This window comes from Asanoa ferruginea (assembly GCF_003387075.1).
Classification (GTDB): domain Bacteria; phylum Actinomycetota; class Actinomycetes; order Mycobacteriales; family Micromonosporaceae; genus Asanoa; species Asanoa ferruginea.
The window spans coordinates 7360190-7417860 of sequence record NZ_QUMQ01000001.1 but is presented as its reverse complement, the minus strand read 5'-3'; the positions used below and the strand labels follow the sequence as shown (position 1 = coordinate 7417860).

Sequence of the window (57671 nt, the reverse complement as noted above, 5' to 3'; positions counted from 1 at the left end):
ATACGCTCGTATCAGATCAGGTCGCCTTGTGATAGTGGGAGAAGCGGGCTCCGGAAAAACTGTTCTTGCGCTTCGCTTTGCAATTGACTATCTCTCACAGGGGGCCCAAGGCCCTGTTCCGTTAATTTTCAATGTCGGCTCTTGGAACCCACTGGTCATGGGACTCGAAGAGTTTCTATCGGCGGTGCTCGTCCGAGATTATCGCACAATCGCTGCACGCACTCATGGCGATGAACTGATGGCAGATGTTCTAGTCCAAGGCAGGGGAATCCTACCTATACTCGACGGCTTCGACGAGATTGAGGAGCATCTCCAGAGCGCGGCACTACTTCAGCTCAACTCTTTCGCTGCGCCAATGCTCGTTACAAGTCGCCCCGATGAATTCTTTCGCGCCGTGGCCGAGGTCGGTGCCGTTAGCGCCGCTGCTGTTATCTCGATCGACTCGCTCTCCCCTGACGGTGTTGAGACATACGTAGGCGGGCCAATAGCTGGCGGCGAGATCGACACAGGTTGGTCAGTCGTCATAGAGCGTATAGGCCGGACCGATCCAATGGCACGGAAGCTCGCCGCTGTCCTTTCCAATGCCCTCATGCTCTCATTGGCGCGAACTGCCTACGGTCGCACGCCGCGCTCAGACCCAAGAGAGCTTCTAAAGCTTGCAGGCCTCCCGTCTATCATGCATATCGAGGAGGCTCTGATGGCAGCGCTAATACCAAGCGTCTATGGGCCACACGCACGACGCCCATCCAAAAGTCTCACTGGCCGACGGCATAGGTGGTCGAATACTGACGCAGAGCGTTGGCTTGGATTTCTCGCCTCACGACTCGACGACTTGGGCGTGCAGGACATTGCCTGGTGGGAATTAGTGAAACACCCTTATCTCGCGCCAGACCCTCTCCCGCCTACGAAGATCCAACGGGCTGCCGGCCTAGGACATTCCCTTAGAATGGCTCGTCGGACTTGGTTGCAGCATTTGTTGCTCGGCTACCTAATTATGGGGGAAATCGGATATGTTCTGGTTAGGTTTCTGGTTCCCGCTGCGCCCTACCCGCCCCCTCCTTTGCCCCTAGCGCTTTGGATTGTGGTCGGCATCTTCCTGCTAGTCCTAATGACCGTGATCGAACTTTTTGCATATGTTGGCGGGTGGGGTGTCTGGCTCGCAAAGGTCCGATTCGCATACCCGTTGACAGGTCGGCTTCCTTGGGCATTGATCCGGTTTCTTGAGGACGCTTGTGATCGAGGGGTCCTCCATCGTTCAGGCGCGGTCTATCGGTTCCGGCATGCGCGCCTACAAGACTGGCTGGCGCGTTCCTATAGGGCCGAACACTGGTGGGCCCGGCATACCCATGAGGCTGCCCTAGCGGAGCGGGCCCGACCGTCCGAGCCGGTCTAAGGTCCGGGCGGGACAACTCGGTATGTCGGAGGAGTTCACTTTACGACGGAACTAGAACCGAAGCCTCAGTCGTGGTGTTCCTGGGGGTTGGCGGCGTGGATGCTCTCATAACCAGGGACGAGCCGCGGAATCAGTCGAAGTCAGGCGACCGTTCTCGCGGTCCAAAGCCGAACATCCGTAACACCATAAGGACTGTTGTCGACGGCTAGGAGAAGCAGTCTGTCAGGCCACGGCGCCGGGAGGCTGCCTCTGCACTCCTAGCCGCCCGGAGACTTCAACCGTCTGCGTTGAAACCGGCGGGCACCTCTAGCGCGAACACTCCAGAAACCTTCGCGATGAGTCGGCGAACCTCCAGCGCGATCTTCAGGACGGGTGTTGTTACGGTGTTGGTTGCGAGTTCGCGCTCGGACTTGGCACGGAGCACCGGCCAGAGGATGTCGGCAAGGGCCACCTTGTCTTTCGGGGCCTTGATACGCCCGAGTGGCGCGTCGATGTCGAGGTGCAGGCGCCGTGCGTCCTGCAGGTATTCACGAAGGCTCTTTTCCCACGCCGGCGACGTCGTGTCGCCGGCGCCACGGCTCAGGGCGAGTTGTGCGATGGCCGGGACGAGTTCGTCGTCGGTGAAGTTGGCGAGCTCATATTTATGGTCGCCCCAAGCGTGCACCGAGACCAGAGTGTCGAGGTCCTCCTGACTGATGTCGGCGTCCTGGTACTGCACCTCCTCGCGGATCGCCCTTTGTAGGTTGCGCCGTTGCTCGGCCCGGTGTGCTGCGGTAGCGAAATGGTTCTCGGGGTCCATGGCGACCACGAGCGCGGTTGGGGAGGCGTCGAGAAGCCAGCGGTCGCCTATTCTCCGGCCGATGCGTGGTGTGATCCCGTAGCGGGCTATCAGGTGGGCGTTGACCTTGGAGCTGCGACACGCCTGGATCCGCACCTGTTGTGGCTGGTTGAGGCCCAGTTCAGCCATTAGCCGTGGCACGTGGCGTTGTTCGGTCTTTCCCTCGAGGAGGAGTATCACCCGCGGATGAGGCGACAGGCCCAGCTCTGCGAGCGCCCGCTCGAGGGTTTCCGCTTCAGGGTATTGCGGTGTGAGACGGTCATGCTGCGGCGCATGCCACGTCGAGCCAGTCAGGTCGGGCAGCGGTTCAAGCACGCCCTTACCAGCGAGATCCTCGTGAGCGCGCAAGAGGAGCTCGGCGGCTACCCGGCGCCACATGCAGTCCAGCGGTTCACCGCGCATCTTTGACCATCCCGCGTAGCTGGCGTACCGCAGCAGTTTGACCCATCGCCTCATCGGATCGTCGCTTTGCGCCGACAGCAGTAGCACATCGGCCGCGCCCTGCAGATCCGTCGCCGCGAAGCCGGCCGAGCTCAGCAGTTCTTGGGGGTCGGCGTCGGCGCCGGCTAGTCGGATCCTGTCCTCATCGATGCCCGACGGGAACCTGAACCGGCCCAGGACTGCAGGCAAGTAGCGTGGTGCCAACGCTGCGAGAGCGAGGGTCAAGCGTCGGTCGCGCGCGGTGCGCGGCCCGTGCGGCCCGGCCCGCCAACCGGCGGCGATTGCTCGATATTCATCGACCACATGCTCGAGGTCGAAGAGCTGCCACGAGGAGTAGACGAAGCCGTTCCACCATCGGTCAGGTGGGGCATCAGAGGGCCTTCGATACGGCCAGGCCACCGAGTAGCCTTCGTCAGCCGGGTCACGGAGCCGTCCTTCGGCCGCCGCGAGGACGACCCAGCTCCGGATGCTCCCACCATCGTCAGCCTCCACGCGCATACGACGACCTGCAACAGGCGTGTCGCTCACTCGGTACAACGGCAGCAAAAGCCTGTGCTCGTGAAGCCTCTGCAAGAGATCAATGCTGACGTCGTACCCGCGATCCTTGGCCTGCGCGATGAACTTCTCAGTGGTCAGTAAATCGTCCTGAGAGAAGGCAAACGGTATCCCGAGTAGCGCCAAAGAAGATCCTGGTCGCGGCGGCTCAGCCAGCTGCGGTTCCACCACGCATCACCTCCTCATGCCGCGACAGCGTCACATCTCGAACCAGCTGGATATACGTGGCTTCTGCTTGCACGACGCTCCCACAGGAGGCGGCTACGTGACCAGTTCGGCGCCGAAATGGTGTTCGTTCGGGCTTCAACCGTCGGCTCGCTTGCCGGTAGTTCGGGAGGCGACGCCGTCCTGCGCCACAATCGCTGACCGAGTATGGACGCGGAGGAAGTCCCTTCGCTGCCCGTCTCTTCCTACACGATCCACCACGCCGGCACGTAGATGGACGCTACGAGCGGGTTATCAACGGAACGCTCAGGGCGGCCCGTCGTATCGCCGCTTCAGCCAGCGAGTGCCTGACTTCAGCAGGTCGTACACACGGCGCTGCCAAGGACACCGCTAAGCGCGGCGAGCCCGGCCCACGCCAGGACGTCACGGATCTAAGACACGTCGTCTCACCCGTGGCATCTCCTCTCCTGGCCCTTAACGCGGGGGCTGTGCGCGTTCGAGCCTTGCCATGACGAATCGTACGATGCCGACGCAAACCAACCTAGCGACGTCTTGGCCGGGTAAATCTAGGTGGTGTCGTTGCGACGCTTTCTAGGCAAGGCTCGAGCCACACCTACCAGTTGACGGACGATGTAGGTTCCGCAGGAGCCGATGCACTATAAGAACCCTTATGTCACGTCCGTCCGTAGCCCGCAATGGCGCGTCGGTTGGGGAAGCGCGCCGCCACGGTTTCCCGCCTTGTGGATGTCCTGCGCATGGGTGGTCGACCGGGATTTACAGCGTCGGGCCAGCTGAAACTGCAGACGAGTCGATCGCGGTTCAGCCGCAGCGACCTCCAAGACCCAAGGCCGAGCCACCGCATGATCCCGCGGGTCCACGGAGCCGCTCGCTGCCGCAGAGCCGGTCGCGGCGGCGCGAACCACGTTGGGGGGCCAACGATCGCCCCCGTGCGTAACGGCAGATCGTCGGGACCCGCCGGTGAACTGGCGGACGCGGCAGGCTTCATTCGCAAGCGTGTAAGACGACTGTTTCCCGCTGTCCGTCTTTGTTGTGCGTTGTCAAGACTCGTAACAAGCTCTTTCCCGAGAAGTCGAGTTGGGCTGATCGTTTGAGGGACAACGTTCGTGTCGTCAACTGGTGCCAGAGTTTCGAATAGCGGGCGCCCGGCGCCGGAGAGGATCTCGAGAATGCTTAACGAAGTCGCGTTGTTGGTGGTGTTGATGGCTGCGATCTTAACTGGAGCTCTGGTGATCACTTATGTGTGGTCACCGAACGCCGGTCAACGTGATCGAGCGCGCGAGATGACGCTTGTCCTGCTCCATCGCCTCTCGGAGCGCCGCGGTCGGGTGTGGTTAGGCGTTGCCCCCGGTCCGAACCGAGCAACCGAACACGCCGAGGACAGTGAATGATCCAATATGCGCCGAGGCCACGCGCCAGTTGATGTTCCCGCATTCCGTTTGGCTTGGGAGTTGCGGGCGTGAAAGGCATAGGGTCTGCAGGCGAAGGCCTAGGAAACGACTTGGAACATGTTGTGGTTCGCGACCGAAGGGTGCATGACGTGGCTCGAGGCGAAACAGCGCAGCCTGGTGGACCGCTGTTCGAAGAGGTGCGCGCCCTGTATCGCAGTGCAGGTGAGCCGAGTACGAGGGCTATCGCCCGCGGGCTCGGGACCGGGGTGCTGAGTCACACGACTGTTCACGCGGTACTTAGCGGCAACCGCGTTCCGCGCTGGGATCCGCTGAAGCAGGTTGTCGGATACCTTGGCGGCGACGTAGAGCGGTTCCATCGCCTCTGGCTGGAAGCTAGAAGAGCGGAAGATCCACCGTCGACCCGCGGCGTGCTCGTCGCCGAGAGACCTGCCCCCCTCGTCGGGAGAGCAATCGAGCTCGACACTGCCCGCCGTTGGGTGACCGACCTGAACCTCGGACGAGGTCGTGTCGTTTTGATCGAGGGCGAGCCGGGCATTGGCAAGTCAGCCCTCGCCAGAGCCATCGCCTCGGAAGCGTCGGCCGTGAGCTACGCTATTTGGGCCACCTGCGAGGAACTGAACCAGGCGTTCTCGCTACTGCCGTTGCTGGACGCGCTACGCCTTCAGACCCCAAGGGCTGCGGCGGGCCAGCCCAGCAGGGCTGAGCTGCTACGGGCCAATCCGACCGTCGGTGGCCAGCCTGACGCCGTTTCCGCCGCTCTGAACCAACTACTGACGCAGGTGGAAGAACTGTGCACGGTAGCCCCAGTGACCTTGGTTGTGGACGATCTACAGTGGGCTGACCCGAGCACAGTGACGGCAGTCAGTCTTCTATCCCGGTCAGTGCCTCGGCTCCCGCTACTGCTTGTTGGGATCGTTCGGCCGGTACCCCTTCGCGACGACCTCAGCGCGCTTCGGCGGATGCTGCAGACTCCGCCCCTCGTCCTGCGAGGCCTTGGAAAAGCAGACGTCGCAGAGCTGGTCGGCGCCAGAGCCGGCGACGTCCCTGGCGAGGCGCTGCTCCGCATCGCCGCGGGTGCCGGTGGCAATCCCTTCTATATCACCGAATTGGTCGAAGCGCTCTCCCGCAGCGGAGCGTTGATCCGCGATCAAGGTCGAGTCGAAGTTGTTGAAGAGCGTGTCCCAGCTTCACTTGCCGCAGCGTTGGCGAACCGTATTGAGTACTTGCCTCAACCCGTACTCGAGGTACTCCGCATCGCTGCGCTCTTGGGGCTGCGGATCTCGATACCAGAACTAGCAGCAGTTTCTGAGCGGCAGGTAACCGATCTTCTGCCAGACCTGGAAGAGGCAATACGGGCAGGGTTCTTCCTCGATACAGGCCCTGAGCTGACATTTCGACATCCGTTGCTACGCGCGTCGCTGTACGAGAGCCGTCCAGTTCCGATACGCGCAGCCCTGCACCGCGACGCGGCCCGAGCCCTTGCCGACTCTGGCGCGGCTGCGGGACGGGTAGCCCGACAACTACTCCCCGCACTAGACCTTGGCGGATGGGATACCCCTGTCGACTCATGGATTGTGCCGTGGCTTGTTGGCGTCGGTAACCAGCTCATAGCAAACGCGCCCGACACGGCGGTCCAACTCCTTAGATGGGCCTTGACCGCGAGATCACAGGAACCCGGCACACGAGATGAGTTGACCTGCCGGCTCGCCCACGCTTTGTTCGTGGTGGGAGATTCGGCTGGCGCGGCGAAAGTGGCATCTGCGGGTCTCGCAACCGCCACGCGGCCTGACGCTATCGTCGACCTACAATGGACACTAACCCAAAGTCGCGCGGCCGAGGGAAACCCCGAAGAGACGCTCCCAGTGCTCACCCGGGGCTTGACACTTCCAGGCGTTACACAGGTTCACCGGGCTCGCCTGCTGGTTCTCATCGCCAGGGTCCACCGCGCATGTGGCAGGCCTGAGGCAGCGGAGCAATGCGCGAACGAAGCTCTCGCTACGGCCACGGAGGTAGGCGATCGTTGGGCCTCGGGTTGGGCGCTGTTCACGATGGCTGTGCTTTGCGGAATGCGAGGCGACTCGCGTGACGCACTCTCACTGATAGACCGTGCGTTGATCGTCGTTGACGCTGATAGCGGACTTGCCGAGCTGGAAATGTTGCTACATGTCAACAGATCGTTGGCTCTGGGCACCCTGAATCGGTACGACGAAGCGATCACCGCTGCCGAACGTGGCAGGCGGATGGCCGATCGCGCGGGCAACGTCCTTCGGTGCGGCCAGGCCCAGAGCGCTTTAGCTGAGCTGCATTTCCACGCGGGTCAGTGGGACGACGCGCTAGCCGAGGTCGATGTCGAGTCAATAAGGGGCGCGGATCCCATCTCTGTGTGCTTGCGCTACGGAATCGCCGCGGTCGTCGGGCTCCATCGCGGCGACCGAACGGCTGGTGAACGTCTCGAGGACGCGGCACCACACGCCGAGCGGCTCACGGGACGGTTAGTCGGACCGCTTGTGCTGGCAAGGTCGGTCGAACGGGAGCAGGCAGGACTCCCGGCTGAGGCGCTCTCGGCGCTAGTTGACGGACCATCCGGGTGGGAGGTGGATGTGATCGAAGCTGCGGAGCTACTCCCGGATGTGGTCCGTCTCGCCGTCACGGTCGGCGACCACGGCACGGCGCAGCTGTTCGTAGCCCGAGCAGAGGCTGGCGCTTCGGCCGCTAGGCCCCAAGAGGGTTACGCCGCCATCGCTCCACACTGCCGCGGTCTGCTCCACAGCGATCCCGAACCTCTGCTGGAGGCTGCCGATCAATATTCGCTCCTTGGACGTCCCTTGCCACGAGCTCAAGCGCTGGAGGCCGCCGGCATTGCCTTGGCGGAACGCGGTGCCATAGCCCATGCCAGATCTTGCTTTGCGGAATCCATTCTGGTGTATAGGGACTTGCGGGCAAACTGGGACCTCGATCGCATCGAGGCCACCGTCGCCATTTACGACCGGCTCTAACTGAAAGAAGTTTCCACGGCGGCCGCGCGCCTCTCGCCACCACCCTGGACAAGGTGGGCGTTCCAGGCGACCGCTGGCCCATGACTGAGGAACCCGCAGGACGCGCACACCTGCCGGCACGTACGGTCCTGACGTGACCAGCACGGGGGAGCAGGAACTACTGAATCGCCTCAAGCAGGCCTTCGCCCGAGTCGATGACCTTGCAGCCCGCGTGCAGACGCGGGAACGGATGCTCATACCGTCACCGGGGAGCGACCTGGCCGAGGACGACCGACTCTCGCACCCCTTCCGGGTCTCTCACGCCGCCACGAGCGCCTTGGTGGTGGCGGTCGACCACCTTGACTCGCTGCACAGGATGACCGTGGCCTGCGAGAGGTGTGAACCCAACGGGATGGCCTTCTCGGTGTCCGCGCACTGGACGCTGTTGCGTGGTGCGCTGGAGAATTCGGCGCGCGCCGTCTGGCTGCTCGGGCCGCCGGACCGGGCCGCGCGGGTCACGAGGGCGCTACGGCTCCAGACCGCCAACGTGGCGAAGTCCGACGAGGCGGAGCAGCTGATGTCCGGGCCGAGGAATCCCAGAGCTCAGCGGATCGATCGCGTCAAGGAGATCGCGGCGCGCGCCGGGGTTCTGCCCGGATAGGCAGTCGAAGCGATCGGCTACCGCAGCATTGTGCGGTACGCCGGCGACTTTGCCGTCCACGACGCCGACCGTCTGGAAGTGCTGTGGAGAGCTTGCAGCGGCGCCGCCCACGGCGATGCCTGGGCGGTCCTGAGCCTCCAAGAGAAGGAGGCCTCTGACCCGGCCGATGGCGTGGTCACGATTCAGTTGACGGCGTCGATCCTGGCGCTGAGCCTGGTCACGGACGAGGTCGTGGACCTGCTGGAGATGGCTTTCGGCCTCCTGGACCATCGGGACCAAACGGCCGCAGCGCTGGCCGGCGGCTCGTAGCAGCTACCGGTGATGAGTGCCGGGGTCGGGGCGCGGTCAGCCGATTCGCCGACGCCGGTTTTGCCTCCACTCGTGCGTGGGGCGTGCAACGGTGGGTCGCCCAGACTCGGAGGAGTGCCTCGTCGGGCTCCGCGATGTCGTCGGCGGAGTCTGGAACGTGCGGATCGCGTTTCGGTGGCTGGCGCCGCTGCACGCATCTGCCGAAGATGGGCCGCGGTGTTCGAGGCGATGTCGCGGCGGCGGGCAGCGCAGCTCAGGCTGAACACCGCCCGGGCAGGGCTCGGGCGTGCCGCTCGGCCGTCCGAGGTCGATCCGTCGACAGGCACGCTCCATCACCCCGTCCGGGTCCCGCAGGCGAAAGCTCGAGGACCGAGTCGGCCGGTCGGCGAGACGACACTGCGGCCAGATTCAGCCGCGTCGACAGACGCCGGGCGGTCAAACTGTCGCCCGCCCGGCACCGAGTCGGCGCTTAGCAACGTATAGGGTTGACGACCAGGCCGCCTGGGCTGACGACACCGCGGCACACCTCGTTCTTGAGAACCGCCCAGTCGTCATAGTTGGTGTAGTTGTTGTTGTTGATTCCATCGGCTTTGGGATGGAACCAGATCTCGGCATTGTTCGCGTAGCTGAGTGCCGCGGTGACGTTGATGGTGACGCCTGGCTCGTACAGCAGGTCAATCCCGGAGGCGCTGCGCCACACGTTGTCGAAGTAGACGTCATGGCCAACGTGCTGCGTCTTGCCGGTGCTGGTGACCTGGATGTGAGAGGTCATCATCCGCACGACCTTGCTCGGCCTGGCGATGTACGCGATGTGCAATGTGCCTTGGGTACCGGTTCGGCCGGGTGGCACCCATGCCATGGCAGGAGCGCTGGTGATCGGTCCGGGCCGGGTATCCAGCAATGTCGTCTTCTGCCACCGGCGAGTGCCGATGTTCAGTGTCCAGAGATCGGCCCGATCGTCAGCGCCGGCAAACAGCGCGTACAGCCCGGTTCGGCCGGCCAGTTTTGCGACGATCGCGGCGGGCCGGAACTGCGATCCCGCCGGCCGTGACAGGGTTCGGCCGTCTGAGGTTGCGATGGGGGCCGCCAGCCCGGCGATGCCCGCCGAGGAGCCACGCCACATCAAGTATCTGCCGTCCGGCGCGACGGCGAAGAGCCTGACGGCTCCGTCTGCCATCCTGACCAGCGACGGACCGCTGCCCACCGCGACTTGACCGGCCAGCCGTGTCCAAGGAGTCCAGCGCTCCCGGCCACCCTCGGTTGCGCTGCGGCGCTGCCACATGTTGCGGTTGTTGTCGCCGGCCACCACAAGCAGGACGGGCCGTGCCGCGGTACCCGCCTCGACGGCGTCCACGGTCACCCCTCGGGCCGGAAGGTTGGCCGCTTGCGAGGTGCCCCATTTCCCGTCTTGGCAGCCGGTAGGTACCGGTTCCGGGCACAGCCAGGACGATGTCGACGTCGAGTACCGCACCTGCGCGCCTGCAACCAGGAAGGTGTACCACCGATCAGCGTGCCGTATGAGTGCCGGCGCTTGGGTGCTGTGCGCCTCGCTAATGCGGGTGCGGTTCCAGCGGGTGTACTCGCAACCAGCGCCGCGCAGCGCGAGGTTGGCGTACGCGCTAACCGTGGTCCCCGGTGGTGCGATTTCGCCGTCACGGTTCCAGTCGACGTCGCCGTGTTGGCGGTCGACGAAGTAGCCGAACACGGTGGTCATGCGATCGAAGAACTCTGGTGTGGCACCGGCTGCGACACCGGATTCCCGAAGCGACAGGTTGTTGAGGAGCGGGCCTTCGTCGATCCGGCCGTCGGCGAAGCCAGTTCCGGAGTCGAACGCGTAGTTCATGATGCTCGGATAATTCGGCTTGCAGTTGACGTCCGGTTCGAGGCCGTAGACACCCCCATGTCCGAGCCCTAGCGAGTGACCGGTCTCGTGTGTGGCAACGAACGCGCTGTCGAAGTTATAGGAGGCGGTAAAGCCGGGACCGGTCTGGCCGCCGCCCCCGCTGTAGCCGAGCGCGTACCGAAAGATTCCACGCCGTTCGGCCCGCATCTGGGTCTTCCAGGCCTGTCCCGCCTGCTGTCCCTGGTATTTGTCGCCGACCCGGACGGCGTTGACTGCCGAGTATCCGCCCCAGTCACCGAAGACCGTCGCGTCCCCTCGCCTCTGGGGAGTAACGCCGATGTCGAGGTGCGCGGCGATCCCGGGAAGGCCATCCGGGTTGGCCAACGTCGTCGCGTGCCGAGCCTTAAGTTCTGCATCGACGGTCGCCCGGTCCCCGTAGTGCGCGGCGAACCTACGGGCCACGTCTGGCGCCATGTGCAGTCTGGTGGCCGCGGCGTTCTCCGCCGGGGTGCGGCGCATGAAGTCCACCTCGACAAAGAGGTCTTTGTGGCGTGGATTGGCGCCCCAGCGGGGCAGGGAAAGTGTGCGCGATCCCAACAGCTCCAACCCGTCGCCGATCCCATCGCCGTCGGTGTCGCGCAGATCCGGAATTTGTCGACAATCGACGCCGCGCACAATCGCTTGCCGTGAGGAACAGGTGCCCGCCGCCGCCTCGAGCTTGAAGCCGAGGCCGTCACCGTCACTGTCGTAAGAGGATAGCGAGAGATCGTTGCGGGCCAGGCTGGCTGATTCGGAGACGCCGGAGGTCGCCAGAACTGCCGTCAGTCCGGTGAGTCCGGCTGTGAGATACAGGTCGGCGCCCCCTGAGAAGCCGTTACCTGAGGCGCGCCGCAGGACAGTCCTGCCGTCAGCGGACAGGACATACAGGATGTGCGCTGCCGACGACGACTCAGGCATCTTGGTGCTAACGAGGTGCTCGCCTGCCTGCACGGAGGTCAGGACGCGTGGTCTCCAACCACCGATGGTCAACGTCCGGACCTGCGGGCCGGCTGGTGTCGTAACGGCGAGGGTAACGACGTCATTTTGGCCCGCAGCTGCGTTCGAGGGCCGCACGATCACCCGGTAGGCTCCGGCCGTCGCGGTCCGGTGCTCTACAACAGCTGCGACGGTTCCCTCCTCGTTGCCGGCCGCGGCGACCTGTGCGCCGTTCGGGCCGAGCAGATGCAGCATCGGCTGCGGACGTCCAGGCTGGCCGGTGACTCGCACCGTCAACACGTCCCCCGAACTCACACGAATCAGAGACTCGTCGACCATCGACGTTGTCTCCTGAAGCAACGCGTTCAGGTCGGCGCGCGCGACGTCCGGGTGGTCGGGTGCGCCAGGTGTCGGGTCGTGCTGGCAGGCGGACAGGCCCATCGCAATGATTGTGACCAACGCGATGATCCGGACGCGACGCCTCAAGGCTTCAGATGGTCCATCTTCTCGGCCCATTACAGCTCTCATTCCAAGCGACGAATGACGCGGTCTGTCAGCGATGTTCGGCCCGTCCGACATGCCATCGGGCGGTGCCGTCGTGCCGTCGGAGGTCCCCGCCGAACGGGTAGCGGCGAGCGACGCATGAATCGTGATCGACATTGCCATCTCCTCGGCTGGTCGTATGAATGGTGTTTCCGAGGGTGTGGCTAAGGCGGACCGTCCGGGATCGGGCATGGAGGCGTCGTGGGTGTCGCTGCGGCCTTAGAGCGCGGTTGGAAAGCCTTAGACGTCGACCGGCGACCCTCGACCTGCGGCGTTCGAGCTCGTGGTGGACGATCTCAGAGTTCGAAGGGTCGGCCCGGACCCGTAGAAGGACGCACGCATTCTCGGGGTTTGACGTAGGCACGGTGGCCAGCTCATCCTGACGGGATGGTTGGGGCGTTGCCCCTTGTCGGTCGTCGGGCCGAAGTGGAGTTCCTGGCGGACGCATTAGCGCCCGTGGGTGAACCTCGCACTGTCGTGATCGTCGGTGAGGCCGGTGTAGGGAAGACCCGGCTCGTCGAGGAGGCCATCGCGCGGGCCCGGGCAGCGGACGTGAAGGTGCTGACCGGGACCTGTCTGCCGCTGCACGACAATCTGCCCTTCCTTCCCGTTACCGAGGCGTTACGCGGCATCGACAAATCGGACCGGCACCCTGTCCCGTTCGTCGTGGAGCGTTGTCCTGTGCAGGTGCGGGCGGAGCTCGCCAGGTTGATCCCGGCCTGGTTGCGCAGATAGCGGTAGAGGGTGTAGCCGTCGGCGTCGGTGAGGGCGGCCGGGTCGGGGAAACGCCGTTAGGAGGTTGACATCGCGCTCTGGCCGTACGCGGCGAGGGCGGGGGTTGCTGTCGGGTTGTCTTCGAGGCAGTCGCGCTGTGTGAGCAGGGCAGCGTTTTTGGCGCCTTGGGCGGTGAAGCCGGCGGCACGTAGGGCTTGAGCTAGGTTGTCGATTCTTGGGCAGGTCTGGATGGGGGCGGATTGGTCGGCGGGTTCTGGGGCGGGGTTGGCGCTGGCTGGCCGTGTTCCGAGGTGGGTTGCGAGGGTGGCTGCCGCGATGGCGGCAACGAGCAGGCGTGTGGGAGTCGCGATCGGCACCGGAGTCTCCTTGACAGATGTGGGCCTGGATTGGTGCCCTCGAGCCTGTGACTAAGGTGGACGGCCGGGGATCGGGAATAGACGCACGGGTGATCGGGTCGCGGCCTTAGAGCCCTTATCTGGGAGCCTTAGAACTTGACCGTCGCCACGCTAGTCGCCCCGACCGTGGTGGCTGCGATCGTGCGCATGGCTTGGACGCCGTGCCAAACGAATGTGGGTGCGCCTGCGCGGCGACCGAACTCCGGTTCGCGGCTGCAGGATCACTGTGGGCGAGCTCTAAGCTGATTGGCGCGCCTCGTCGCTGGGTCAGGATTGCTCGAGGTTCAGGAGGCCGGCGCGTTGGGCGAGCGCGGCCGCTTGGGCTCGGTTCTTCACTGCGAGTTTGCGCATGATGTTGGTGATGTGGACGCTGGCCGTCTTTTCACTGATGTAGAGCCGGTTGCCGATTTGTGTGTTGGTCAGGCCGTCTGCGACGAGTCGTAGGACGGCAATCTCGCGCGGCGTCAGCCCGTACGGGGCAGGCTCTGGCCGGATCGTGGTGGGTTGGTCACGGAGGTCGACGTGGGCCAGCCGGGAGAGCGTCCGGATCTCGGCCAGCAGCGGCGTGTAGTTGTGCGCGGCGGTCGCGGCCTGGCGGAGGCAGTCGCGGGCTGGAGCGGTCTTGCCTGTGGCGAGTAATGCCTCGGCCTGGCGCCATCGGGCGTAGCCGACACGGTGTGGCCGGCGCAGTCCCTCCCAGGCCGCCGCTGCGGCCGCCCAGGCGTCCGGGTCGGATCTGTGGTGCAGCCGGGTGATCTCCGCCTTCCAGTTCGCTCCGTGGGCGGGGCCGGTCACGTAGTAGGGGTGCTGGGCGAATGGGTCCCGCGTCATCGCCTCACGCATCATGACGACGTCCTGGGCGGCGCGGTGGGCCGTCTGTGTCCCTCGGGAGTCTTGTCGGGCAAGGGCGAGTTCGGCGAGGTCGGCACAGGTTCGCATGGCGAGGGAGAGGACTTCGGCTGTATGTGGTCGGAACGAGGCCCTGTCCAGCGGCTGGGGAACCTGCTGAATCCGGCGCAATGCCTCCCGAGGCCGACCCGACCAGAGATCGATACGGCATCGGTCCACCACGTTCGCGCCGAAGTCGAGGTTCGTTCGATGGGTGACGGCTTCGATGGCAGTCCACCGCTCGGTGGCGGAAGTAAGGTCGCCTGCCAGGATGTCCAGCCTGGCGCGGGCCATGTAGTCGTACGAGGCTCCGGAGGTGGGGGCCGACTGCGTCATGGCGTCGATGACTGGTTCGGCCTCGGCCCAATCTCCGAGTTCGGCCAACGCCCTCAGGACCATGGACCGCAGGAACTGCGCGTGAGCGTGGTGCTCCAAACCGGCTCGGCGAGCCACCTCGAGCCCGGCTCGTGCGATGGAGGCCGCGTCTTCCAACCGGCCCAGGTCGAGAAGAGCATCGCAATGCGCGACGTGGATCGTAATGGTGGCTAGCGAGTCAGAACTGCGATAGGCCACCGCCTCGGCCCGATAGAGCAGCCTCATGCCGTCGGAGACGTCACCATCGTCGAAAACGTAGTAGGTGAGGTCGCGTAGCGCTTCGACTTCGTCCACTGCCGGGACGCCGGCCGCGCATACGCGCAGGGCCTGTTCAAGAAAGGGTCGGGCCTCATCTGCGCGGTTCGCGTCCCACAACGCGTCCGCGTAACTGCGCAGCACACCCACGTGTTCGCGTCCTGGCGGCAGACCGGCAAGCATTGCCATCGCCTTCTCGAGCGGCTCGAGCCCGGAGCCGTCCTGCTCCCATTCGCGGTAGTGGGACACCCGCTCATACAGCAGGATGAGTGCTCGGCGGTCCGTCGTCGTGCCCTGCGTTTGTAGGGCTTCCTCGGCCAGCTGTCCGGCCCTCCTGGTGTCCCCGGATCGGTCCAGGGCGTCGACGGCGTTCAGGTAGCTCGTGGGCAGATCGATTCCGGCCGGTCGGGCCTCGGTCGGCACCCCGGGCCATAGGTCGATCACTCGCTTCCAGTGTGTTGCGGCCTCCCGGTGGGCGTACACGTCCGTGGCCTCGGCTGCTGCAGCGACCCGCCACGGTAGCTCCTCGTTTGATTGCCCCGCCGCGGCCCAGTGTTCGGCCACCTCCCCGGCCCCGTCCGCTGCCCCGTGGACAGTCAACGCCCGGGCCGTGGCGGCGTGCCGTTCCCGTCGATCCCCGGCGAGCATGTCGCCCGAAACGGCCTCACCGACCAGTGCGTGGCGCAGCCGGTAGCGACCGTCCATGCCCGGCCGATCGATCAACCACGCGTCGGCCAGCTCCTGCAATGCGGTGGCCAGTCCTCGACCGGACAACCCGGTGATCGCTGCCAGCAATTGTTCGTCGAGTCCCCGCCCGGCCACCGCTAACGCCGCCAGCACCTGCTGGCCGTCGTCGCGGACCCTCTTCGCTTGGGCCAGCAGTAGTTGTGCCAGGTTCCATGGCAATGTCGCCCCCGGCGTGAGAGCGCCGCCGTCATGCAAGGCGGCCACGAGCTGCTCGGTGAAGAAGGCGTTGCCGTCGGCACGGGCGTATACCTCGTCGACGAACGCGGACGGAGCGGGGGCGCCGACGAGACCATGGATGTGCTCGGCCACCTCAGGCCGAGACAGCCGATCAAGGTGAAGTTGTTTGACTCCACTCTGGCGGGTCAGCTCGGCGAACCAGCGTCCCAGCAGCCGGGTCGGGTCGAGTTCCTCGATGCGGCTGGACATCACCAGGGGCGTGACACCATCCCGGTCGACTGCGATCAGATATGACACGAAGTCGCGCGTTGTCGCATCCGCCCAGTGGAGATCTTCGAAGACCAACGCATACGGGCCGTCCGCCGCTAATGCGGTGAGAAGATCGCGCAGCGCGGCGAACAGCCGTCCTCGGTGCTGCCCGCCCTCGGCACGACTCTGCTTGACCGGGTCCCGTTCAGTGCCCCAATCGGGCATCAACCGCACCAGCTCGGACCGAACATGTGGGGCACAGCGCGCGAGAGCCGACGGATCTAGGGACCGCAAGGCTTCGGTGACTGGAAGGAACGGCACGCTCTCGCTCAGCGGTAGACAGTTCCCCTCCAGTACGGTCACGCCGGCTGCGCGAGCATCCCGGATCGCATCCGCGATCAACCGGGTCTTGCCTACCCCCGCCTCGCCAATAACCACCACGGCCCGCGGACCATGAGAGGGAACGAGCGTCTCTACCAGCAACGCCCGCTCGGATCGGCGGCCCACCAGGGGCAATGCCGCAGCCACGTTCCTGAGCAGACCAAACCCGCCGACAGCCGTCAAACGGGCAACCCGGCCAAACTGAACCGCCGATCAGACGAAAACCCAAGGTTCCACCCGCCAGGGGACCGGAGTTGCAGGTCGGTCGGCTTACCGTTTCGGGAGCCCGCTGCGAAAGCGAGCTCCCCGGAGCCTGGCCCGGCTCGAACGGTGCTGCCATCCCTGGGTTCAGTGACACGCGGTACCGGCGCCGCGCGTTGGGCAAGCCGGACTCCGAGCCTAGCGTCTGCTGCAGCCGTCCCGACGCGTACTGCAACCAGCGAGCTGTCTGTCGGGTCTTGGTTGCTTGGCGGCTCGATTCGAGCTGGTCGAATGCCATGTTCTACCAGGATTCGGGTTCGCTGAAGGCGCCAGCGTCAACGGTGCGTAGTTTTCGCGGATCGCGACGGCTTGCGTTGCTCGTTCGCGGCCGCCTGGGTCGGTGGCGATGAGTTGGCTGAGTCGGTAGAGGAATTCGACGAACGCGGCGAAGGTGCTGTTCACGATCTCGAGGTTCGGCGTCTCGAGGTCGTGCGTTCGCTCAACATCAGGACCAGCCATGGCTCGAACGTCAACGGCTATGGAACACCGCATTCCCCCCAGTGGGCCTACGACCACCCGAACAATTTCAGGCGCGACGCATCCAGAGCCAGGAGCCGCCTTCTGCACGATGATCCAAGCGGAGGCAAGCAACAGGAGAAGTAAGCCGGACATTGCCCGGTGGGTCAGGCCCTGCTGCGAGGGCCGCGTCCAGGGTCTGCCGCGGTACGTAGACCCGTAGGGCCTTCGAGCAGGTCCGTTCAGGTAGGAAGCGCACACCCCAGAACCATGTGATCACCGACGCTCGCGCCGTGAGTCCCGCACCATAGGGACTCTTATGCACATCCGCGTGTGACGGGCTCAGCGAAACAAGGCCCTCAGGCCAACCGATCGCTATTGCTTGGGATGGTCGATGCGGTCCCGTTCGTGTTCCTCGCGTAGGACCGGGCCATGTTCTCGTCGCCGGCTCGGTCAAGCGCCCGAGATCCTCGGCGCGCGCGTGAGGTCGAGCTCACCGGCGGAAGAGAGGGAGGCGGCTTCTACTTGAGCTCGGCGGCGATGGTTTCCATCGAGGTAGTGAGCGCTCCGATAGCCTGGGTTCGGTATTGCGGCTGCTTATCGCCGTTAACGTCGGTGGTGATGTAGTCGAACTGCGCGATCACCCCGATGTCGTCCATGACGGTCTCGAAACGGAAGCTGTACAGGTAGCCGTGGATGCCGTTCTTGCACGGCTCGGTCGCACACGGTATCTCGTCTGTCAACGGCTCCGCTTCATCGAGGGTAAGCAGTTTCTGCGCCGTCTCGGGGGTGTACGTCGGGTACCCGAGCTGCTGAATCTGTTCCTCCGTGAGGATGCCGTAGTTGAACTTGGCTCGGCCGAACGCCGCCGCCTTGGTGGCTACCTCGTCGTATGTGCCGACTGGCTCGATATCGCAGATGGGTGCGTTGGTCGCCCATCCCGTCGACTTGTTGAACGTGGCGGTGTATCGGACGGTTCCGTCGGCTGGAAGCTTGACCGTCTGGTTCAGCGCGTCGCAGACCGCGCCGAGGTCGGCTTGCCTGGCTTGGGCGGTGGACGCCGCCGGCGATGGCGACGTCGGCTCGCCATTGCTGGGGTCGGCCGACGGGCCGCAGCCTGCCAGCAGGAGCAGGACGGCGGCGCCTGCCGCAGCTCGTCTCATCGCCTGGTCGCCTCCGTCTCGTATTCCGGGCCGCCTGCGTCGTCGCCGCCTGGGGTCGTGTCGTTGACATATGAGGGCGCACCGGGGATGTGGACCTGCCAGCCGCTGCGGTCGGTGTCCCCGGCCCAGTCTCGGGCGTGGCCCGGAGCGGGGCCCTCGTCCCAGTCCTTCATGGTGGCGTCGAAGGCGGCCTTGCGCTCGGCGTCTGTCGCCGCGTAGGACCGCGCAGCCGCTTTGATCTCCTCGCCGGCAGTGTAGAGACGCCCGCACGCGGTCTTCAAATACTCCCGGTACTCCAGGACCAGGGCCTTGACCTTCGGGTCGGCGAAGCCTTCAGATCCGTCCTCGGTGGCCAGTGACGCGTCGGCGGCCCGGACGGTGCCGATCTTCGGAATGAGCTGGTCCTCGTAGATCTGCGCGGATTCGAAGCAGGTGTCGGCGAGCTCCAGGACGGTGCCGATGTCGACGGTGAAGCCGTCCCTGGTGCCGCTACCGGTGCCGGTGTTCTCGGTCAGGTCGTACAACTCCAGGTTGAAGCTGTTGATCCCGAAGATGGTGTCCCGCAGGTCGTGGATGCCGTTGTTGTAATCGTTTTCGCGGTACATCAGGTCGTTGGACTGCTCGTTGAGATGGTCCCAGAGAGCCGTCATCACCGCCTCCAGCTCGTGGGCGTACGCGGTGTGCTTCATCTGCGGTGCGAAATTCTGCCCGACGATGCCGATCAGCTGCACGCTCGCACCGACCGCCCCTAGGACCGGGTTCCAGGCGCCGGCGATGCTCAGCGCCGTGCCCATCCCCTGGAAGGTCTGCCACGTCGGGTTCAGATCGGTGGTGACCACATGCGTCGCATCGAGTGCCTTGCTGGCGTCGCCGACGATCGTTAGCGAGCCGGAACGCATCTCCTGGATGATGGTGCCTCTGGCGCTATACAGGTTGTGGATGCCTGCGGCGATCTGAGCCTGGTTGCCGAGCGTCGGAGCGATCGAGGCGAAGAAGCCGTCCTTGAGGGTGTCCGCGGTCAGCCCGGTCCACGCTTTGTACCAGCCGGCGTTCTGGCCGTTGGCGCCGATGAGCTTGTCGACCTTGTTGATCAGGTCGGCGTTGCTCGACGGGGCGAAGCTGGCATCAGAACCGCCCGCGGCCCGCAGCCCCAGCGCACCACCGATCGTCAGGAGCGCCTGCTGCGCACCCTCTATTGCGCGCTGATCATGCTTGTCGAACTTCGGCAACTTGACCAGGACAGCACTGCCTTCGCTGTAGGCCCAGTACTCGACGCTCTGCATGATCGAACCCACGCCGCAACTGACCTCGGTCGGCGTCATCACCTCGTTGCCGTCACGATCGAAGGTGGTCCGCGGCGGGACGCCTTCCTGCGGGCTGCTCGTGCGCCCCGGGCAGGACGGCACACCGCCGTGCTGGTCGCCCTGTGCCCAGGTGATGACCTCGCACGCGCCCCAGCTGATGTGGAGCGAGTTGATCGGATCCCGGTAGTCCCACAGCTGCTCCCCATACGGAGCCGGGGAGCGGTGGAACGCAGTCGGGAATGTACCGAACCGCTGGATAGCGGTCGCGACCTCCTTGCGCCAACGCTTCGTCAGAGCCTTCCGGAAGCCGTTCACCTCAGCTTCGAGGGTGGCGTAAAAGTGCGTGTCGTAGATGATGCCGGACACGTAGATCTCCCCGTGGGTTTCAAAGCCGCCCCGAGCCATGTAGCGATGACTGCCGGCGGAGCACATTCATGAACGCGCTCGCAGAAGGCCGCGCCACACTTCACTGCACAAGTACGCCGCGAGGTCAGCCCTACCGCCGTCGACGTGGCGGCAGGTCGGCTGCCAATCAACCTCGGTTGATTTTCGCGCTGGTACCTTGCCACAGCCCTTGCCACAGCCCTTGCCACACCACCTGTTCCGAAAGACGCGCAGCGCACTCTCGCCCAGCGCAACGGGCAGGTCAGCCAGCGCGCGCCAAGGCCTCGGACCAAACTCCCGGCAAGATCTCGTGTCCGTCGTGCGGCCGGCTGGGTGCAGCGGTTCACCCCGCTGCTGGCCGACGCCGCCCGGTTTGCCCGTCACTCACCGGGTGACCGGTGGTTCGTTGACGAGACCTACGTGAAGGTCAACGGAGTATCGCGCTACGTCTATCGGGCGGTCGACCAGCACGGGCAGGTCATCGACGTGCTGCTCTCGAAGCACCGGGACGGCCAGGCGGCCCGCCGCTTCTTCACTCGGGCACCGCGGACGCTCAAGGTGACGCCAACCGAGGTCGACGCTGCGCCGGTCTACCCCGCCGTGCTCGAGTCCCCTCGGCGTGGCATCGCTTCGAGCAGTACGCGAACAATCCGATCGAGGCCGATCACGGCCAGCTCAAGCGCCGCCTCAGACCGATGCGCGGCCTACGGACCGATCGGACGGCCCGGGTGGTGATCGTCGGGCACGCCTGCGTCCAGAATCTGCGACGCGGTCACTACGAGATCGGGCTCGACGCGTCACCCGCCTCACGACTCGCCGAAGCGTTCACCGAACTCGCCCGAGCCATCTGACCTGCCGGCCGATGGTCTGCCGCATCCACCAGATGGTTAACGCAACGGCCCCTGTGGCCTGCTAGGTCCCGTCTTGAGTGCTCGGGGTGGGTCTGCTGGCGGGTTGGTCGTTAGCGGTTGGTGTTCCTCGTTGTGGCTGCTTTGTGTAGCAGGAGCAGGACAACGCCGGCCATCGACGTCCCAACCGACGTCATCTTCGGCGAATCACCTACTGTCGCCCCGTGCTCGGACCTTCTATGTCCTGGTTCCGTGTCACGCGCGCACCTACGCTGATCCGTCGCGAGTGTGTGCGTGCGCGTTCGTGAGTTCGCGGCTTCACCAGTCGGGACAATGGTGCCAAGCTGTCCATGGATGGGACTCGGGCACGTAAGAGACGCCGCGGCAGCTCCGCCCAACTGTTGATCGCAGCCGGTGGTGCGCTGGCTGTGCTCGTGCTCATGGAGAGGGCTTATCCGTATCTGGCCAGCGTCCAAGCGAACGGGTTAACGCTTGCTGCCGTGCGGATCGTGGCGTTGATCTGCATGGCTGCGGTGATTCTTCTGCCGATTGCGGCCGTCATCCGCCGGCTGACCCGTTATGTGCTGCGAGGATCGACTCGGATTCGCGGACCGACGCCGCGCCGGAGAAGGCGAGTCATCCGTGCCGCCGACATCCGCTCATGCCGATGAGCGGCCGTCAGCGAGGACGGCACATGCAACGTCGATGGCGCTATCGCCATTCAAAGGGGCAGCTTCTCGAACAGTCTTTCGTGGTGTCGTAGTACCTGGTCGTTTCACCGAGGTGCGCCATGCTAAGTCGTCGGCAGACTGCCTGTGAGGTTTCGTTGCCCACGTTGGTTACGCCGATGATCCGCGTGAGGCCCTGAGCAAACGCGTCGTCCATGAGGGCTCGCGCTGCTTCGGTGGCATAGCCGGTTCCCCACACGTCCGGGTGCAGATGCCAGCCGATCTCCACCTCGGGCGGCTTACGCGACCGACGACGACCCGCGTTCGGCGTTCGGCGTTCGGTAAATCGTGAGGGCCGGCGAGAGCTCGTGCGTAAGTTGGAGGTAGACGCGGCGGGGCCTCCGCCTTTCAGGGTGACACTTGCCCAGGCTCGGGCCAGGTGGCCGGAGTGGGAAGCGGGGCACGAGGAGCGCCGCCGGGAGGGGCGCTGGGCGGCTATGGAAAAGTTCGGCCCTGTTGTGGCCAACTTCCTTCTGGAGGTTCATCTACCGGAGCTACCGCCACCGACGGAGGTCGTGCGTTCGCGTTGGCGCTCGAGTGCAGGCATGAGGAGTTCTGGCCCGTCAAGCGCGACGCGGACAGGTCGCCGCCCACGCGAGCGGTTGTCCGATCTTCTGGTCCTGTCAGTTCAACGAGGGCAGGACAGCGGTTCGCTACCTCGAACCAGGCGAGCCTGAGCCGGAGCACGTTGGCTTCGGGTTGACGCGGTGGGCTGTCGCACTGGCTTGCCGGCACGACGGCCAGGTGTTCCGCACCGCGGACGAGGGAACCCGCGTCGGTGACGTCATGGTCTGCCGCCCCTGCGAACGGAATACACAGGACTCGTACGTCGAGATCGTGGCGTTCGGTGAACCACTGCCTACCAGTTGGATCCGGTGGCCGTGGCCGCGAGGGACTTGAAGCAGCGGTTGACCAAACAAGAGCGGGAGGCCCTTATGGCTTTTGAACTGGGGTTTTGTCTCGTGGACAGGGGTCCTCGACTAATGGGCGTGTACCGAGGTCGGTGATGGCCCATCGCTGGCTGTGCTCTATTTGACGTACAAGGCAAGCACAGACATGACCTCGCCGCTGCGATCGACGCCGACATTGTGCCCCGATGAGTCGCTGACGTGCAGGGTGGCGTGCGGTAGCTCGCGCGCGAGCCGACGGGCGAAAGCGATCGGCGAGTTACGGTCGCGAGCGCCGTGCCATAGATGGACCGGCGTGGCGACCTCGCTGAGCGGAAACGTCCACTCGCGCTTGATCAGAGCGAGCTCCTGCACTGTGGCGCGGGTACCCTGCCGCAGCGCGTCAGCGACGGCTTCGAGTTCGATTCGCGCGGCTGCGGCGTGCGCGGCATCCGGTGCGGCGGCCAGCGCACCGTGCAGGGCACGCTGCCGGTTCTTTATTCGTATCAGTCGAACCCCGACTGATACGAATTGTCCCGCCTGTTCCGTCGCCGTTCGCGGTGGCGGTGGCGCCGGCGCCCAAGTGTCGCTACGGCAAGCCTAACTGCGTGGTCGGCGAAGCCGCTGCCGAACTCCCAGATTGAGCAGATCGATCGCTGGCACGACCTGGCCAGATTCCAGTCGCGCCGCGCGAAGGTGGAACAGCGGTGGTGGCCAGGCAGCCTGGAACATCGATCACCCCCATCTCGCTGTTGCGATCGCGCTCCGAAGACCCCTAAAGAAGGTGGCAACCACCGTGGACCTGCCCAAACTCCAGTGACCCCAACCAACGGTCGAACCTTGGTCGCCCATTTCAGCGGCTTCGGTAACCGACCCGGGCCGGCAACGACGCCCACCAGCAAGCCCAAGGTCCACACGAAGCCTCAGAGAGTTCGGATAGCCGGTATCGGCGAGGCCGGTTGAACGCCCCGACCTGGCCCGAAGAGGCGTGGAAGTGGGCCGTCGCACGGCTCTGCCTCAGCTTCATCGCCGCCGTCATCCTGCTGGACCGGTTGGTGCGAAACCTTGTGGACAACGCGATCCGACACAACCACCGGGGTGGCTGGATCGAAATGACCACCCGCCATGAGCCCGACGGTGTGCTCGTCGTGGTACGCAACAGCGGCGAACAAATCCCGTCAGCCGAGATTGACCGGCTGTTCGAGCCGTTCCAGCGACTCGACCCGAACCGTGTCATGGGAGGCGGATCCAGCGGCCTGGGCCTGGCCATCGTGCGGTCGTTCGTCCACGCACACCGTGGCAATGTCGTGGCCACGCCGGAGCCCTCCGGCGGCCTGACGATCACCGTGACCCTACCCACGACCCGGCCCCGATCGGACGCCGATCGAACTCGCATCGCACATGACGCCCGATGAGCAAGATGGGCTCGTCGCTTTCGTCGACGTCGCGCCACAGCCGCTCCCGTGAATCAGGAAACCGGCTATAGCGGACCACAGCTGTGCATCCGCTCATGCCGCACCCGGTGCGGCGTCCGGGTATGTCAGTCGGGCGTTCGGAGGAACGTCGTATCCTCGAAGCCCAGGTCACGCATCTTCTCCGGGGAGAAGACGACCATGATCTCGTCCGCGGGGATGAAGGCACCCCGGGCGTCGGGAAACTGCGGCGTGCCGGCGACCAACCACACCGCCGTGGTGGGGAAGTCCAGGCGAACAGCGACCGGCACATCGATCGAGTACGCCGGGCCGGTGACGCTGCCGTCCGCGCGCCGGCCAGGCCCGATCCGCAGCCGCTCCCAATGGCATTCGGCATGTCGGATCGGCGATCCCAGACACGAGGCCCAAGCACGCATACCTTCGCAATCCGGACCAACCCGTTCAGGGCCCTCATTTCCCAACGCGAGGCGATGTTCGATCGGCTCGAAGAGCACCTCGACGCCGTACGGATAGAACGTGTCGGTCCAGGTGACCGTCACAGGTCCCAAGCCGGTGCCGAGCTCGACGCCCATAATGGCGTGATGCCAGTCGCCGTAGTTCCACAGCGCCGGCTCCGGGCCAAAGTTGTGGACGTCCCAGTAGTCGACCGTCGCTAGACGCCGACCTGACAGCGCGCGCAGCGCGCTCTCAAAGCGACCTCGCGCACCGTCGACGTCATCGGTTCCCACGCCCCTGATGATCCACCAGTCACAACACTTGCCGCATCTCGATTGACTTCATGGCCGGCACGCTCGGTTGGACGCACGGATCTGCCGCGATCCGCGCGGGGGCAACGCGGCGACGTCGCGGCCCCCTCAGCTCGGGCACGATGCCGTCTTCGGGCCCGGGCGCCAGCGGTCACCATAAGCACTCTTGTGAGCGGGTGGTTGGTGCCACGAGGGGCGCCGCGCACCCCGGCGAACGAGGATCTGCCGAGACTTCGTAGCCGGACCAGCCGAGACCCTTGGCGGCACATTGGAGTGATTTCCTGGGGAGACCCACCGCTGCTCATCGATGACCAGTTCGGCGGTGTCGAGGTTGCGCTCGAATTCGAGCGGGTCAACCGGGTGTGTGGGTTGCTTGGTAGGCGATGGCCCCACGTCGTTGGGTAGGAGAACGTTGTGCGCCGCGACGTAGTGCGCCAAGCGTTCAGGTCGTAGGAAGTGGTAACCGTCGGTGGCTCAGTGCTGCTGATGGCGGTGCCGCACAACCGCGCGCATGCGTCGGAGGTGTTCGGCAGGCTGCGCCGTGATGTTGTCCTTAGAACGGCATCCATCCTTGGGCGCCACAGATTCCGCCGAGTGCTACGGCTGCGGCTGTGGCGAGGGCTGCGATCGCGATTCGGCGCCGCGTCCACCATTGTTGGTTGCCGTCATGATGCGTTGCGGGTGGCTCGGATGTGCCTAGGCGCAGCCTGTGGGCGGTGGTGAACCATGGTTGTTGATCGTCGTGGTTGAGGCCGCAGACGATGAGGAACGAGGCCAGCAGTGGTTCGTCGGGTAGTCGGACGCGGTGGGTGAGCAGGTCGGACAGTGTGCTGGTGGGTATGCGTCGGGGTAGGCACTCCGAGGCGACCGCGATCGCGCGGTAGGTCATGCCGGACCAGCTCCGTAGCTCGCTCATGCTGTCGATGAAGTGGGCGACGGTGGTCGCTTGGTTCGGGTCAGGCGGCGGCCGGTCCAACGTATCGGCGGAGTTGGCGTGGCGGGACCGGTGCGGGCGGCGGTCGCGACGGCCGAGCGCTACCGCGACTCGGGCCCAGCGTCGTTTCCAGGGCTGGTGGTCGTCTTCGCCGCAGGCGGTGAGGTAGGCAGCGGTGACCTCCCAGGTCGGGAAGGTCTTGCCGTGGTCAGCGTTGTAGAGGCTGGTCTTGGACTGGAACGCGTGTGCGGCCAGCTGCGTGTAGGACAGGCCGGCGGCTTTACGGAGCTGGCCGAGGTCCTGGGCGAAGTCTTCGAGCAGGACGGTCTTGAGTCGTCGCGCGTTCTCGTCTTCCGGCAGGGTGGGTGCTGCCATGGCTTTCTCTCCCCAGCGACAGGTGCCGTCTGCCACCCGGACGCTGATCTCGGGTGGCAGACGGCCGAACGGTCGATCGTGTGCTTACGGCTGCTACCGCGGCCGGCGCCGGCCGCTTCGGCGGCTGACGGCCGTGCGGCCCGCCGCTGTGACGGCTGCAGCGGTTGCGGCCGCAGCGATCAAGTCGCCACCGGCGAGGAACCAGATCGTGACGAACACGGAGACGATGATCAGGATGCCGAGATACAGGGCTGCTTCGGGAGAGAGAATGCAGGCCCTTGCCGCAGGTGTCCGGGGCATGAGTCGTTCCTTTCACCATTGAAAGTTGTTCAGATCCGGAGGGTGTGAAGGATCAGCGGGCGACGCCGTTAACGAGTCGGTCTGCTGCCGGCGGACCTACATCTGGCGAAGCCCTGCGGGAATCTCTACTCCGGACGGTTGCCGGATTCCATCTGAACGCGTGGTTCGTTCGTTCCTTTTCCTGACAACGGCTACTGCACGGGGGAAACCGGACAGGCGAATGCGCGGTCGGACACCGTGATCTGAACGCGTGCAGCGATATCGTGGCCGCCGGGAACGGCCAGGTAGGGGCGTGTTCACTGTGTCCGGTCGAACCGGACACATCCGCGTGGACGGCGCCGTCTTGAGTGTGGTGAGGCATCCATGCGGATACTGTCTGCACGCAGTTGTCCGGCGCGCGGTCACCGGTGGGCCCGGTCCGCTTCGAGGCCGTTGTGGCGTTCGGCGATCCGGAGGGTATCGGATTATGCGTAAGGGAGCGGTTCTGCCGGAACCCCGACCTGTAGGACCGCACCCGGGCCACGACCCACAAGGTCCGGGCGCGGTCCTCGAACCGGGTCACGGCTGCCGCGATCATTCGTGGTTCCCGCGGTATTGCTGATGCGGACAGCCGTCCAGGAAGATCACCCCGGATACGATCATGGGGCGCCGTACTGGAGACCACCGTTCGCCGACGTGCTCGATGCGTTCTCTGCTGATGACGGTCCCGGTGCACCAGTCGATGGTCGTCACCACGCGCGACGAATGTGCCACGGCGTCGAAGCCCACCGACAGGTCCCACGGGGCGTCCAGGTCCGCATCCGCCTGCTCTGGTCGGCCCACAGCAGGAACGGTCCGTGCATCGGTGTCGAAGTCGGCGGCCGGCGGCTGAATCCGACGCGGTGCGGTCACTCCGCTCATCCCGTGCCTCCCGCCGCGCAGCGATCAATCCGGTCCCCACCCCGGATGTGTCATGCGAAGGTCATCCCGTCACGTCGACAGCCGACGAGTTCGCGAGCTCGGGCCGGTCCGGCAGCCCGGACATCGGCGACCCAGTCCTGACTGGGCTGCGGCCAGCCGTGTATGCGCAGGCCAGCGGCCCATGACCGGAGCTCGGGACGCCGAGAGAAATCGACGCTTGACTACATCTCAGTTTCGTCGCGGCAGCCGATGCGCTGTCGCGGTGACGAGGACGACTCACCGGCGGCAGGAGTGGACGCAGGGACCGACCGCAGCCGTGTAGGCCGTCTCGGAGAAAGGGCCCGTAAGCGGTCTCCTTCAGTTGGCGCGAATTTTCGGGGCCTGCTGTGACAGCAGGTAGGGGGGTGAACACAACGACAGTGATGGGAACGCCCAGCGACGAGGAGAGGTTCGAGACGATGTATCGGCAGCACCGCGGCGCCATCGAACGCTATGTTCGCCGTCGGGCGGTCGACCTAGACTGCGACGATGTGGTGGCCAAGGTGATGGCGACCGCGTGGCAGCGTTTCGACACCGTGCCAGAAGACAATCCCCTTCCGTGGCTGTACATCACGGCGAGAAACGTCCTGGCCAACGAGATCCGTGACCACCGCAACGACAGGCACGACCCGCACGACCCCGCCGGGAGCCTTTTCGCTGGCATACCTGAGCAGCGCGACGACGCCGCTGGGGTCGTCGACCGGGATGTCCTGCGTCAAGCGATCGCCGAGCTGCCGGAACCCGACTGTGAGATCTTGCGGCTGATCGCTTTCGAGGAACTGACCGTGCCGGAAGTTGCCACCGTGTTAGGCATGCGTCGCACCGCCGTCTACAACCGAGTCGCCCGGCTCCGCGCTCTGTGGGACGGCCACAGCGACGACCCTCCGAAGCGGATCTACCAGATCGTCCCGCTGTTGGGCCGCAGGAGGAGCCGATGAGCGACGCCGATCGCATCAGGGAGATCTTCGCGCCGGCGGACCCGATTATCGATGACGACTACGTCTCTGACCCGGAGCGAAACGAACGCACCCTGCAAGCCATTCTCGCCACGCCCCGAACCGGCGCGTCCGGCGACCCTCGCCGCGGCGTGCTCACCCGTCGAGCGTGGCTCGCGGCCGCGGCCATCGTGGCCGTCGCCGCCGTCGGAGCCGTTGTCGCCCTGGCCATCCCCCGGACGACATCGGCCGCGTGGGCGGCGACACCGGCACCACTGGCATACCAGCAGCCCACTACGCCGCAACCTGCCATGGACCGGCTGCATGCCCTCGCCGCCAGCATCGCCGAGCACCCCCACACGCCTGCGCCAGGCGGCGCCCGCGACCATTTGAAGATCCGTAGCTGGGCGTTGGGAAGCAAGATCGACGGCGCGGCGGTGACTTCCGTCGTCATCCCCACCGAGACCGAGACCTGGCGTAACCCCGACAACTCCGGAAGCTCCACCACCTGCTACCTCGAGCCGGAAGACGCCAGCGCGGCGCAGTTGGAAACCTGGCGCGACGAAGGATCACCTGGCGCCGACGAGACACCAACCCAGGACCGCTTCCCCGCCGGCGGGTTTCCTTATCTGTGGCAGGGTCGCCCGCCCAGCGAACCCAGGGCGCTACAGCGGTGGCTGGCCTCCACCCGGCAGGGCGCCAACCCAGCCACAACCATCGTCAGCGGGCTTACCGATCTTCTGCGAGAACGGGCCCTGACCCCGGCCGAGACGTCCGCAGCCCTGCACGTCCTCGCCGACCTGCCCGGATTGCGGTACACCGGCACCATCACCGACCGGGCCGGCCGCACCGGCGACGCCTACACCGCCACCCTCCCCGGAGCCGTCCAATCCGGTGGGCCCGGCCTGCCCATCACCTACACATTCATCATCGACCCCGACACCGGACAGATCCTGGCGGTCGAACGCGTGCTTGAGACCGACGTCGGCAAGAACAACGTCACCGCACCCGCGGTCATCGGATACGACACCTACGTGGTCAGCGAGCTCGTCGCCGAATGACCCCGACCTCCACGGCCGGCCCCACTGTGGTGCGCTGGCGAAAGCCCCGCGGCTGAGGCGGCGTTACCCGCACCGCCTCAGCCGCGGACTCCTACCCGCTCAACCCCACACGGCATAGGCCTGATCGTTGTAGCTGCCCATCGACAGCGCGTACGCGCGGGCCGCGCAGTTGTACACCGTCGTCAGGTTGTACAACGACAGATGGCCGGCATCGCTGGCCCCTTGGTTGTTCCGCCACGACGACGTCGACCGGTTGAACCCCCAGTCCGACAGGTAGTGCCAGTACTCGTCGCTGAACTGCAAGCGGCGCCCACCACCGTTGGTGTTCTCGTACAGACACAGCCACCCCGACGAACACGACGGCACCGCCGCAGCTGCGACCGCACCTAAGGAACGAGCAGTCTGAGCGACCAACGGGTCCGCATCCCGGCGATAACCCAACAACTTGTCCGCGTCGGCGTGCGAAGCGAAGCATCTGGTATCAGAGGTCGAGAACACCACACAGGACTGTGCACCGTCCCAACCCTTCGCAAGATCGACCAAACGACCCTCGTATACCGCCAAACCCGCCTCGCTGGCTTGCCCCCAAGCGGGAGCAGCCGCCAACGGGACCGCGGTCATAATCACAACCAGGGCCAACCGGAAAAAGCTTCTCATCTTCAACCTCCTAGATTGCCTCCTCAAGGCCCCACCGGTAGGGAAACCACGCGCAGTAACATCGAGATTACCCAATGTCTTGGCTGGCGGGGTTGGCCGGTCCGTGATCCGACGCGCAACCTGACCGCAAGCGACCGGCAGTTGGGTGCCTCAAGCGACCGGTGTCGGTGGCTGGCCGATCCCGGCCTACCCGGGGGCCGAAGGCGAAGACGCCGCCGTCGGATGCCACGGCCTACTAGCCAGCCTTCGTGCAGGTCGGCGCCACCGCGACCATCGGCTTGTTCCGGGCCTGGCCGTCCATCGTTCCGACGAACCGCACATCGCCGTAGCTGATGACACTCCCATCACTGGCACCCTCATCTGCCGAGGGCGCCGCGCCACTGTCGCCGTCGCCACGCGCTATAGATCTTGGGGAATCTTCCACTTTAGAAGGTCGCTCGACCCATCTGAATTAGATGCCATGCTGGAACGCTGAGTGCAATAGCGAGGCCTGCAGCGGCAATCACATGTGCCCAGGCAAGGCTTGCCCTGCGTCGCACGAGCACGACAGTCGCTACCGCCACGGCGAGAGCGATCTGGACGACCGCCGACGCAACCCGGCTCCAGATGAATGCGCCGATGGGTCCAACCCAAATGAAAACTGCGTGGAATACTATAGCTGGCCTCACCGATTATCAGCCCGAAGGCGGCTCCAGCAGCCACTGACGCACGCTTGGGAGAGCTTGTTTTGCGATGTGCGCGAGCAATCCCATTGCCGTACCGCCAACTACAGACGCTGCGGTCCAGAACAGGAACGAGGCGAGCACTGATGTGATGCCGTCAATGCTGCCGCGCTGGTCAGAAATTCCGTGCCACCAACGTCTACTCACGATGACAATCAATGAGTAATAGACGAAGTCGCGGCGAGGAGGGCGCTACAGGCCCGCAGAAGGGCGTCCCGCAAAGCTCCGCCGAGGATTCCGGCGAACCATGCGGTGACGCCCCACGCGAAGGCAGAACCTACTATGGGCACTAGAAAGTCTGCTAGAGGCTGCGGGGATACGTCCGGAACGAATGAAGCGACTCCCAACGCAACACCGAGCAACAAGGTAACTGCGGGAACCTGAACTTCTCGTCCTGGGGTGGATGTTCCAAGCGTCACTTCGACTCCAGAGACCATTTATTTCAATAACCCGGCTAAGTCCCTCGATGCCTGCGGTAGCAGCCGATCTCTCGCTGGCGTGCTGCATCTAGGCCGGCAAGCAGCTCCCGTCAGGCAGCAAGCCGACCACCCGGATCGGACCGTTGAAATTGGGAACCGTCACGACGTACGAGACGACACAGGCTGCTCCGAAACGTGCTGCGTAGACAACACTTCCCGGAGGCGCCGGGTCCTCAGGACGGGCGAACCGTGCGACGGTCGCGGAGGCGCCGGTGCGATTCAGCCACAGGCGTGCCTGCTCGAGGTCGGCCTGTGTCGGCGGATGCGGTGAAGGGGCAGGAGCGCCACACGACTGATCGCTCAACGTTGGGCACCAGCCGCCAAATGCGGCCGCCATACGAACGTCGTCGAGTGTGCCTTGGGCGATCTTGGCCTGCGGGGAAAGTGCGGAGCGCCGGCTCTCGTCGGCAGCCAGGAGTCTGTCGTCGAGCACGCCCCGGCGTAGTTGCGCTTCATCGGGCAGTGGGCAGCCCGTAGCGGGAGCAGGAGTGCCGAGAAAGCCACATCCGAATCCGACGCCGCCGCTAGGCTTCGTGGCCTCACGTGGGGCACCTGAGACCGCCCACCACGCGCCAAGCAGGATGACGAGGACGCACCCCGCCGTGGCCACCGCAACGGGTCTGGAACGTCGGAAGGCGGCTCTGCCTGGCATGGGCGCGTCGTTGGCATCGCCGGCGAGTCCGGACCTGTCGTCTGCGTCCACGGTGGGCAGGGTATGGCAATGGGCACCTGCGTGCCTGCCGTCGTTGTGTTCCTGGAGCACAATCCGAGTGTCGTGAACATGGAGCCACGCCAACATGTCCGAGATCGACCTGCCGATGGAGCTGAGCTATGAGCAGCGGTGGTGACGCTCGGGAGTTGCTCGCTCGGTCGGCTACGACGTCGACGCCGACGTGGTAGCTGAGGTTCGTCGCGTTCTCGGCGTAATGCATGCGAGCGAACCGTCACGCCTGGCTTGAACCCAAGCGTCCACCCAATATAGGAGCGGCACGCGAAGTGGTTTTGCCTCAGGGTGTTCAAGTCCAGACGCGCGCTGGATCGCTCCGGGTTGGACAGCGAAGGGGGACTGCTCGGTCCACGGGCCTACGGGCGCGCCCAGCCGGCGAGCTCCCTGGCCGCGGTTGCCGTGGTGGGGTAGGGGTCTTGGGCCAAGGCGTTGCAGAGGATAAGGAAGTCGTCCACGATGCCGCCGACCTGACCAAGCCAGTCGGGCATGAGGTAGTTAACGACGGCGTCGTGGAGGTGGTCGAGGTGGTCCAGACGAGCGTTCAGGAGATCCTCGGCTGCTGGGATTGCTCGCGCGACGAGTCGTATGCCGTGAATGTCGTTGCGGCGCAGCAAGGCCAGGCAGGTCGCTTCGACGACGGCGGTGTTGCCGCGGTCGAGGAGAAGCCGCCAGAGGATATCGGCGATGTCGTCTCGGTCGGCCCAGGCGGCGAGTTGCTGTCCGGCGGCGGCCCGGGCTGACCAGTCCGGGCTGTTCGCAGCCGTGATTGCTTCCGGAGGTGGGGCTGGGGCGCGCATGGGCTCAGACTTACACACGTGGTCTTGCTGTTGGACTGCGTCCGGCTGGTTCTGGCTTGCGGGCCATGCGTGTCACGGAAGTCGCCGTCCGCTCTGGGCGATGGAGCCGACCGAGGGGGAGCGTACTTCGGCCGCTCTGCCGCGCGAGGCGGAGATCCAGACCTGTTTCTCGGGTTGGGCGGCCGGGCTGGCGATCTGCCAGAGGTTTCGCGCGAAGGGCGCGCAACTACACGGCAGCTCGACTGCCGGCAGATGTCGGATTGCGGGTTAACGAAGCCTGCAACCGGGATCTCGATGACATCAAGCGGGACCTCGGCCCGTTCGACAATTCCACGCTCAGGAAGGGCTCGGACGGCTCGTGCCCCTGGCGCGCATGGCGCCTTTGATCAACGACGCGGGACGCACGCTGCGTTCCGGAGACGGTCATGATCCGGACGTGTGGGCCGGGAGCCCCCGGCGAGCGGTCAGGGGTTTACGCGGAGCTCGGCCGCTGCTTAGGAGCCCGCGACTCTTCCTCAGTGGCGTGGCACGGGTACCCGGATTCTCTTTACGACATTTGGGTTCGCCTGAACTTCAGGGTCCGTGGGTTGGTGGAGCTCAGGACGTCTACGTGGGCGACGACTGTCACCGGTCAGGCTCTCTTATCGCAAGGACGCTGATCGGGTCGACGGCGTTTGATCTGGTTGCGGGTCGTCCGTTGTGTGTCTCAAGGTGTAGATGTGGTCCGGAGGAGTGGCCGCTGCTGCCCACGTGCCCGATGATGCGGCCGCCGGCGATCTGTTGCGCCTCGTGGAGGTTGGGACGTTCGACTAGATGGCAGTAGCGGGTCACGGTGGAGTTGGGGTGCTGGAGTTCCACGAACCAGCCGCATCCCATCACGTCGGTGGGATGACCGTCCATGTCACAGGAGTAGGGCCGACCGCTGCGTAGGCGGGCGTCGCAGACGATCCGGATGACGGTCCCGGTGGCGGCGGCGCGCACTGGGGTGCCTTTGGCGGCGATGATGTCGATGCCGTCGTGGCTGGGGCGGGTTTCGGTGCGGAATCCGGAACCGATGGGTCCGTCGACTGGCATTGTCCAGCCGCCGAACGCGGTGCAGCCGTTCATCGGCTCGGAAGATGGTGCGTTGGTCTCGTCGGCGGTGAGCTGGTGCAGCGCGGCCGCGTCGGCTTCCCATTTTGCGTAGGCGTCGGGGTAGGCGCTGCGTTGGACGGCTTGGGCGGCGACGGTGAGCGGCATGGTCTGCCATCGGGGGATGGTGGCGAGTTTGCGGTAGAACGCGGTCGCTGCGTAGGCCGGGTCTTGTAGTTGGGTGGGTGTTCCCCAGCCTTGGCTTGGGCGTTGTTGGAACAGGCCGAGCGAGTCGTGGTCGTTGTCCGGGCCGAGGTGGCCAAGGTTGCGCAGCTGGGATTCCTGTAGTGCGGTGGCGATGGCGATGATCTGCCCACGGACAGGTACGTGCAGCCGGTCGCCGACGATCGCAATGACGCCCGCGTTGCGGATCTGCGTGGCGTCGTAGCGGCCGCTGACGTCGCTGGACGCTGCGACCGTTGAGCAGGCGGACGCTACGCCCGTCACGGCGGCGAGTCCGCCGGCGCACAGCAGCACGATGCCGACGACCGCAGCAATTGTCGCCGCGATCGCGCGGCTGCTCATGTGGCTTCCTGAGGATTGATGGCATGCATGATTCGCGCCCCTGACGTGGTTGGTGGCGAAAGTGGCGATCGGCGGCGGGATCGCTGGTGGCGGGACGCACATGGCGTCCCGTCACCAGCGGTGTATCCGCTCCTTGTGGATGCGGCCGTGGTGTTGCTCGTGGCCGCCGGTCGTGTGGCTGAGGCGCGGGTCAGCGCGGATGTTGCCCGGCACCGACTGCTGTGGGTGGGCAGATCAGGTGTGGTGGAGCTGTCCGAGGGTCGGGATGGTGGATTGTGGGTTGGGGTGGGCCGGTTGGTAGCACTGGCAGTACTCGAGGAATTGCCTGCAGTCGACGCAGCAGCCGCATTCGGTGCAGACGCCGGATTCGGCGATGGCGGGCCAGCAGTTGGGGCAGCGGTCGGGCAGGTCGAGGCCGCGGTCGTCTTGGTCGTCCCAGCCCTGGTAGTTCCATAGCCGCCCGGAGTTGGGGTAGCGGGGTGGCAGGTAGCCGTCGTTGGAGTACCAGATGCCGCCGTCCCAGGTTCCTGACGGCTCGTTGAGGATGTACGCCTGTTGGGTGAAGCTGCGGTCGACGGTGAGGACGACGATTTTGTTGTGTTCTCCCATCCACCGTTCGATCTGTTTGCGGATGCGGCGGACGCGCAGCGACCCGAGGCTCGGAATGAATGCCTCGGCGGCGATGCGGGTGTCGGATCGTGGGTCGTGTTTGGCGGGTTGGACGTTGGCGGGTAGGACGCCGTTGTGGGCGATGACGGTTCGCGGGTCGCCGCCGACGGCGAATGGGTGGCAGTTGTCCAGCCGGGTGGTGCCGTGGGTCGCGAAGCGGGAGTGGAACAGTGCGGGCCCGTCGTGGTGGCGGCCGCGTGTCTGGGCGAACGCGTCGATGACCTCGTCGGCGTTCATTCCATGGTGGACGAGGATCTGGCCGTCGGTGACGATCGCGTAGCCGTGACCGTCCTGGTTGATCAGGGTGCCGTTGCACAGGGCGGTCAGGTCGGGTTGGACGCCGGCGGGCACGAATGTCAGAAGGCACATGCGGGTGCCTCGATCCGGTCGAGCAGCGGCTGGTAGTCGGGCCTTTGGTCGAGCCAGCCGGTGAATGACGGCCATTCCCAGCCGTTGCGGGTGACGATGTCGTGCGCTTGGAGGCTGCGGGTGTATTCGACGGAGGCGGCGGCGAAGCCGAGGACGGCCTGGACCTGTGCGGGGTCCAGGGAGCTGGCGAAGACCCGCAGCTCGAACGTGTCGGGGTTGCCGGTGTTGATCGCCCGGTAGCGTTCGCTGCAGGCGCCTTTGGCGTAGTCCTTGGCCGCGGAACGGTCGTAGGACGTGAACGCGGCCCATTGTTCCGATGAGCGCCCGGCCAGCCGGGTGACGTGGCGCTGGTTGCGGTAGATGAATTTCATCCACCGGTAGGTGTGGCAGGGCGAGGTGAACCCGGCCCGGGACAGGTGGACGTGGATGCCGGTCGCGTCGGTGGTGTCGCAGCCGGCGGCGGCGAGGTCGGTGAGCATCTGCCAGGGGAAGTTCGCGATCGCCCACCGGTAGGACATGGGGTGGGTGACGATCTCGAACCCGTGGCCGATGGAGCTGTCGTTTTTGAGGTAGCCCAGGTCGCCGAGGTGGTTGGCGGCGAGTTTCGCGCTCGAGTTGTAGGCGTTGTAGGGCGTTTCGATTTCGATTTCCGCGCCGAGGAACAGCGGCCCGGTGCCGCGGAAGATCGGGCGGGGTTTGTAGTCGTAGCTGTGGACCGGGGTACCGGTCGTCGTCGGGGCTGCAGTCGCTGCAGTAGCCGCAGTCGCAGCTGTCGTCGGGGTCCTCCTGGCAGTGGTTTCCGCAGCGGTCGCCGTCGCGGTTCCAGCCGTCACAGCTGTCGCATCGCCAGTAGAAGGAGTCCAGGCAGGTGTCGCAGATCCGGGAGCCGCGGGCGGTCGCCTGCGTGTGAGCGACCGGGGTGGTCGCCCGGCAACGGCGGCAGGTCACACACGTCGTGCACGCCGCCCCGACGCTGAGCAGGCTGCGGCATCCTGGGCACGGCAGGACGTGCTCTGCGGTGGTGGTTGCGGTGGGCGGGTCGGGCAGGCCGAGGTCGGGCAGAGCGTGCTGGTTCGGGTTGGACTGTTGTGGCATTGCCACACCTCCGAGAGGTCAGGGAGGTGCGCAGGCCGTCCGGTCCCGCGCACCTCGCGTTGCCGAAAGGCGGTTGGGATCGGGAAGAGGGGCGGGCCGGTGGCGGCCGGGTCAGACTGGACGCGTCTGCCCCGGCCGGGTTGCGCCGGCCCGTGGTCGGGTCAGTTGACCGGGACGGGCCCGGTGTGGGGTGGCAGCGGCCGGATGGTCAGCGGCGGGATCCGCCGCCATGACGCGGCCGGAACGTGGGGTTGGGCCGGGTGGGGGAGCACGTCGTAGCCGCGGACCCAGACCGCGAACCACTGTTCGGCCGGCGCTGCCCGGCGTAGGTGCTCGTCCGCCGCCGGCGGTTGGCCGGCCAGGGCGGGGTGAGCGTGGGCCCGGTGTTGGGGGCGGCGCCCGGCGAGCATCGGACACGCGCGGGTGCTGTAGGCGGCGCAGGGTGGGCAGGTGCCCGGCTCGACGGTGCAGCGGTGGGTCAGGTCGGATGCGCGGGCGAACAGCACCACCCGGCCGGTCAGTGGCCGTCCGCAGACCTGACAGCGCCGTCCCTGCAGGCACTGCGTCTGGGTCAGGTCGGTGATGGTCCCGAACAGGTAGACCCCACCGATCGACGGGGTGATCCATGGAACGACCAGCCCGGCTTGGACCGGCCGGCCGAGCAGGTGGGCGGGGATGTCAGGTGGTTGGGGCATCGTCGGCCTCCGGTCGGGGCCAGACCGGCGCGAACGCGTGCCGCAGGTCGGCGATGATGTCGTCGACGTCTGTGACGATCCGGATCTGCCGGTCCTCGCGCAGCAGCCGGTGGCATCCGGTCGACATGGCCGAGGTGACCGGCCCGGGCACGGCCATCGCGGCGCGGCCGTGGCGTACCGCGCTGGCGACCACGGCCAGGCAGCTGGCGCGGGCGGGTGCTTCGACCACGACCGTGCCGCCGGTGAGGATGGCCAGATACAGCGCGTTGAGCTGGCCGCGGTCGCGGCGCGGGACGGCCCCGGCCGGGAACGCGCTGACCAGTAGCCCGCTTTCGGCGAGCAAGTTGGTGAACTGCCGCTGCTGGTCGCTCAGGAGTTGGTCGATGCCGTGCGGCAGGACGGCGACCGCTGCGCCTTCGGCGGCCAGCGCGGCATACAGGGCGGCGCGTTCGATGCCGACCGCGGCGGAGGACACCACGGCCCAGCCGTGGGTGATGAGCCCGGCGGCGAGGTCGCGGGCCACATGTTCGCCGTAGGCGGTGCAGGCCCGCGCTCCGACGAGGGTGACGGCCTGCCGCGGTTGCGGGATGGCGCCGGGCCCGGCCGTCCATAGGCAGACCGGTGTCCAGTCGCGGGCGTCGTCGAGCCCGGCCGGCCAGTCCTGGTCTTCCGGGATGACGATCCTGCCGCCCTGGTAGGCGTCATCGACCGCGGCCGCCGCCTGGCCACACATCTGTGGCAGGGACAGGCCGGCTAGTTCCGCGCGTGCGGTGAAGGTGACCTGCCCGGCGGCGATGAGGTCGTAGGCGTCGACGGGGCTGTTGGTGGCCAGCAGCTGGGCCAGGGTCGGGTCGCCGGGTTCGAACAGCCACCCGAGACGGGCCCGCGCCACCCGGATGTTCTCGGCCTCCATCACGCCACCTCCTGCTCGGCGTAGGTGCCGGTCGGGTCCGGGTGATCTGCCGGTGGGGCCGTCGCCTCGGCTGCGCTGTCGACCGCTGCAGGGTTGACGCGGTGCGGCTCGTCGGGCCGTTCGGGGTCGGCAGGGGTGAGGTCGTCGAGGATCTGTCGGGCGGTCCGCAGGACCGTCTCGGCGCAGTCCTTGACCAGATCCATGTCGCCGTCGGCCCAGCCGAACACGTAGGCGTCGGAGTAGGCGGCGGTGTCCAGGCCGACCGCGCGCAGAACGATGTGAGCGACGCTTTCCGCCTCGGTCTCCTGCCGACCCCGATGCGCCACAACTCCTGGCTGGTCGGTGTGGCCGCAGCGGATGTGGGCGAGCTCGTGGGCGACGGTCTTGGTCCGCTGGGCCGGGTCGATGTCGTCACGGACCTGCACCTGGCGGCTGGTGCCGCGGTGGACGGTGACACCGGTGCCGGTGCCGAGGTATCCGCTGCCGGCCGGTACGAGCGCGTACTGGTAGCCGGCCGCGGCGAGCAGGGCGACCAGGTCGTCGTAGACGCCGGTCGGGTCCTGGCCTGTCAACAACGCTGGCGGGCCCGCGACGCGACGGTGCCGGCGGCGGCGGCCGACGATGGTGGGCGGGGCGAACGGCTCACCGTCGGTCTGGGACAGCTCGAAGGTGTTCGCCAACGCGAACCCAGCGAGCCGCAGCGATGGCCGCCCGTCCGGGTCGCGCGGCACCCGCCGCCCGGCAGCCACCGACGCCGCCGCCTGCGCTTCGGTGGGTCGCCGGCGGACCGGCGCCCAAATCTTGAACGCTTTCTCGCCGGTGCGGACGAACCGCTGGTGGGCTCTCCACCCGGTCGACCCGTCCCGCCGCCCGAAGGGCAGGAAGTAGCGCGGGGTGATGCCGCGCTCCGCGGCCTGGACGAGCAGCAGGATCTGATTGCCGAGGCTGTACCGGGCACCGAACCCGGCGACGTGGTCGATGAACTCAACCCACTGCCCAGGGTCGGCGGCCATCCGCGCGAGCCGGTCATCGAAGTCGGCTTTGATTTTGGTGATGAGGGCGGCGCGTTCGTCGGCGCGGCCGCGCTCGTCGTGTGCACGGCGCGTGGGGCGCCGCGTTCTGGTGGCCATCAGGTGTGGCCCTCCTGTTCCCCGCCTCGTGGCGGCGGACAGGCTGGGGCCGTGGACGGTCCCAGCCGGCCCGTAGGCACGAGATGAGATCGCCGTGTTGGCGGTGTGGATGAGCGGCATCGGTCAGGTGACGGGATGCCCGCGCCGCGACCGGCTGTCGGGGACTCCCTTAGGTCAGGGATTCGGTGTTCGGGCCGGGACGTTCTCGTCGCCGAGGACGGGCGGTCCGGCAGCCATCCGGTCCAGCAGCGTGTGGAGCAGCTGGATGGCGGCGGCCCGGATAGGTGGCGGCCATGTCTCGGGGACGGCGATGGTGCGGGTGCCATCCTGGGCGAGTGCGTCGCCGCACGCGCGGCTGCCTTCGTCGACGAGCATGATCCGCACCAGGTTTCGTGCGGGCCGGTCAGCCCAGATCGTGGCAGCCCGGCCGGCCAGCCGCAGGTCGCCGACCCGGATCGGGTGGTCGGTCAGCCCCAGAGCGCCGGGGTTGTCCGCCGGGGCGCAGGTGAAGGCACCGGCCAGGTTGTGATCGTTGGCGGTGGTGTCGGGGCCGGCGGCGTTCATACCTGTCCGCCGTGGCTGGCTGCCGGTCCCGCCTGTTGCCCGCCTGCGGGTCCTTCGCGTCGGACGGCGTCGGCGATCGTCGCGACGCGTCCGCGTCCGCGGGTCTTCGCGTGCTGCAGGGCACGGTCGGCGTGGGCGAGCGTGATCCGCGCCGTATCCGTGCCTGGTGCGCTGATGGCGATTCCGGCACACGCGGTCGCTTCGACGTTGGCCTGGCGGTGCCCGATATGGACATCGGTGGGTTCGGCGACGGCGGCGAGCAGCTTGTTCGCCAGTGCGAGGGGCCGGGCCGCTTCGGCGGCCACGATGACCGCGAACTCGTCACGACGCATCCGGAACGCGGCGGCGCCGGCGGCGGCCGTGAGGTGTTGGAGGCGCCCGCCGACCAGGACGAGGTACTGGTCGAAGCCGCGGTCGCCGAGGCGGCTGATCAACTGCCGGCTGCGGTCGAGGTTGATCAGAATGACCGCGACAGTCGCATCGGCGTGCGTGGCCTCATCGATCGCGTGATGGAACGCGTCCCGATCACCGATGACAGCGCGCTGATCGGGACGTGCGGGGCGCCCGCCGGCGTGCGGACGCAGTAGCGCCGCTGCTAGCAGGACGGTGGCGCAGGCCAGTGCAGCGACGGCGATCCAGGCCAGGACGGTGTGTGCGGTGGTGGACTCTGCTGTGGGGAACACGGGTGCCCCACCTCCTCTTCTAAAGGCGTTGGTGAGGGCGGCCGCGTTATCGCCGGCTGCCCTCACCACGTCAGGTGATGGCCCAACCCGCGGGTGGGGCTGGTTGCCGGCGGCGCCAGGAGGCGCGCTGGTTTTAGATCAGGCTTTTCAGGAGCTGCCGCAACAGGTGCGGTGGGACACCGGCCTGCAGCGCGCGACCGATCGCGTGCGCGAGCGGCACGCTGGGGTCGGCTTCCCGGACCCGCTGCAGGGCGATGTCCGTCAGGGCGCCGTTGCCGCCCAGGTAGGCGGTGATGGCCAGCAGGCACGCCGGCGGCGCCGCAGCACGTCCGGCCGCGCGCCGGGTCACGTCGATCCACAGTGTTCGGTGCGGGTCGCTGCCGTCGCAGGCCCGCCACGCGTGGTCGAACACCTCGGGGATCAGCAGCACGACGCTCAACCACGCCACCGCATCGTCATCGAGCCTCTCGCCGCGACCGGCGGCTGCGAGCGCGTCGTGAAGCGCGGCGATCCCATCGGCCGCCAGGCCAGATAGCGGGCCGGCGGCGAGCCACGCGGCGACGGAGCCGCCGGTGCGGGCTGGACTGGACTCGCGTACGGCCGTGGTGAACCGGCGCATGGCGGCTTCGGTCGCGGCCTGCATCCGGTCGTGTGCGTCGCCGGTCACCGGATCCAGCAGCGCTGTCAGGGCCGCCCGGTCGGGTAGGGGTGCGATCCCCCGCAGGGTGGCCTCGGCCGGCAGCGTGCTCGTGTCCGGGTTGTAGGGCCAGCCCTCGGGCGGGCATTGGCACCGCTGGCTCAGGCAATAGATACGGCCGTTGTCGACCCGGACCGCGGCGGTGACCTCGGTTCCGGTCGCGTCGATGGCCACTGCGCACTGTTCGACGGCGGCGTCGATCTGTTCTGCGGGCCCGTACCCGATGACGAACGCGTTGCTGCTCTGCTGCCTGATGATGGTGGCGGTGGCGTCCCAGTCGGGTTGCTCGTCGTCGGTTTCGGGGAGGCGTTGATGGGTCAGAACGCTGACGGCGGGGGTGCGGACGCCGACGCAGACCACACACCGGTGGGGATGGAACCCCAACAGGTAGGGCACTGCCGCGACAAGATCGTTCGGGTTTCTGATCGTTGATGCTCCGTCGGATGTGGACACAGCTCTCCTTTTCGTTGTTGGAGGGGTGATCGGGCATGGTGGATCACCGTCGCCGGGGTGGCGGCACCGGTCAGTTCGGGTTGGGCCGTGGGACCGGGGTCGACAGCCGGGCGGCCCAGGCGACGGTGATCGGCGTCGCTTCGACGGGCGGCGGGTTTCCGTGCGCCGGTCCGCGGGCCGGTCTCGACGGCTCGTGCGCGCCGTTTTCGAAGGCCGTCGTCAGCTGCCGCCGACGCTGCGGCGGGTGGGGCGGTTGTCACGCTGCCGCACCGCGGGACGGACGCCGGCCTGCAGAGGGACGCCGTCACGGTCTGGGTCGTAGTGGGCGATGCCGCCGCCGAGACGTTTGGCGGTGAACATGGCAAGGTCGGCGCAGCCGAGCGCCCGCCGCGGGTCGCCGTGGTGGCAGATGCCGGCACTCATCCGCACTGGCACGGTGCTCGTGCCGATCTTGACGGTGCCCGTCATCGCGCAGGTGAGCGCGTCGGCCAGCTCGTGCGCCAGCCGGCTAGTGATGACGATGAACTCGTCGCCGCCGAGCCGGGCGATCAGGTCGCCGGGTTCCGCGACCCGCCGCAGGTGGCCAGCGATCGCCGCGAGGTAGAGGTCGCCGCCGGCGTGGCCGTGCGCGGCGTTGATGCCGTGCAGATCGTCGACGTCCAGTAGGGCAACGGTGCGCTCGCCGCCGACCGCCAGCCAACGGTCGATGGTGCGGCGGGTGGGCAGGCCGGTGAGCGGATCGGTCGACGCCTCTTCCAACGCGTTGCGCAGTTCGCGGATGCGCCGGTCGGCGCCGATGACCCGCAGGTGCGCGACGGCGAACACACCGGCGATCCCGGCCATCGCGATGAACTTGACGGCACCACCCTCGGCGATCATGTGGCTGAGTGTGGGGACGGCGACGACGACGAACGCGGCCGTGCAGCCGACGTGAAGAATCTTCGTCCACGGTCGGGTGGGCATGGATTCCTCCCTTCCCGGAGGTAGGCGTACACAGCACGGACCGGGGTGACGGACCCGGTCGGTGCGCGGTGGGTTTATCGGGTGTTGACGGCGACGAGGATGTCGTCGTCGCCCAGGGCAGCGATCGCCCAGTTGGCCTTGTCCAGATACGTCAGCCGGGACGGGTGATCGCCCTTGACTTGACTGAGGTAACGGCCGTCGGGGCGCAGCAGCCCGTCGCCGGGAACGGCGGTAAGCCACCCGTAGTAGGCGTAGACCTGGCCGCCGGTCTGGAACGCCTCGAGGTGAGCGGTCGGCAACTCCATGACCTTGTGCGGAAGGGCGTTGTAGGTCCGCATGCTCGCGATCCGCGGCTGGGACAGGTAATCCCGTTGAGCGCGGGACAGCGGATACTTGATCGGGTCGTGGTCGTGGCGGTCCAGGAAAACCCAGAACGGCTGCGCCGGCCGGGTGCCGGCCACCACCTGGTTCCACAGCGCCCACCGGTAGCCGTACAGGTGTTGGCCGGCGGTGCGCATCGCGTCCAGGTCCAGCAGGGCGACCGGTCCGCCGGCGGCGGTGTTCCGCCATGGCTGCAGCAGTCGGCCCCGACGCCGGCGGGCACGGCCGCGGGTGATGAAGTGCCCGGCCGGGCCCAGACCCATGTAGCCGATGTCGGTCAGGCGGGTGTCGGCAGCGTCGGCGAGGTGGTCGGTGGGGGTGGCTTTCGGCAGGCAGACGATGGACAGGGACGGATGCAGCACGGCAACCTCCAAGCACAGGTGGGTGCGCGCGCAGGGCCGACCGCCGCAGCGGTGGGTGCCGCGCGGCACGAGACAGGGTGTGACCACGAGGGGTCGAGCCGGGAGCAGGTCACGGGGCAGGCGGCAGGTGGCCGCTGCACAGATGTGGTTCGGGGTTCTGGGCCGACGAGCGGGCGGGCCGACCGGCCTGTTAGGCGGGTGGGCGGTTGCGACCGCGGTTTCGTGGGCGTGAACCCGGTGGTGCTGATCTCTGGTGTTTTTCTTTGAAGGAGGTTTCAGCGTAGCCGGCCGACCCAACAGCGCCGCGGCCCGCCGATGCCGCAGCTGACCTGTGTTGACCTGCGCTGTTGGGTGTTGGCCCGTGGCCCCGGTTGTGGTCCGCCGGGTCGGGGGCCCGCTGTTGGCCGCAGCCGTCGGCCAGCACACCCCGCCTACCATGCGGCTGCCCGGGTGGTCGGCCCGTCCGGCGGTTCGCGGGCGTGCTGGCCCTGGCCGGCACGCGGCACGGGGCCTTATCCGGACGGGTTCGGCAGCCGCAATGGGTGCTGGTCCGGCCGCGGAGGCCCGGGGGAGAGCGGGCCGGCCTCGCCGTGGTCGCTGGGCAGCTCCCCAAGGGCGAGGCGGTGGCGGCCGTTACCGGCCAGCCGCCACACCGGACCGGCCGGATCTGGTCCAGACTCCGGTGAGGTGGTCGCAATATGCAGCGAGGGTTCGGGTCGTTCGGCGAGCCGGCGGTGCAGGTTCTGTTCCCGGATCCGGCTCGGGAGCACGAACAGGACCGGATACGCGGGGCCGCCTTCGGCTCGTAGCCGCCGGTGGGATCCGAGCTTGTCGACCAGCGTGCCGATGGTTTCGGTGCCGCGGTCGAGCTCGACGAAGAACCCCGTCTGGCCATGACCGTCGCTCCACACCCCATGCCCGTCGGGTCGGATCCGCCGCCCGAACGCGGCCGCGGTGGTCCGCTCGGACCACCACCGGGTCAGGTCCGCACCGCGGTGCCGGCGGGCGTGGACGAGCAGGCCGGCGAAGAAGGTGTTCACCTCCAGCAGGTGGGCCAGGGTCGGGCTGGCGTAGACGCGGTCCTGCCGTTCCCGCAGCGCCCGTGTGGTGGGTGGGTTGTCGCCGCGGGCCAGGGCCATGTATCGGGCTGATAGTGGGCCGGGAAGCCAGCAGACCGGGTTGGGGGCGCCGGGCCGGTTGCGGATGAACCGGTCGATGAAGCCGAGGCCGCGTAGGGCCTGGAGGCGGTGGCGGCAGGTGATCGGGTTGTCGAACAGCATCAAGGTCAGCTGCTCGGTGGTGAGGGTGACGTGTTCGTCCAACAGGGCGGCGATGGTGTAGTCGCGGGGCCTCAGGCGGTGTGAGAGGTCGATGAGTGTGTGGGCCGCTTGCCTTTGCATTTCGGTGGTGGGTAGCACGAGTACGGGTGGGTTCCCCGGGAGGAGTTCCCCTGGTGGGAACTGTCGGGATGCGGGGTTGGCAGACATGACGTCTCCTAGCTGGGGTGTTGGGTGGGCTGGGGTGGCCTGGGCCCGGCCGTACGGCGCCGGGTGCTGGCCGGGGTGGTGGCCGGTGCGGAGACCGGGACCTGGCCGGGTCGGCAAACCCAGCCAGCGGCTCGTGCATGAGGACAACCGACGGCGGGGCCGCGGTAGACACACGGCGATCCACCGACTCCACTGCCGCTGCATTACTCCAACCCGCGTCCCGGACGCTCACGCTGCGGGCGTCGGGCGGCTAGCGAGCAGATGGATCTGTTGGTGTGCGCTGGCTGTCGGCGGGGTTTGCCACGCCGGCGAGTTCGGCGACGGCGGCATGGTTGCGGGCGCTGCGGTCGACGGCGGCTGCCGCGGCCTGACGGACTGCCGTCGCTTCCCCGACCAGCGGCCGCGGCGGATTGGTCCGCAGGGTGAACGCAGCGGTTTCGCGGCTGTTGACGACCAGCCGGCAGCCGGCCCGGTAGGCGTCCAGGTGGGACAGGTCGTGCTCGTCGAGCTCCGGGAGTGTGTGCCGGGCCAGCTGGTGGGCGTCCTCGGGCGCGCAGGAGAAGAACACTTTGTTGCGCGCGTTGGCTGATATCGCCAGCTGGGTCTCGCGGGGCATCTGGGAAAGGTTCTGGTGGGCGAGAGTCAGACCGAAGTGGTAGCCGCGGGCCTCGGCGAGCATGTCGCCGACGGAGCCGGGCAGATTCAGGAAGTTGTGGGCCTCGTCGATGTAGGCGAACGCGTCCCGGCGCTGGGTCTCGGGGAGCCGTGCCCGGCCGGTGGCGGCCTGCCACGCGGAGGCCAGGATGAACGAGCCGGTCAGCCGGGCGGTCTCTTCACCGATCTGCCCTTTCGGCAGGCGCGCAAGCAGGATGCCGCCGTCGAGGATGCGGCGCATGTCGAACGAGCTGCGCGGGGCGCCGAACGTGCGCCGCGGGAACTCGCGCAGCAGCACGTTCCGCAGCCGGGACAGCAGCGGGGCGATGACCTGCGACCGCAACGGTAGGGGTGCGGTCTCGTACCATTCCCAGAACCCGCGCAGGCCTTCCGGGTCGTCGAGGTCGGCGGTGAACGCGTGCCGGAACTTGCGGTCCTGTAACAGCGACGGGATCAGCGTCAGGGTCGCGTTTGACTTGCGCAGCAGGGTCAGACAGGCCACCCGCAGGACGTCGTCCATCCGCGGACCCCAGTGTTTCGCGAAGATCTTCCCGAAGATCGACACGACGTTGTCGACGACCAGGTCGGGGTCATCGCCGGCAAGGGGGTTCAGGGTGGTGCCGGCCGGCTGGTCCGGGTCGATGATCACCAGGCGTTTGGCGTGGCTGGCCGGGATGCGGTCGAGCAGGTCCAGGACAAGGTCACCTTTGGGGTCGATGACGATCGTGCCGCGGCGGGCGTGGATGTCGTCGAGGATCATGTTGAGTAGCAGGGTGCTTTTCCCGGACCCGGTCGAGCCGAGCACGTGCAGGTGCTGACGGGCGTCGACGACGGACAGCGCGACGGAGTGGCCGCCGACGTCGGCCTTCCCGAGGACCTTCGTGGTGCGTCCACCGGAGGCGACCGCGACGGGTGCGGGCATCGGTTTGGCCCGGGCCCGGTCCAGTCCCGGGACGGCGATGTCGCGGGGTAGTGCCGCGATCGCGGCCAGTTCGGCTGCCGAGAGCAGGAACCCGCGATTCAACACGCGTTCGGCCAAGGCCCGGGCCGGGTGGCGGATCCGGTGTCGGCGGAGCCGGTTGCGGCCGGTCCAGGCACCGAACGCGGCCGCGACCGCGTCGCTGATGGTGGCCAGCCGGGCCTGGATCCGGTCGATGTCCGTGTTGCGGGGGTTGGTGTGGGTGACGCCGTAGCGGACGGCGACCTGCCACGGGGTGGTGGCGAGTTGGTCGACGCCGGCGCGTGCGTCGCGGTCCCGCTGCGGGTCGCCACCGGCCGCTGCGGGGTGCCGGGCGGTGCGAGCCGACGTCCTCGAGAAGGCCGACCCCAGGTTGAGGGCGGCCCGTAACCACGGGGCCGGGTCCAGCGGGTCGTGCGGGCGGCGGCCCGTCCGTAGTCCCTGCACACCTCGGCGCAGGTGCCGGATCTGTCGGGGTGTGGCGGGTCGGGCCAGGACCTGCACACACGCTGTCTCCGCTGGGTGCAGCCCGGCAGCGGCGGCAAGCAGGGTCCGCAGCGGGTCGTTGCGGTGGTCGGTTTCCAGCGGGTACCAGGCTGGCATCCTCGGCGCCAACGCCGCGCCGACCTCGACCGCGTCGGGAGGCAGCGGCGGGCCGGGGTCGGCGATGGTGCACGCGGCGCCGGGCCAGGCGCCGCGGATCGCGGCCTGGACCGGACCGGTGCCGATGGTGCCGGGAACCCACACGGCGATGGTCAGTTCTCGGCCGGCCCACCGGTATTCGACCGCAGTGTGTGGGCGGCCGTGACGCAGCCGGCCCCGCCAGCTGGTGTGGAGGACTTCGGCGAGCGTGGCCCAGAACGTGGCCGTACCGGATGGGTCTACCTCCGGCGGCGCAAGGATGGTCACGAGGTGGGCGGTGCGGGCCATCCGCCGCTGCCGCCGTCGGGCGACCGCGATGCGCGCGGCGTAGCCGGCGGCCGCGATCGCTGCGGCGATGAGCGCGAGCCAGGGCCGGGCGGCGCACCATCCGGTGGCGGCGGTGACGTTGTCGAGCAGCCATTGCGACGGGCCCGGCAAAGCCGGCCCGGCCGGCGCCGACGGAGGCGGGGGAGTAGGTGCGAACCAGGAGACAGAGATTTGAGGGTGGGTGCTGTTCACGGTGCCCTCCTGACGGCAGAAATCCTGCGGCGGCTTGGTCCTCGGCACGGATGGCCAGGGCCCGACGGGCGCTTCGGTCGCGGCCCCAATGAGTGCGTTTACGAGTTGGCGAGGTCCAGATCGCCGATGCACAGGTGGTGCTCCTTGTTGGAGGCAACGGCTTGAAAGCCGACCCGATGGGTGCCTGACATCAGCAGGCCCTCGCCACGGCGGGCGGCCAGCAGCACTTGGGCCTCGCCGGCGGTCAGAGCGAATACGTCGGCGACGACGTCGATCGCCTGCGGCGCCTGCCGCAGCAAAATCTGGGTCGTTGCGTTAGCGATGACGACCTGCCCAAGATCGGAGCTGAGCAGGTCACCGACGTCCTGAGTGATGACCGTCAGCCCGGCTCGGCGCTTGCGGGCGGATTTCGCCAGGCGGGACAGGAACTTGGCGCCCTCGCCGTCGCGTAGCAAGGTCCAGGCTTCGTCGACGACGACCAGCCGCCGCGGGGTCTGTTCCAAGCGGCCGGCCGGCGTGTCCACCTGGCGCCAGATCGCGTCCAGCGCCAACAGCATGCCCGGGGGGCGCAGTTCGTCAGCGAGCTGCCGCGTGGACCAACACACGAGCTGTCCGCTCGGGATCGTGGTGGTGGGGCCGTCGAAGAGATCGCGGAACGATCCGGTGGTCCAGGGCGTGAGCCGGACCGCGAGGTTGTCCGCGGCTTCCGTGTGCTGGTCGGTGAGCGCAGTGGCGACATCGCGAAGCAGCGGCGCCTGCCGTCCCCAGGTGTCCGGGTCGTTGGAGATTCCGGTCTGGTCGTAGGCGTGGTTGATCGCCTTGTCCAACGCGGCCCGCTCCGACGGCGGCGGCTGCTGCCCTAGCAAGACTGAAATGAGTGTGTGCAGGAAAAGCGCCCGGTATGTGCGGGCCTGCGGCCGGCGGTCCGCGGACGGAATATCCAGGGGATTGAGCCGCACGCCTTCGGCGCCAAGCGCGATAGTGACGCCGCCGACCGATTCGGTGAGGCGGATGTACTCGTTGTCCGGGTCGATGATCGCGACGTGCACGCCGTCGGCCAAGGAGCGCAGCACCTCGAGTTTGACGAAGTACGACTTACCGGCGCCCGATCGGGCCAGCACCACGCTGTTGGCGTTCTGCTGGGCCCACCGGTCCCACCACACAACGCCGTTGCTGTCGGGGTTGAGGCCATACAACACGCCGCCGCGGGTGTCGGGCTCACCCGGTAGCGGGGCCGGCAGGTCGGCTGAGGCGAGCGGGAACGCCGACGCGATCGCGTCGGTGTCCATGACCCGGCGCATCCGCAGCCCGTCCGTGGCCAGCGGCAGTGTGGTCGTCCAGCCCTGCAGTTGTCTCCAGGTCGCCGGCTGCGTGTCCAGCAGCACGGAAGCGGCGGTTGCCCGCACGTGTGCGACGGCTTCGTCGAGTTCCTCGAGGGTGGTGGCGTGGACACACAGGTAGAGGCCGACCTGGAAGAGTTTGCTGTGGCCGCGGGCGATCCGGTCGGCCATATCCGCGGCGTCGTCCGCGGCTGCGTCGGTGATCGGGTCGACCAGTCGGCCCTTTTCGGCGTCGGTGCGCCGGTTGGACTCCAGCCGCCCCCGCTGCTTGCGGAGCCGAGCAGCTGCGGCCTGCGCAGGGAGTGGGTCGATGTAGACGGCGACATCGAGTCTGCCCGGCCAGGCCAGCAGCGGGTCGAGCCAGGCTGGTCCGACTTCGGCCGGGTAGCCGGTCACGATCAGGCTGGCCGTATACCCGTCCCCGACGCGCAGGTACCGGGGCGTGTTCTCGACAGCGGCCGGCCCGAGTACGGCCGTGAGGGCGGCCGAGTCGGCCTGGTTTGTGTCAGGGCCGATGGTCTTTCTCTGGCGCAGCGATGGCATGTCAGGCTACCGGTCCGGTGATGGCCTCGTCGGGTAGGGCGCGGGCCCAGGTGACGTCGGCGGGGGTGTAGGGGTCGGTGGCGCAGGCCAGCACTGCGGCAGCTTCGCCGCCGTCCAGGACGGCGGTTTGCGCGCCGAGGGCGGACAGCGCGGACGCGGCGTGCTCGGCCCTGCGCATGACCTCGGTGTCGCGGCCTTTATCGCCGGTGGCGGTGACCGCGACGGTGACGGTGCGCCATAGCGGGTCCCGTCGTGCCGCGAGGTCGTCGAGGAAGGCGGCGTAGTCGCGGGCGGCGTCGGCCAGGGCCGGGTTGCCGATGGTCTCGGCGCCGTCGGCGATGCGCTGTGCGTGGCTGGACAGGTCGACCCGCTGCGTGGAGATCACGATCTGCACGGGACCGGACAGCGAGTTCAGCCATCGGCCGTAGTTGCCGATCAGAGCGGCCTGTTCGGCGCCGGTGCGTAGCCCGATGTTCACGGTGGTGCAGGCGACCAGGGCGACCGCATGCGAGCCGGTGTCGATGGCGCCGACCTCACTGATCGCGGTGGCTGGCAGGCGCAGCACCCGCACCGTCGAGCTAAGCGGCCTGGTGGCCGGCGCCCAGGCCGGGGCCGCGGCCGGGCGGGCCTCCGCGGCCGGGGCGAGGCGTTTCGGGCTGCGGGTGTGCCGCACCGCCGCTAGGAGCCAGGCATCCATGGGTAGGCCCTCGCGGCGGCCGAGCGCGAGAACGATCGCCGCCCCGGCAATCGGGGTGAGGATCGCGATGAGAACCGGCTGCGGTGCCAGGTCCCCGATGGCTCGGTAGATGCCGTAGCCGACGACTCCAGCTACCGCCAGGATGGCCAACTGTCGCGCGGTCAGCCCGTACACAATCTTGTCTGGGGTGTCGACGTCGGCCGGAATGCGGGCGTGCGGGATGAGGTCATCGCTTGGGCGCATCGCTGTCTCCTCGGCGCGCCGTTTCGGCGGTACGGGCTTTCAGCGCCCGGGTGTAGAGGTCGACACCCTCGGTGATCTCGTCGAGGGTGTACGAATGGATCGGCCGGCCGGTGGGCCAGGCGATCGCGACGATCGACGGCATGTTGTGCCGGGTGTCGGTCAGATCGGTGATCTCGTGGTCTGCGCGCGAGGTGCGGCTCTGGAAGCTCATGAGGGTGCCTTTCGATCGGGTGCGCCGGCGCGGGACTTCATGGCGCGGGTGTAAAGGTCGACGCCGTCAGCGAGCTCTTGACGGGTGTACGGGCGGACAGGTCGGCCCGTCGGGTACGCGATGCCGGTTCGTCCTGGGCCGGTGCCCGCGGCGCTCGGCGACGGCCGGGGCGTGGCACCACCGGCGTGAGTTGTTGAATGCGGCGCGGAGGACGCGGCCGGGCGGGTTCGGGCCCTGCCTGCGCCGCCGGGACGTACCGGCCACGGCCGGCCGACCGCACCGGCACCGGGACCGCCGGTACGGCTGGCGGCTCGCAGCGCGCCACGACCGCCGGTACGGCTGGCGGCTCGCAGCGCGCCACGACCGCCGGAGAACGCGCGGGAAACTCCGCGGGTCAACTGCTGCACGACCAGAACCCGAAGGACGGTGCCCGCCGCGTTCGGTCGGGCCTGCGTGACATAGCGGCGCATCAGGGCGGGGATCTTGACGACACCCCACAGTAGACAAACGACGATGAGCAGGTTCATGATCGTGTTGGGTTCACCGCCGGGCATCGGTAGCCCGAGCACGCGCAGGTTGCTGTCCGGGCTAAGGAAGATCCCCAGCGTGGTGTGCAGGGCGACCGCCTGGATCACCACGATGCCGAGGGTGCCGAGCAACGTGCGCCACCACAGCTTGGCGGCGCCCTCCGTCTGTGGGGTCCCGTGCAGGGCCAGCGCGATCGGCGCGATGCCCACGACGACGATGAGCAGCCCGCAGCGGACGATCCATTGCACCAGCAGGGTGCCGGTAAGCACCGCGATCAGCAGGCCGATGAGCAGGAGCAGCAAGCCGACCGTCTTGGTGCCGCTCTGGTCGCTCAGCGCGCTGACCGTGAGGTTGCGTAGCTGCCGCATCGACCCGGGCGCGGTGATGTCCTGGCTGGTCAGCGCTGAGGTCAATGCGTTGGCCAGGCCGATCATGCTCGAACACATGGGCATGGCGAAGTTGGCGGCGATCAGGCCGATGACCAGGCGGGGGATCAGCTCGCCTGGACCGACCTGCGATTGGATGGTGTCGCGGCCCATCACCAGGATGGCCGTCCACAGCACCGCCAACACGTAGCAGACATTCACGATGCCCAGCGACGTGTGGGCGAAGGCGGTGACCTGCGGCAGTTGGGTCACGTCGGGACTGACGAACGCGGTGACCGAGAGCAGGTCCCAGAGGGTGTTGAGCGCGCCGATCACAGTCTCGGCGAACCAGCTGAGGATGGGGCCGATGATGTCGTCGGCGAGCCAGCCGCCCACGTCAGCCGCCGATCCAGCCCTGCACGATACCGAGCAGGATCGGCGCGAGGATCGCCAGGGCGTAGCCGATGAGGGCGTTCTTGAACGCGGAGTTTGACTTCTCGATCTCGGTGGGGTCGCCACCGGCGGCCATGCGGCGCAGCCCGCCGATGGTGAGGAACAGGGTTGCGACACCGACCAGCAGCCCGACGGCCCACGACGTGATGTTCCCGATGATCACGGGCAGCGTGTACGCGGCCAGGATCTGCGGCGCGGCGGCGTGTGCCGGCGCGGAGCCTGCCACGGCCACGGCAACTACAGCTGTGACCGTGATGAACCGGTAGAGGTTTCGGCGGAACATGATGGACACCTCCAGCCCCGCGTACGGGGCTCGATCGGGGTTGAGGTGCGCCGCCGGAGACCGGGGCGGGGCCGTGGGAGCATCGCTCCTTCCAGCCGAAGGTGATCGGGTGCGAACACGGCCACTCAGGCCGGCCGCGCCTCGATCCCCGGGGCGCCGACACCGGCCGTTGCCCGGTCCGATGTCTTGCCCACGAAGGCCCGCTGTTGGGTGGCCAACACCGCGTCCGCTGCCACGGCGATACCCGACAGCGACCCAACAGGCGTTTGCTGTTGGGTCGCGCCCGCAGTGGCGGCTCGGTGTTGGGTCGCGCTGTTGGGGCCAGCGACTTGCTGTTGGGAAACGGTTGTGCGCTGTTCGATGGAGGCGAAGCGCTGTTGGGTCGCGGAGACCCGTTGTTGGGTCGCGCGGGTGCTGCGGGGTCGTCGGGGCCGCAGCGGCACGTGTGCGAGGTCGCCGTCGCGGATGGCCTCCAACAGCCGGTGTTCGGCTTTCAGCCGCCACGACGAGGCCAGGCTGGCGCTGATGCCAATGCGTGCCGCCGCCACCGTGAGCGTGTGGTGCTCCAACCGCGTCGCGGCGATCAGGTTCGCCTCGTCCGCGTCGATGACGCCCGCGGCGACCGCACGCGCGAGGACCAGGTCCGGGTGGTCCCACGGATGAATCGGGGCGATCGGCCCGGCCGCGTCGGTGTGGACCAGCTGCGCGTCGGAGTCGGCGTCCCGGGCCTTTCGAGCGGCGCGCAGGCCGGCGTCGATGAGCCGCCCGACCACCCGGGGCGGCTGCAGGTCGATGGTCATGAGTCGCTCGAGAAACCCTGTCAGCAGTTCGGCGTCCAGGTCCCGCGTGTCCCCACGCGAGCCGGTCGCCAGCAGGCCCGCAACGTGCCGCAGGCCGGGCATGGCGATGCCTACCGCGGCCACGACCCAGGACGGGCCATCCCGGCGGGCGCGGATGACCAGCTCCCGCCACACCGCGTCGCGGACCTCGACGCTGGTCTGCGGGCTGAGCAGCAGCCCGCGAAGCCGCTCCAACGGCAGGATTTCGTCGGGTAGGCCCTCGAATCCGCGGCCGTCGAATCCGATAGGAGTCGGTGGCTGGACCAGCAGGGTAAAAGCACGGTAGGCCGCGGCCAGAGGTGACGACGGCCAGGATCGAGCTGACATGGCATCCTCGCGAGGCGCTCAGGCACCGCCGCGACGGCGGTTCGAGACCTCTATCGGCCCACGCCAACCGGACAGCCCACGATGACGCAGATCGCAGGGGCAGTCTGTTGTGCCTGCTCAGGTGGGATGCCGGCCTACCGTCAACGCAGACGCTGCGGCCATGAGGAACACGCCAGGCAACCCAACAACGCAGTTCGCGGCGCTGTTGGCCGCTGTTGGCCATAGGCTCGTATGGCCGCGCCGTCGTCGGGCGTCAAGGCCGCCGACCGAACGCGGGCGGGCGCTGAAGTCGCTGGCCAACTCAACGGGTGAGTACCTCACGCCGCCGTCATCAACTTCTGAAAGGCCGGGATCGGCGAACCTGGTTGCCAGTCGAATGGTCCAAAGGCCACTGGTGCCACAAGACGCGCGCGCCTGGCTAGCCAACAAGGTGTCTTCAGCTTCCGGCCAACACTTCCGACTGTTGGGTTGAACCGAGACGCCGTTGGGCGCCGTTGCGTGACCTTCCACCGGCGGCGTTGCTCCCGGCCGTAACGGCGCAGCCCTTTGTTCATGCGAGCACGGCCGGTCAGTGCGGGAGCCACCCGCAGATGACTACTCTTCCCGATCCCACGCCGAACGGCGCAGCGTGCACCGATCCATCCATGCAAGACGCGCGACAGCACGACGACGAAGCTGTTCTCCTCGGCGACGCCCCAGCGATCGCCGTCTGGCGGCTAGACGACCGCGACCACGCCTGCTCCGCCCCGCCCCGCAGTGGGCTCGCGTCACGCTTGGCGCAGCGCCTCGTCCACGTGTACACCCGCCGCGGCGACGTGATCGTCGACTTCGACAGCGACCCGAACCTTGAGGAAGTCAGCGGCAGCGAGTCGCGGATGTACTTGTCCATCAACGATCCCAGCGCAGCAGCCGAGATCGCCGTAGACGCCAGCCTTGTCTTCCTGGGCTGGTCGACACCGTCCGCAGTCGCAACACCGGCTAGCATCGCCGACCGCATTGGCGCATGCCAGCTCATCCTGAACGCCAACACCTGCGCCGTTGCCGCCGTCCGCGCCGCCCTACCAGGTCGGCCGGGACCGACATTCGCTGATCACCTGGACGAGATCCTGCCTGCCGTCCGTGCGGCGGGGATGACCTGTGCGCTGCACATCGTCGCGATCATCGGCGCTTGGGATCGCGACGAGTTTCTCTACTACGCGACCCCGGTAGAAGTTGAGGCCGCACGGCACGTTCGGGCCGGAACGATCCACGGTCTCAGCGACCACATCGACCTCCTGGTCTTCACCGTCGGAAAGCCAAGCATCAACGGCGTGACCGGCGGAGGAAACGCCGGATTCGGATACTGATCGAGCGGATCTTGGCGATGTCATCCACAAACCGTCGACGAGGTCCGCGCGCTGCGATGCGGGATCAGTCGGTGATGAATTCGAACAGCATCTCGACCGGGTAGCGGCCGCAGGCCGAGCCGTGGGGAAGGGTCTCGGTGATGCGGGCCAGGTCGGCGTAGGTGAGCTGGACGCCGACCGCGTCGCCGTTCTCCCCGAGACGCTTGGCGCCGCGGGTGCCGGGGACGGGCACGAGGTCCTGCTCCTGCGCGAGGAGCCAGGCCAGGGCGAGTTGAGCGGTGGTGATGCCCTTCGCCCGCGCCGCGCTCTTTGAGCTGCTCGGTGGCGCGGAGGTTCTAGGTGTAGTTCTCGCTCTGCCAGCGCTCGTCTCAGCTGCGCAGGTCGTCCGCGGGGTATTCGCTGGCGGGCTTGACCACACCGGTCAGGAAGCCTCGGCCGAGAGGGGAGTAGCGCACCAGGCCTATACCGAGCTCCCGCAGGACGGGGAGGACCTTCTCCTCCACGTCGCGCTCGAAGAGGCAGTACCCGCACTGGAGAGCGGAGGCAGAGGTGACGTCGTGGGCGCGGCGGATGTACTGCGGGCAGACGTTGCTCAGGCCGAAGTACCTGACCTTGCCCTCGGTGATCAGTTCACCGACTGCGCCCCGACGTCCTCGACAGGAACGTTTGGGGTCGGAGATGTACTGGTAGAAGAGGTCGATGTGGTCGGTCCGCAGGTAGCGCCGGCTGTTCTCGGCGACCTTGCGGAAATTCTGGGGGCAGCTGTCGAAGCCGTCACCGAGCGGCTGGACGGCTAGGTCGAAGCCGAATTTGGTGGCCAGGACCACCTCGTCGCGGAGGTCCTGGACAGCTGGGAAGAAGCGCATCCCCATCTCTCGTGAACACCGCGAGCCCCTCCCTAGCGGGAGGGGCCGTTTCGGTTCTTCATCGGTCAGCGGTGCGACGGACAGAAGGCCCGCCGGCCCGCCCGTCCGAGTTTCGAGATCGAACGTTCCTCGTCGGCGGCGCGGCCGACCCGTGCGGCAGATCGTCTCGGGCCGGCGGCGGGCGGATGTTCGGTCCTAATGGTTATCACTATGGACAGGTAGCCTCCGTCCACGGATCGGAGCAGAGGCTATCCGCCTCGGCGGGAGTTAGAGCGCGCCCCAGTGGGGGCTGTCAGCGTATTCGAGGTTGGAGCAATACAGTGTCTTGCCGAGCGACCAAGGCCACCCGATTGGCCTGTGTTCGTAGCGGACGGTCCGATTGCGGTTGGTGACGAAGTTGGCGCATGTGATCTGAAGCCACACGCCGCCTACCGTGCTGTTGTAGCAGCTGAAGAAGTAGGCGTTGTCGTTCACCGGGCTCGAGGTGCAGGTCGGCGGTGCTGCGCTCGCAGGACTTGCGACCACAAAGACTGAACCGAGTGCGACCACGGCTGTCATTGTCAGCGCCGCGATTCGCTTCCTGATTGTCAATTGCCCTCCTCTACTGAAGCTCGACCCTGTTCCAGTCGGCAGGATCGTTTTGCGCCGGCACCGTCACCCCCAATCGAGGGTTGGAGGTCGAACAGGGAACCTGCGTGAACCATAGGGTGACCTACTTGACGTTTTCTTAACACCTAATACCGACGCTCGCCGCGATCGATGGCTATCAGTTCTGGGACTGCGCTTCCAGAGCGACGGGACCAACCGATCTGCTGTTGCGTGGGTACGCTGTGCGCTCGCCGGTGCCGATGTCCTGACGCCGGCTTCACGTGGAGACAGCCCGCCCGTCCGCGGATGGAGGACGTTGTGTTGGATTTCCTCGTGCTGGGTTCGGTCGAGGCGCGGTTTGGTGACCAACCGGTCAAGCTGGGTCGGCGTCACGAACGCCGGCTCCTAGGGTTGTTGTTGCTGGAGGCGCAGCGTCCGATCGCGACCGAGCGCCTCTTAGATCTTGTTTGGGACGGCGACCCACCACGTTCGGCGCGCACGGTGATGTATACCCACATCAGCCGGCTTCGGTCGATCCTGCGGCCCAGTGGCGTTGGGCTGTTGGCCAACGGGGGCGGCTACCTGGTCGACGTGGACCCGAGGCACGTCGATCTGCATCGTTTCGTGGCAATGATCGACCGCGCCCGGCAACTGACTGAGGCCGCGTCACGAGCCGAGGCGCTGGCCGATGCGCTGAGATTGTGGCGGGGTCCGTTGATGTCTGACGTGGCCGATGACCACTTGCGTCGCCGCGTCGGGGCCGGCATTGAGGAGTTGAGGCTGACTGCGATCGAGTCGTTGGCCGAGGCCTGGCTCGCCGAAGGTCAGTACGAACTCGCGGCCGTCGACCTCGTCGATCTGGTGGAGCGCCACCCGACGCGGGAGAGGTTCGTCTGTCTGCTGATGACGGCGCTCTACCGGGCGGGGCGGCAGATCGACGCGTTGACCTGTTACCACGTCAGCCGGGAGCGGCTGCGGTCCGAGTTCGGTGTCGATCCCGGGCCGGAGCTGGCGAATCTGCATCTGCGGGTGCTCCAGAACGACCCCTTGTTAGCCAATCCGCCGACAACGACTCCGGCCGTACTATCGCGGCGGCTCGCCAAGCCGGCCGCCGTCCGCGTTGGTGCGCGTCAACTGCCCCGCGATCTGGTTGACTTTGTTGGTCGGGATGAGCCATTGGGTCACCTGATCAGTGCGATTCCAGGCCCTGCGTTAGTAGGCTCCGCGCCGTCGGTGGTTCTTGCGATCGACGGGATGGCGGGCGTAGGCAAGACTGCCCTGGCCGTGCACGCCGGCCACCTAATCGGCGACCGTTACCCCGACGCCCACCTTTACCTTGACCTGCGCGGACACAGCGACCAAGCGCCGCTGGAGCCGGCGACGGCGCTGGATGTGTTGCTCCGTCAGATCGGGGTGCAAGGGGAGCACCTTCCGGAGGGGTTGCCCGCCCGGGTCGCGCGGTGGCGCCGCGAGCTAGCCGGCCGCAGGGTCTTGCTGCTGCTCGACAACGTCGCGACTAGCGAACAGGTCGATCCCGTGCTCCCGGGCGTCGACGGCTGCCTGACCCTGATCACCAGTCGGAGACGCTTGGTCGGACTGGATGGCGCGCAGCCGCTGTCGCTGGATGTGCTCACCACGGAGGAGTCCTTCGACCTCCAGCGGCGGATCGTCGGGGATCGCATCGCC

General features: G+C 67.2%; 45 protein-coding genes and 1 pseudogene (2 of these 46 running past the window's edge). 14 read left to right on the top strand and 32 right to left on the bottom strand.

What is annotated here, in order from left to right; translation table 11 throughout:
- On the top strand, nt 1-1393 hold the 3' portion of the coding sequence (locus tag DFJ67_RS44810; protein WP_147315727.1) for an NACHT domain-containing protein. The gene continues 395 nt to the left of window position 1, outside the view; the window shows 1393 of its 1788 coding nt (coding positions 396-1788); its start codon lies beyond the left edge, outside the window; its stop codon occupies nt 1391-1393.
- Between the two features lie 274 nt (nt 1394-1667).
- Here DFJ67_RS44810 and DFJ67_RS42430 read toward each other — a convergent pair whose 3' ends face one another.
- Nucleotides 1668-3395 (bottom strand): hypothetical protein, encoded by a 1728-nt coding sequence (locus DFJ67_RS42430; RefSeq protein WP_147315726.1) that lies wholly within the window; start codon nt 3393-3395, stop codon nt 1668-1670.
- 1555 nt (nt 3396-4950) lie between these two features.
- Here DFJ67_RS42430 and DFJ67_RS34710 point away from each other — a divergent pair.
- From DFJ67_RS34710 to DFJ67_RS34700, 3 genes are all read left to right on the top strand, one after another.
- Entirely contained in the window at nt 4951-7818 is a 2868-nt protein-coding gene (locus DFJ67_RS34710) for an ATP-binding protein (protein WP_147315725.1), read from the top strand.
- A gap of 133 nt (nt 7819-7951) precedes the next feature.
- On the top strand, nt 7952-8458 hold the full coding sequence (locus DFJ67_RS34705; RefSeq protein ID WP_116072840.1) for a hypothetical protein: 507 nt from the start codon (nt 7952-7954) through the stop codon (nt 8456-8458).
- Between the two features lie 30 nt (nt 8459-8488).
- Nucleotides 8489-8767: a hypothetical protein gene (locus DFJ67_RS34700; protein ID WP_116072838.1), complete on the top strand. Its 279-nt coding sequence runs from the start codon at nt 8489-8491 to the stop codon at nt 8765-8767.
- A gap of 469 nt (nt 8768-9236) precedes the next feature.
- On the opposite strand, the gene DFJ67_RS34695 is transcribed toward DFJ67_RS34700, so the two are convergent.
- Nucleotides 9237-12245 (bottom strand): PLL family lectin, encoded by a 3009-nt coding sequence (locus DFJ67_RS34695; protein ID WP_147315724.1) that lies wholly within the window; start codon nt 12243-12245, stop codon nt 9237-9239.
- A 270-nt stretch (nt 12246-12515) separates the two neighbouring features.
- Here DFJ67_RS34695 and DFJ67_RS34690 point away from each other — a divergent pair, with 270 nt between their 5' ends.
- Entirely contained in the window at nt 12516-12863 is a 348-nt protein-coding gene (locus DFJ67_RS34690; protein WP_116072834.1) for an AAA family ATPase, read from the top strand.
- Between the two features lie 662 nt (nt 12864-13525).
- On the opposite strand, the gene DFJ67_RS34685 is transcribed toward DFJ67_RS34690, so the two are convergent.
- From DFJ67_RS34685 to DFJ67_RS34670, 3 genes are all read right to left on the bottom strand, one after another.
- Complete coding sequence (locus DFJ67_RS34685; RefSeq protein ID WP_170216115.1) at nt 13526-16477, bottom strand: helix-turn-helix transcriptional regulator; 2952 nt, start codon at nt 16475-16477, stop codon at nt 13526-13528.
- A gap of 1091 nt (nt 16478-17568) precedes the next feature.
- Nucleotides 17569-18210, bottom strand: a complete 642-nt coding sequence (locus DFJ67_RS34675) for a hypothetical protein (RefSeq protein ID WP_116072829.1) — start codon at nt 18208-18210, stop codon at nt 17569-17571.
- Entirely contained in the window at nt 18207-19880 is a 1674-nt protein-coding gene (locus DFJ67_RS34670) for a hypothetical protein (RefSeq protein WP_147315723.1), read from the bottom strand. The genes DFJ67_RS34675 and DFJ67_RS34670 overlap by 4 nt, the downstream gene beginning before the upstream one ends.
- A 186-nt stretch (nt 19881-20066) precedes the next feature.
- On the opposite strand from DFJ67_RS34670, the pseudogene DFJ67_RS34665 reads away from it, so the two are divergent.
- Together DFJ67_RS34665 and DFJ67_RS42425 are read left to right on the top strand one after the other, a co-directional pair.
- A pseudogene (locus DFJ67_RS34665) lies at nt 20067-20749 on the top strand (IS6 family transposase); the annotation flags it as partial.
- A gap of 425 nt (nt 20750-21174) precedes the next feature.
- Complete coding sequence (locus DFJ67_RS42425; protein ID WP_147315722.1) at nt 21175-21417, top strand: hypothetical protein; 243 nt, start codon at nt 21175-21177, stop codon at nt 21415-21417.
- Between the two features lie 40 nt (nt 21418-21457).
- Here DFJ67_RS42425 and DFJ67_RS44805 read toward each other — a convergent pair whose 3' ends face one another.
- Nucleotides 21458-21940, bottom strand: a complete 483-nt coding sequence (locus tag DFJ67_RS44805; protein ID WP_203783429.1) for a GNAT family N-acetyltransferase — start codon at nt 21938-21940, stop codon at nt 21458-21460.
- 727 nt (nt 21941-22667) lie between these two features.
- On the opposite strand from DFJ67_RS44805, the gene DFJ67_RS34655 reads away from it, so the two are divergent.
- A complete protein-coding gene (locus DFJ67_RS34655) occupies nt 22668-22886 on the top strand; it encodes a hypothetical protein (protein WP_116072823.1) in 219 nt (72 codons plus the stop codon).
- 434 nt (nt 22887-23320) lie between these two features.
- Complete coding sequence (locus DFJ67_RS34650; RefSeq protein WP_116072821.1) at nt 23321-23776, top strand: sensor histidine kinase; 456 nt, start codon at nt 23321-23323, stop codon at nt 23774-23776.
- A 125-nt stretch (nt 23777-23901) separates the two neighbouring features.
- Here DFJ67_RS34650 and DFJ67_RS34645 read toward each other — a convergent pair whose 3' ends face one another.
- From DFJ67_RS34645 to DFJ67_RS34635, 4 genes are all read right to left on the bottom strand, one after another.
- Complete coding sequence (locus DFJ67_RS34645) at nt 23902-24522, bottom strand: hypothetical protein (RefSeq protein ID WP_116072818.1); 621 nt, start codon at nt 24520-24522, stop codon at nt 23902-23904.
- A gap of 571 nt (nt 24523-25093) precedes the next feature.
- A complete protein-coding gene (locus DFJ67_RS34640; RefSeq protein ID WP_116072816.1) occupies nt 25094-25849 on the bottom strand; it encodes a helix-turn-helix domain-containing protein in 756 nt (251 codons plus the stop codon).
- A gap of 93 nt (nt 25850-25942) precedes the next feature.
- Complete coding sequence (locus tag DFJ67_RS42420) at nt 25943-26149, bottom strand: hypothetical protein (RefSeq protein ID WP_147315721.1); 207 nt, start codon at nt 26147-26149, stop codon at nt 25943-25945.
- A gap of 573 nt (nt 26150-26722) precedes the next feature.
- On the bottom strand, nt 26723-27049 hold the full coding sequence (locus DFJ67_RS34635) for a hypothetical protein (RefSeq protein WP_147315720.1): 327 nt from the start codon (nt 27047-27049) through the stop codon (nt 26723-26725).
- 404 nt (nt 27050-27453) lie between these two features.
- Here DFJ67_RS34635 and DFJ67_RS34630 point away from each other — a divergent pair, with 404 nt between their 5' ends.
- Entirely contained in the window at nt 27454-28026 is a 573-nt protein-coding gene (locus DFJ67_RS34630) for an RNA polymerase sigma factor (protein WP_147315719.1), read from the top strand.
- Complete coding sequence (locus DFJ67_RS34625; protein ID WP_116072810.1) at nt 28023-29084, top strand: CU044_5270 family protein; 1062 nt, start codon at nt 28023-28025, stop codon at nt 29082-29084. Before DFJ67_RS34630 ends, DFJ67_RS34625 begins: the two co-directional genes overlap by 4 nt.
- 99 nt (nt 29085-29183) lie before the next feature.
- Here the strand turns inward: DFJ67_RS34625 and DFJ67_RS34620 are convergent, their stop codons facing one another.
- Nucleotides 29184-29741: a peptidase inhibitor family I36 protein gene (locus DFJ67_RS34620; RefSeq protein WP_116072808.1), complete on the bottom strand. Its 558-nt coding sequence runs from the start codon at nt 29739-29741 to the stop codon at nt 29184-29186.
- Between the two features lie 2344 nt (nt 29742-32085).
- On the opposite strand from DFJ67_RS34620, the gene DFJ67_RS34615 reads away from it, so the two are divergent.
- Nucleotides 32086-32409: a hypothetical protein gene (locus DFJ67_RS34615; protein ID WP_147315718.1), complete on the top strand. Its 324-nt coding sequence runs from the start codon at nt 32086-32088 to the stop codon at nt 32407-32409.
- Nucleotides 32410-33090: 681 nt separating this feature from the next.
- Here DFJ67_RS34615 and DFJ67_RS34605 read toward each other — a convergent pair.
- The 19 genes from DFJ67_RS34605 to DFJ67_RS34515 form a co-directional block, all read right to left on the bottom strand.
- Nucleotides 33091-34122 carry a M23 family metallopeptidase gene (locus DFJ67_RS34605; RefSeq protein ID WP_116072804.1) on the bottom strand — a complete coding sequence of 344 codons (1032 nt, stop codon included), beginning with the start codon at nt 34120-34122 and terminating at the stop codon, nt 33091-33093.
- Nucleotides 34123-34356: 234 nt separating this feature from the next.
- A complete protein-coding gene (locus tag DFJ67_RS34600; protein WP_147315717.1) occupies nt 34357-35160 on the bottom strand; it encodes a class II glutamine amidotransferase in 804 nt (267 codons plus the stop codon).
- A complete protein-coding gene (locus tag DFJ67_RS34595; RefSeq protein ID WP_211333981.1) occupies nt 35148-35993 on the bottom strand; it encodes a hypothetical protein in 846 nt (281 codons plus the stop codon). The genes DFJ67_RS34600 and DFJ67_RS34595 overlap by 13 nt, the downstream gene beginning before the upstream one ends.
- 423 nt (nt 35994-36416) lie before the next feature.
- On the bottom strand, nt 36417-36950 hold the full coding sequence (locus DFJ67_RS34590) for a hypothetical protein (RefSeq protein ID WP_116072800.1): 534 nt from the start codon (nt 36948-36950) through the stop codon (nt 36417-36419).
- Nucleotides 36934-37863 carry a DNA-processing protein DprA gene (locus tag DFJ67_RS34585; protein WP_116072798.1) on the bottom strand — a complete coding sequence of 310 codons (930 nt, stop codon included), beginning with the start codon at nt 37861-37863 and terminating at the stop codon, nt 36934-36936. Before DFJ67_RS34585 ends, DFJ67_RS34590 begins: the two co-directional genes overlap by 17 nt.
- On the bottom strand, nt 37863-38993 hold the full coding sequence (locus DFJ67_RS34580; RefSeq protein WP_116072796.1) for a hypothetical protein: 1131 nt from the start codon (nt 38991-38993) through the stop codon (nt 37863-37865). The genes DFJ67_RS34585 and DFJ67_RS34580 overlap by 1 nt, the downstream gene beginning before the upstream one ends.
- A 174-nt stretch (nt 38994-39167) precedes the next feature.
- A complete protein-coding gene (locus tag DFJ67_RS34575; RefSeq protein WP_116072794.1) occupies nt 39168-39557 on the bottom strand; it encodes a hypothetical protein in 390 nt (129 codons plus the stop codon).
- Nucleotides 39554-40240 (bottom strand): diguanylate cyclase domain-containing protein, encoded by a 687-nt coding sequence (locus DFJ67_RS34570; RefSeq protein WP_170216114.1) that lies wholly within the window; start codon nt 40238-40240, stop codon nt 39554-39556. Before DFJ67_RS34570 ends, DFJ67_RS34575 begins: the two co-directional genes overlap by 4 nt.
- Nucleotides 40241-40373: 133 nt before the next feature.
- Nucleotides 40374-41390: a DUF4192 domain-containing protein gene (locus DFJ67_RS34565; RefSeq protein WP_275407640.1), complete on the bottom strand. Its 1017-nt coding sequence runs from the start codon at nt 41388-41390 to the stop codon at nt 40374-40376.
- 219 nt (nt 41391-41609) lie between these two features.
- Nucleotides 41610-42353 (bottom strand): GGDEF domain-containing protein, encoded by a 744-nt coding sequence (locus DFJ67_RS43030; RefSeq protein WP_170216112.1) that lies wholly within the window; start codon nt 42351-42353, stop codon nt 41610-41612.
- 74 nt (nt 42354-42427) lie between these two features.
- Nucleotides 42428-43096, bottom strand: a complete 669-nt coding sequence (locus tag DFJ67_RS43025) for a hypothetical protein (protein ID WP_170216111.1) — start codon at nt 43094-43096, stop codon at nt 42428-42430.
- A gap of 512 nt (nt 43097-43608) precedes the next feature.
- Nucleotides 43609-44496 (bottom strand): replication-relaxation family protein, encoded by an 888-nt coding sequence (locus DFJ67_RS34555; protein ID WP_170216110.1) that lies wholly within the window; start codon nt 44494-44496, stop codon nt 43609-43611.
- A 337-nt stretch (nt 44497-44833) separates the two neighbouring features.
- Nucleotides 44834-47356 (bottom strand): type IV secretory system conjugative DNA transfer family protein, encoded by a 2523-nt coding sequence (locus DFJ67_RS34550; RefSeq protein ID WP_239097091.1) that lies wholly within the window; start codon nt 47354-47356, stop codon nt 44834-44836.
- 98 nt (nt 47357-47454) lie between these two features.
- Nucleotides 47455-49239, bottom strand: a complete 1785-nt coding sequence (locus DFJ67_RS34545) for a VirB4 family type IV secretion system protein (protein ID WP_116072786.1) — start codon at nt 49237-49239, stop codon at nt 47455-47457.
- 1 nt (nt 49240) lies between these two features.
- On the bottom strand, nt 49241-50179 hold the full coding sequence (locus DFJ67_RS34540; RefSeq protein ID WP_116072784.1) for a PrgI family protein: 939 nt from the start codon (nt 50177-50179) through the stop codon (nt 49241-49243).
- Entirely contained in the window at nt 50163-50390 is a 228-nt protein-coding gene (locus DFJ67_RS34535; protein ID WP_116072782.1) for a hypothetical protein, read from the bottom strand. The genes DFJ67_RS34540 and DFJ67_RS34535 overlap by 17 nt, the downstream gene beginning before the upstream one ends.
- Nucleotides 50387-51679 carry a hypothetical protein gene (locus tag DFJ67_RS43020; protein ID WP_170216109.1) on the bottom strand — a complete coding sequence of 431 codons (1293 nt, stop codon included), beginning with the start codon at nt 51677-51679 and terminating at the stop codon, nt 50387-50389. The genes DFJ67_RS34535 and DFJ67_RS43020 overlap by 4 nt, the downstream gene beginning before the upstream one ends.
- Before the next feature lies 1 nt (nt 51680).
- Nucleotides 51681-52019, bottom strand: coding sequence for a pilin (locus tag DFJ67_RS34520; RefSeq protein ID WP_239097090.1), 339 nt, complete (start codon nt 52017-52019; stop codon nt 51681-51683).
- A gap of 125 nt (nt 52020-52144) precedes the next feature.
- Nucleotides 52145-52993 (bottom strand): hypothetical protein, encoded by an 849-nt coding sequence (locus DFJ67_RS34515; protein WP_147315715.1) that lies wholly within the window; start codon nt 52991-52993, stop codon nt 52145-52147.
- A 782-nt stretch (nt 52994-53775) separates the two neighbouring features.
- Here DFJ67_RS34515 and DFJ67_RS34510 point away from each other — a divergent pair.
- On the top strand, nt 53776-54531 hold the full coding sequence (locus DFJ67_RS34510; protein WP_147315714.1) for a hypothetical protein: 756 nt from the start codon (nt 53776-53778) through the stop codon (nt 54529-54531).
- A gap of 64 nt (nt 54532-54595) precedes the next feature.
- Here the strand turns inward: DFJ67_RS34510 and DFJ67_RS44480 are convergent, their stop codons facing one another.
- Together DFJ67_RS44480 and DFJ67_RS44475 are read right to left on the bottom strand one after the other, a co-directional pair.
- The gene (locus tag DFJ67_RS44480; protein ID WP_203783427.1) at nt 54596-54949 is read right to left on the bottom strand and encodes an aldo/keto reductase; all 354 of its coding nucleotides are present in this window, start codon (nt 54947-54949) and stop codon (nt 54596-54598) included.
- Nucleotides 54900-55403, bottom strand: a complete 504-nt coding sequence (locus tag DFJ67_RS44475) for an aldo/keto reductase (RefSeq protein WP_211333980.1) — start codon at nt 55401-55403, stop codon at nt 54900-54902. The genes DFJ67_RS44480 and DFJ67_RS44475 overlap by 50 nt, the downstream gene beginning before the upstream one ends.
- An 888-nt stretch (nt 55404-56291) precedes the next feature.
- Between DFJ67_RS44475 and DFJ67_RS34495 the strand changes: the two genes are divergently transcribed.
- Nucleotides 56292-57671 carry the start of an AfsR/SARP family transcriptional regulator gene (locus tag DFJ67_RS34495; RefSeq protein ID WP_170216108.1) on the top strand. Its footprint extends 1617 nt past the window's final position, so only the first 1380 of its 2997 coding nucleotides appear in the window; its start codon is at nt 56292-56294; its stop codon lies off the right edge, out of view.

Bases quoted from the DNA above. Each gene is read 5' to 3' on its own strand.
- DFJ67_RS34600 (WP_147315717.1), bottom strand. From the start codon at position 35,160: ATGTGCCTTCTGACATTCGTGCCCGCCGGCGTCCAACCCGACCTGACC.
- DFJ67_RS34625 (WP_116072810.1), top strand. From the start codon at position 28,023: ATGAGCGACGCCGATCGCATCAGGGAGATCTTCGCGCCGGCGGACCCG.
- DFJ67_RS34640 (WP_116072816.1), bottom strand. From the start codon at position 25,849: ATGGCAGCACCCACCCTGCCGGAAGACGAGAACGCGCGACGACTCAAG.
- DFJ67_RS34655 (WP_116072823.1), top strand. From the start codon at position 22,668: ATGGACCGGCGTGGCGACCTCGCTGAGCGGAAACGTCCACTCGCGCTT.
- DFJ67_RS34590 (WP_116072800.1), bottom strand. From the start codon at position 36,950: ATGCCCCAACCACCTGACATCCCCGCCCACCTGCTCGGCCGGCCGGTC.
- DFJ67_RS34575 (WP_116072794.1), bottom strand. From the start codon at position 39,557: ATGAACGCCGCCGGCCCCGACACCACCGCCAACGATCACAACCTGGCC.
- DFJ67_RS44475 (WP_211333980.1), bottom strand. From the start codon at position 55,403: ATGGGGATGCGCTTCTTCCCAGCTGTCCAGGACCTCCGCGACGAGGTG.
- DFJ67_RS34555 (WP_170216110.1), bottom strand. From the start codon at position 44,496: ATGCAAAGGCAAGCGGCCCACACACTCATCGACCTCTCACACCGCCTG.
- DFJ67_RS34535 (WP_116072782.1), bottom strand. From the start codon at position 50,390: ATGAGCTTCCAGAGCCGCACCTCGCGCGCAGACCACGAGATCACCGAT.
- DFJ67_RS34695 (WP_147315724.1), bottom strand. From the start codon at position 12,245: ATGTCGATCACGATTCATGCGTCGCTCGCCGCTACCCGTTCGGCGGGG.
- DFJ67_RS34520 (WP_239097090.1), bottom strand. From the start codon at position 52,019: ATGTTCCGCCGAAACCTCTACCGGTTCATCACGGTCACAGCTGTAGTT.
- DFJ67_RS43030 (WP_170216112.1), bottom strand. From the start codon at position 42,353: ATGCCCACCCGACCGTGGACGAAGATTCTTCACGTCGGCTGCACGGCC.
- DFJ67_RS34545 (WP_116072786.1), bottom strand. From the start codon at position 49,239: ATGCCATCGCTGCGCCAGAGAAAGACCATCGGCCCTGACACAAACCAG.
- DFJ67_RS34690 (WP_116072834.1), top strand. From the start codon at position 12,516: ATGGTTGGGGCGTTGCCCCTTGTCGGTCGTCGGGCCGAAGTGGAGTTC.
- DFJ67_RS34675 (WP_116072829.1), bottom strand. From the start codon at position 18,210: ATGAGACGAGCTGCGGCAGGCGCCGCCGTCCTGCTCCTGCTGGCAGGC.
- DFJ67_RS34620 (WP_116072808.1), bottom strand. From the start codon at position 29,741: ATGAGAAGCTTTTTCCGGTTGGCCCTGGTTGTGATTATGACCGCGGTC.
- DFJ67_RS34585 (WP_116072798.1), bottom strand. From the start codon at position 37,863: ATGGAGGCCGAGAACATCCGGGTGGCGCGGGCCCGTCTCGGGTGGCTG.
- DFJ67_RS42420 (WP_147315721.1), bottom strand. From the start codon at position 26,149: ATGCCCCGGACACCTGCGGCAAGGGCCTGCATTCTCTCTCCCGAAGCA.
- DFJ67_RS34580 (WP_116072796.1), bottom strand. From the start codon at position 38,993: ATGGCCACCAGAACGCGGCGCCCCACGCGCCGTGCACACGACGAGCGC.
- DFJ67_RS34635 (WP_147315720.1), bottom strand. From the start codon at position 27,049: ATGAGCGGAGTGACCGCACCGCGTCGGATTCAGCCGCCGGCCGCCGAC.
- DFJ67_RS34540 (WP_116072784.1), bottom strand. From the start codon at position 50,179: ATGCGCCCAAGCGATGACCTCATCCCGCACGCCCGCATTCCGGCCGAC.
- DFJ67_RS34605 (WP_116072804.1), bottom strand. From the start codon at position 34,122: ATGAGCAGCCGCGCGATCGCGGCGACAATTGCTGCGGTCGTCGGCATC.
- DFJ67_RS34510 (WP_147315714.1), top strand. From the start codon at position 53,776: ATGACTACTCTTCCCGATCCCACGCCGAACGGCGCAGCGTGCACCGAT.